The sequence below is a fragment of the Streptomyces gobiensis genome (genome assembly GCF_021216675.1).
Taxonomy (GTDB): Bacteria; Actinomycetota; Actinomycetes; order Streptomycetales; family Streptomycetaceae; genus Streptomyces; species Streptomyces gobiensis.
On record NZ_CP086120.1, the window covers coordinates 1 to 56,228 of the forward strand.

Annotated in this window: 51 protein-coding genes and 9 pseudogenes (1 of these 60 running past the window's edge); 33 read left to right on the plus strand and 27 right to left on the minus strand. The window is 68.7% G+C overall.

The window, feature by feature from the left end; translation table 11 throughout:
• Positions 1 to 73: 73 nt before the first annotated feature.
• Positions 74 to 943, minus strand: a complete 870-nt coding sequence (locus test1122_RS00005) for a type II toxin-antitoxin system prevent-host-death family antitoxin (RefSeq protein WP_232267075.1) — start codon at positions 941 to 943, stop codon at positions 74 to 76.
• A 607-nt stretch (positions 944 to 1,550) separates the two neighbouring features.
• On the opposite strand from test1122_RS00005, the gene test1122_RS00010 reads away from it, so the two are divergent.
• A complete protein-coding gene (locus test1122_RS00010; protein ID WP_232267076.1) occupies positions 1,551 to 2,006 on the plus strand; it encodes a bacteriocin immunity protein in 456 nt (151 codons plus the stop codon).
• Between the two features lie 14 nt (positions 2,007 to 2,020).
• Here test1122_RS00010 and istB read toward each other — a convergent pair.
• A pseudogene (gene istB, locus test1122_RS00015) lies at positions 2,021 to 2,819 on the minus strand (IS21-like element helper ATPase IstB).
• A gap of 130 nt (positions 2,820 to 2,949) precedes the next feature.
• Here istB and test1122_RS00020 point away from each other — a divergent pair.
• The gene (locus test1122_RS00020) at positions 2,950 to 3,327 is read left to right on the plus strand and encodes a hypothetical protein (protein ID WP_232267077.1); all 378 of its coding nucleotides are present in this window, start codon (positions 2,950 to 2,952) and stop codon (positions 3,325 to 3,327) included.
• Between the two features lie 71 nt (positions 3,328 to 3,398).
• On the opposite strand, the pseudogene test1122_RS26730 reads toward test1122_RS00020, so the two are convergent.
• Positions 3,399 to 3,443: pseudogene (locus tag test1122_RS26730) on the minus strand (hypothetical protein); the annotation flags it as partial.
• A gap of 612 nt (positions 3,444 to 4,055) precedes the next feature.
• Between test1122_RS26730 and test1122_RS00025 the strand changes: the two are divergent.
• Positions 4,056 to 4,649 (plus strand): Imm21 family immunity protein, encoded by a 594-nt coding sequence (locus test1122_RS00025; protein WP_232267078.1) that lies wholly within the window; start codon positions 4,056 to 4,058, stop codon positions 4,647 to 4,649.
• Positions 4,650 to 4,673: 24 nt separating this feature from the next.
• Here test1122_RS00025 and test1122_RS00030 read toward each other — a convergent pair whose 3' ends face one another.
• Both test1122_RS00030 and test1122_RS00035 read right to left on the minus strand, forming a co-directional pair.
• Positions 4,674 to 4,844, minus strand: a complete 171-nt coding sequence (locus test1122_RS00030; RefSeq protein ID WP_232267079.1) for a hypothetical protein — start codon at positions 4,842 to 4,844, stop codon at positions 4,674 to 4,676.
• A 365-nt stretch (positions 4,845 to 5,209) separates the two neighbouring features.
• On the minus strand, positions 5,210 to 5,872 hold the full coding sequence (locus tag test1122_RS00035) for an HAD family hydrolase (RefSeq protein ID WP_232267080.1): 663 nt from the start codon (positions 5,870 to 5,872) through the stop codon (positions 5,210 to 5,212).
• Between the two features lie 547 nt (positions 5,873 to 6,419).
• Between test1122_RS00035 and test1122_RS00040 the strand changes: the two genes are divergently transcribed.
• On the plus strand, positions 6,420 to 7,187 hold the full coding sequence (locus test1122_RS00040) for a hypothetical protein (RefSeq protein ID WP_232267081.1): 768 nt from the start codon (positions 6,420 to 6,422) through the stop codon (positions 7,185 to 7,187).
• 555 nt (positions 7,188 to 7,742) lie between these two features.
• Here the strand turns inward: test1122_RS00040 and test1122_RS00045 are convergent.
• From test1122_RS00045 to test1122_RS26735, 3 genes and pseudogenes are all read right to left on the minus strand, one after another.
• Positions 7,743 to 8,603: an ABC transporter permease gene (locus tag test1122_RS00045; RefSeq protein ID WP_232267082.1), complete on the minus strand. Its 861-nt coding sequence runs from the start codon at positions 8,601 to 8,603 to the stop codon at positions 7,743 to 7,745.
• A pseudogene (locus test1122_RS26520) lies at positions 8,600 to 9,475 on the minus strand (AAA family ATPase); the annotation flags it as partial. The pseudogene test1122_RS26520 and the gene test1122_RS00045, both read right to left, overlap by 4 nt.
• A pseudogene (locus test1122_RS26735) lies at positions 9,406 to 9,570 on the minus strand (ABC transporter ATP-binding protein); the annotation flags it as partial. The pseudogenes test1122_RS26735 and test1122_RS26520, both read right to left, overlap by 70 nt.
• Positions 9,571 to 9,649: 79 nt before the next feature.
• On the opposite strand from test1122_RS26735, the gene test1122_RS00060 reads away from it, so the two are divergent.
• From test1122_RS00060 to test1122_RS00075, 4 genes are all read left to right on the plus strand, one after another.
• Positions 9,650 to 10,819 carry a sensor histidine kinase gene (locus test1122_RS00060; RefSeq protein WP_232267083.1) on the plus strand — a complete coding sequence of 390 codons (1,170 nt, stop codon included), beginning with the start codon at positions 9,650 to 9,652 and terminating at the stop codon, positions 10,817 to 10,819.
• Positions 10,819 to 11,475, plus strand: a complete 657-nt coding sequence (locus tag test1122_RS00065; protein WP_232267084.1) for a response regulator — start codon at positions 10,819 to 10,821, stop codon at positions 11,473 to 11,475. The genes test1122_RS00060 and test1122_RS00065 overlap by 1 nt, the downstream gene beginning before the upstream one ends.
• Before the next feature lie 177 nt (positions 11,476 to 11,652).
• Complete coding sequence (locus test1122_RS00070; protein WP_232267085.1) at positions 11,653 to 12,414, plus strand: recombinase family protein; 762 nt, start codon at positions 11,653 to 11,655, stop codon at positions 12,412 to 12,414.
• Positions 12,415 to 12,535: 121 nt separating this feature from the next.
• Positions 12,536 to 13,069 (plus strand): helix-turn-helix domain-containing protein, encoded by a 534-nt coding sequence (locus test1122_RS00075; RefSeq protein ID WP_232267086.1) that lies wholly within the window; start codon positions 12,536 to 12,538, stop codon positions 13,067 to 13,069.
• A 615-nt stretch (positions 13,070 to 13,684) separates the two neighbouring features.
• Here the strand turns inward: test1122_RS00075 and test1122_RS00080 are convergent.
• The 3 genes from test1122_RS00080 to test1122_RS00090 form a co-directional block, all read right to left on the minus strand.
• Positions 13,685 to 13,876: a hypothetical protein gene (locus tag test1122_RS00080; protein WP_232267087.1), complete on the minus strand. Its 192-nt coding sequence runs from the start codon at positions 13,874 to 13,876 to the stop codon at positions 13,685 to 13,687.
• A gap of 234 nt (positions 13,877 to 14,110) precedes the next feature.
• Positions 14,111 to 14,470: a hypothetical protein gene (locus tag test1122_RS00085; RefSeq protein ID WP_232267088.1), complete on the minus strand. Its 360-nt coding sequence runs from the start codon at positions 14,468 to 14,470 to the stop codon at positions 14,111 to 14,113.
• Between the two features lie 152 nt (positions 14,471 to 14,622).
• Entirely contained in the window at positions 14,623 to 14,949 is a 327-nt protein-coding gene (locus tag test1122_RS00090; RefSeq protein WP_232267089.1) for a hypothetical protein, read from the minus strand.
• 18 nt (positions 14,950 to 14,967) lie between these two features.
• Here test1122_RS00090 and test1122_RS00095 point away from each other — a divergent pair, with 18 nt between their 5' ends.
• The 3 genes from test1122_RS00095 (at position 14,968) to test1122_RS00105 (ending at position 16,061) form a co-directional block, all read left to right on the plus strand.
• Positions 14,968 to 15,171 carry a helix-turn-helix domain-containing protein gene (locus test1122_RS00095; protein ID WP_232267090.1) on the plus strand — a complete coding sequence of 68 codons (204 nt, stop codon included), beginning with the start codon at positions 14,968 to 14,970 and terminating at the stop codon, positions 15,169 to 15,171.
• Positions 15,172 to 15,258: 87 nt separating this feature from the next.
• Complete coding sequence (locus tag test1122_RS00100) at positions 15,259 to 15,831, plus strand: DUF5753 domain-containing protein (protein ID WP_232267091.1); 573 nt, start codon at positions 15,259 to 15,261, stop codon at positions 15,829 to 15,831.
• Positions 15,828 to 16,061, plus strand: a complete 234-nt coding sequence (locus test1122_RS00105; protein WP_232267092.1) for a DUF397 domain-containing protein — start codon at positions 15,828 to 15,830, stop codon at positions 16,059 to 16,061. The genes test1122_RS00100 and test1122_RS00105 overlap by 4 nt, the downstream gene beginning before the upstream one ends.
• Positions 16,062 to 16,260: 199 nt before the next feature.
• On the opposite strand, the gene test1122_RS00110 is transcribed toward test1122_RS00105, so the two are convergent.
• Positions 16,261 to 16,845 (minus strand): dihydrofolate reductase family protein, encoded by a 585-nt coding sequence (locus test1122_RS00110; protein ID WP_232267093.1) that lies wholly within the window; start codon positions 16,843 to 16,845, stop codon positions 16,261 to 16,263.
• A 117-nt stretch (positions 16,846 to 16,962) separates the two neighbouring features.
• Between test1122_RS00110 and test1122_RS00115 the strand changes: the two genes are divergently transcribed.
• The gene (locus test1122_RS00115; RefSeq protein ID WP_232267094.1) at positions 16,963 to 17,538 is read left to right on the plus strand and encodes a TetR/AcrR family transcriptional regulator; all 576 of its coding nucleotides are present in this window, start codon (positions 16,963 to 16,965) and stop codon (positions 17,536 to 17,538) included.
• A gap of 502 nt (positions 17,539 to 18,040) precedes the next feature.
• Here test1122_RS00115 and test1122_RS00120 read toward each other — a convergent pair.
• On the minus strand, positions 18,041 to 18,763 hold the full coding sequence (locus test1122_RS00120; protein WP_232267095.1) for a putative immunity protein: 723 nt from the start codon (positions 18,761 to 18,763) through the stop codon (positions 18,041 to 18,043).
• A gap of 595 nt (positions 18,764 to 19,358) precedes the next feature.
• Here test1122_RS00120 and test1122_RS26655 point away from each other — a divergent pair.
• Positions 19,359 to 19,502, plus strand: a pseudogene (locus test1122_RS26655) (class I SAM-dependent methyltransferase); the annotation flags it as partial.
• Between the two features lie 40 nt (positions 19,503 to 19,542).
• Positions 19,543 to 20,001: a hypothetical protein gene (locus tag test1122_RS26660; RefSeq protein WP_338423581.1), complete on the plus strand. Its 459-nt coding sequence runs from the start codon at positions 19,543 to 19,545 to the stop codon at positions 19,999 to 20,001.
• 1,119 nt (positions 20,002 to 21,120) lie between these two features.
• Here the strand turns inward: test1122_RS26660 and test1122_RS00130 are convergent.
• Positions 21,121 to 21,717: a dihydrofolate reductase family protein gene (locus tag test1122_RS00130; RefSeq protein ID WP_232267096.1), complete on the minus strand. Its 597-nt coding sequence runs from the start codon at positions 21,715 to 21,717 to the stop codon at positions 21,121 to 21,123.
• Positions 21,718 to 22,019: 302 nt separating this feature from the next.
• Between test1122_RS00130 and test1122_RS00135 the strand changes: the two genes are divergently transcribed.
• The gene (locus test1122_RS00135; RefSeq protein WP_232267097.1) at positions 22,020 to 22,610 is read left to right on the plus strand and encodes a dihydrofolate reductase family protein; all 591 of its coding nucleotides are present in this window, start codon (positions 22,020 to 22,022) and stop codon (positions 22,608 to 22,610) included.
• A 49-nt stretch (positions 22,611 to 22,659) separates the two neighbouring features.
• Positions 22,660 to 22,761: pseudogene (locus tag test1122_RS00140) on the plus strand (transcriptional regulator); the annotation flags it as partial.
• A 395-nt stretch (positions 22,762 to 23,156) separates the two neighbouring features.
• On the opposite strand, the pseudogene test1122_RS26740 reads toward test1122_RS00140, so the two are convergent.
• Together test1122_RS26740 and test1122_RS00160 are read right to left on the minus strand one after the other, a co-directional pair.
• Positions 23,157 to 24,367: pseudogene (locus tag test1122_RS26740) on the minus strand (transglycosylase family protein).
• Between the two features lie 1,938 nt (positions 24,368 to 26,305).
• Entirely contained in the window at positions 26,306 to 26,614 is a 309-nt protein-coding gene (locus test1122_RS00160) for a S41 family peptidase (protein ID WP_232267099.1), read from the minus strand.
• 1,502 nt (positions 26,615 to 28,116) lie between these two features.
• Between test1122_RS00160 and test1122_RS00165 the strand changes: the two genes are divergently transcribed.
• Complete coding sequence (locus tag test1122_RS00165) at positions 28,117 to 29,415, plus strand: ATP-grasp domain-containing protein (protein ID WP_232267100.1); 1,299 nt, start codon at positions 28,117 to 28,119, stop codon at positions 29,413 to 29,415.
• A 645-nt stretch (positions 29,416 to 30,060) separates the two neighbouring features.
• Positions 30,061 to 30,417: a DUF805 domain-containing protein gene (locus tag test1122_RS00170; protein WP_232267101.1), complete on the plus strand. Its 357-nt coding sequence runs from the start codon at positions 30,061 to 30,063 to the stop codon at positions 30,415 to 30,417.
• A 204-nt stretch (positions 30,418 to 30,621) separates the two neighbouring features.
• On the opposite strand, the gene test1122_RS00175 is transcribed toward test1122_RS00170, so the two are convergent.
• From test1122_RS00175 to test1122_RS00185, 3 genes are all read right to left on the minus strand, one after another.
• Positions 30,622 to 31,836: a Vgb family protein gene (locus test1122_RS00175; protein ID WP_232267102.1), complete on the minus strand. Its 1,215-nt coding sequence runs from the start codon at positions 31,834 to 31,836 to the stop codon at positions 30,622 to 30,624.
• 261 nt (positions 31,837 to 32,097) lie between these two features.
• Positions 32,098 to 33,819, minus strand: a complete 1,722-nt coding sequence (locus tag test1122_RS00180) for an acyl-CoA dehydrogenase family protein (protein ID WP_232267103.1) — start codon at positions 33,817 to 33,819, stop codon at positions 32,098 to 32,100.
• A 74-nt stretch (positions 33,820 to 33,893) separates the two neighbouring features.
• Positions 33,894 to 34,442: a PadR family transcriptional regulator gene (locus tag test1122_RS00185; protein ID WP_232267104.1), complete on the minus strand. Its 549-nt coding sequence runs from the start codon at positions 34,440 to 34,442 to the stop codon at positions 33,894 to 33,896.
• 372 nt (positions 34,443 to 34,814) lie between these two features.
• Here test1122_RS00185 and test1122_RS00190 point away from each other — a divergent pair, with 372 nt between their 5' ends.
• The 3 genes from test1122_RS00190 to test1122_RS00200 all read left to right on the plus strand — a co-directional run bounded on the left by test1122_RS00190 (position 34,815) and on the right by test1122_RS00200 (position 36,933).
• Positions 34,815 to 36,011, plus strand: coding sequence for a cytochrome P450 family protein (locus test1122_RS00190; protein WP_232267105.1), 1,197 nt, complete (start codon positions 34,815 to 34,817; stop codon positions 36,009 to 36,011).
• A 76-nt stretch (positions 36,012 to 36,087) separates the two neighbouring features.
• Positions 36,088 to 36,387, plus strand: a complete 300-nt coding sequence (locus test1122_RS00195; protein ID WP_232267106.1) for a hypothetical protein — start codon at positions 36,088 to 36,090, stop codon at positions 36,385 to 36,387.
• 93 nt (positions 36,388 to 36,480) lie between these two features.
• Entirely contained in the window at positions 36,481 to 36,933 is a 453-nt protein-coding gene (locus test1122_RS00200; RefSeq protein ID WP_232267107.1) for a flavodoxin family protein, read from the plus strand.
• Positions 36,934 to 37,058: 125 nt separating this feature from the next.
• Here the strand turns inward: test1122_RS00200 and test1122_RS26530 are convergent, their stop codons facing one another.
• The 3 genes from test1122_RS26530 to test1122_RS00210 all read right to left on the minus strand — a co-directional run bounded on the left by test1122_RS26530 (position 37,059) and on the right by test1122_RS00210 (position 38,900).
• Complete coding sequence (locus tag test1122_RS26530; protein ID WP_277879781.1) at positions 37,059 to 37,187, minus strand: hypothetical protein; 129 nt, start codon at positions 37,185 to 37,187, stop codon at positions 37,059 to 37,061.
• Positions 37,184 to 38,026: an alpha/beta fold hydrolase gene (locus test1122_RS00205; protein ID WP_232267108.1), complete on the minus strand. Its 843-nt coding sequence runs from the start codon at positions 38,024 to 38,026 to the stop codon at positions 37,184 to 37,186. Before test1122_RS00205 ends, test1122_RS26530 begins: the two co-directional genes overlap by 4 nt.
• A 289-nt stretch (positions 38,027 to 38,315) precedes the next feature.
• On the minus strand, positions 38,316 to 38,900 hold the full coding sequence (locus tag test1122_RS00210) for a COG4315 family predicted lipoprotein (RefSeq protein ID WP_232267109.1): 585 nt from the start codon (positions 38,898 to 38,900) through the stop codon (positions 38,316 to 38,318).
• Between the two features lie 193 nt (positions 38,901 to 39,093).
• Between test1122_RS00210 and test1122_RS00215 the strand changes: the two genes are divergently transcribed.
• The 4 genes and pseudogenes from test1122_RS00215 to test1122_RS26535 form a co-directional block, all read left to right on the plus strand.
• The gene (locus test1122_RS00215; RefSeq protein WP_277879782.1) at positions 39,094 to 40,026 is read left to right on the plus strand and encodes a CHRD domain-containing protein; all 933 of its coding nucleotides are present in this window, start codon (positions 39,094 to 39,096) and stop codon (positions 40,024 to 40,026) included.
• A 101-nt stretch (positions 40,027 to 40,127) separates the two neighbouring features.
• Complete coding sequence (locus tag test1122_RS00220) at positions 40,128 to 40,508, plus strand: hypothetical protein (RefSeq protein ID WP_232267110.1); 381 nt, start codon at positions 40,128 to 40,130, stop codon at positions 40,506 to 40,508.
• A gap of 427 nt (positions 40,509 to 40,935) precedes the next feature.
• Positions 40,936 to 41,388 (plus strand): YbhB/YbcL family Raf kinase inhibitor-like protein, encoded by a 453-nt coding sequence (locus tag test1122_RS00225; RefSeq protein WP_232267111.1) that lies wholly within the window; start codon positions 40,936 to 40,938, stop codon positions 41,386 to 41,388.
• Positions 41,389 to 41,623: 235 nt separating this feature from the next.
• A pseudogene (locus test1122_RS26535) lies at positions 41,624 to 41,761 on the plus strand (erythromycin esterase family protein); the annotation flags it as partial.
• Positions 41,762 to 41,908: 147 nt separating this feature from the next.
• Here test1122_RS26535 and test1122_RS00235 read toward each other — a convergent pair.
• Positions 41,909 to 42,364 (minus strand): DUF4383 domain-containing protein, encoded by a 456-nt coding sequence (locus test1122_RS00235; RefSeq protein ID WP_232271684.1) that lies wholly within the window; start codon positions 42,362 to 42,364, stop codon positions 41,909 to 41,911.
• Positions 42,365 to 42,556: 192 nt separating this feature from the next.
• Here test1122_RS00235 and test1122_RS00240 point away from each other — a divergent pair, with 192 nt between their 5' ends.
• Complete coding sequence (locus tag test1122_RS00240) at positions 42,557 to 44,359, plus strand: acyl-CoA dehydrogenase (protein WP_232267112.1); 1,803 nt, start codon at positions 42,557 to 42,559, stop codon at positions 44,357 to 44,359.
• Between the two features lie 108 nt (positions 44,360 to 44,467).
• Here the strand turns inward: test1122_RS00240 and test1122_RS00245 are convergent, their stop codons facing one another.
• Positions 44,468 to 45,058, minus strand: coding sequence for a septal ring lytic transglycosylase RlpA family protein (locus test1122_RS00245; RefSeq protein ID WP_232267113.1), 591 nt, complete (start codon positions 45,056 to 45,058; stop codon positions 44,468 to 44,470).
• Between the two features lie 192 nt (positions 45,059 to 45,250).
• Positions 45,251 to 47,476, minus strand: a complete 2,226-nt coding sequence (locus test1122_RS00250; protein WP_232267114.1) for a molybdopterin oxidoreductase family protein — start codon at positions 47,474 to 47,476, stop codon at positions 45,251 to 45,253.
• A 75-nt stretch (positions 47,477 to 47,551) separates the two neighbouring features.
• On the opposite strand from test1122_RS00250, the pseudogene test1122_RS26745 reads away from it, so the two are divergent.
• From test1122_RS26745 to test1122_RS00265, 4 genes and pseudogenes are all read left to right on the plus strand, one after another.
• Positions 47,552 to 47,638: pseudogene (locus test1122_RS26745) on the plus strand (L-lactate permease); the annotation flags it as partial.
• Positions 47,639 to 47,696: 58 nt separating this feature from the next.
• Positions 47,697 to 48,413 (plus strand): (Fe-S)-binding protein, encoded by a 717-nt coding sequence (locus tag test1122_RS00255; protein WP_232267115.1) that lies wholly within the window; start codon positions 47,697 to 47,699, stop codon positions 48,411 to 48,413.
• Entirely contained in the window at positions 48,410 to 49,873 is a 1,464-nt protein-coding gene (locus test1122_RS00260) for a LutB/LldF family L-lactate oxidation iron-sulfur protein (RefSeq protein ID WP_232267116.1), read from the plus strand. The genes test1122_RS00255 and test1122_RS00260 overlap by 4 nt, the downstream gene beginning before the upstream one ends.
• Positions 49,870 to 50,490, plus strand: coding sequence for a LutC/YkgG family protein (locus tag test1122_RS00265; RefSeq protein WP_232267117.1), 621 nt, complete (start codon positions 49,870 to 49,872; stop codon positions 50,488 to 50,490). The genes test1122_RS00260 and test1122_RS00265 overlap by 4 nt, the downstream gene beginning before the upstream one ends.
• A 128-nt stretch (positions 50,491 to 50,618) precedes the next feature.
• On the opposite strand, the gene test1122_RS00270 is transcribed toward test1122_RS00265, so the two are convergent.
• The gene (locus tag test1122_RS00270; protein WP_232267118.1) at positions 50,619 to 53,099 is read right to left on the minus strand and encodes a SpoIIE family protein phosphatase; all 2,481 of its coding nucleotides are present in this window, start codon (positions 53,097 to 53,099) and stop codon (positions 50,619 to 50,621) included.
• Positions 53,100 to 53,589: 490 nt separating this feature from the next.
• On the opposite strand from test1122_RS00270, the gene test1122_RS00275 reads away from it, so the two are divergent.
• The 3 genes from test1122_RS00275 to test1122_RS00285 all read left to right on the plus strand — a co-directional run bounded on the left by test1122_RS00275 (position 53,590) and on the right by test1122_RS00285 (position 55,747).
• Positions 53,590 to 53,766 carry a hypothetical protein gene (locus test1122_RS00275; RefSeq protein WP_232267119.1) on the plus strand — a complete coding sequence of 59 codons (177 nt, stop codon included), beginning with the start codon at positions 53,590 to 53,592 and terminating at the stop codon, positions 53,764 to 53,766.
• Positions 53,767 to 54,043: 277 nt separating this feature from the next.
• Complete coding sequence (locus test1122_RS00280; protein WP_232267120.1) at positions 54,044 to 54,238, plus strand: hypothetical protein; 195 nt, start codon at positions 54,044 to 54,046, stop codon at positions 54,236 to 54,238.
• Between the two features lie 21 nt (positions 54,239 to 54,259).
• On the plus strand, positions 54,260 to 55,747 hold the full coding sequence (locus test1122_RS00285) for a hypothetical protein (RefSeq protein WP_232267121.1): 1,488 nt from the start codon (positions 54,260 to 54,262) through the stop codon (positions 55,745 to 55,747).
• Positions 55,748 to 55,756: 9 nt separating this feature from the next.
• Here the strand turns inward: test1122_RS00285 and test1122_RS00290 are convergent, their stop codons facing one another.
• Positions 55,757 to 56,228, minus strand: the 3' end of a protein-coding gene (locus tag test1122_RS00290) for an SCO1417 family PLP biosynthesis transcription factor (protein ID WP_232267122.1). The gene runs 1,031 nt beyond the window's last position; 472 of the gene's 1,503 nt are visible here — the last part of the coding sequence; its start codon lies beyond the right edge, outside the window — the gene reads right to left on this strand; the stop codon is at positions 55,757 to 55,759.

The following is a 56,228-nucleotide window of genomic DNA, read 5'->3' on the forward strand; positions in this document are numbered from 1 at the left end:
CGATGACGATGAGGGCCAGTTGGTCGATGTAGGGGGCGGTTTCGGCGATGGCCTGGCGGTCAGGTCGGTGCCGTCATCGATGTGCAGCGGTGCCTGGACCAGATGTGCGGATGCCTCGTTGACTGCTGCTTGTTCGGGTGGTGGAGAGGGTGCCGGCTCGCAGGCGGCGGTAGTCCGCGCTTGCCTGTGCCGCCACGATGCGGGCCGCGACGTCAGCCCGGGTGATTCCAGAGGCCGCGTACAGCACCGGCCGCCCGTGGTGGAGCGCCGTGTGGCGGGCGGCGGTGGCCACGAGCAGGGATCCGCCCGCTCCGGGTGCGGCGGCCACCAGGACCAGACGGCCTGGTGGCAGGCCGCCGGTGGCGTGGTCGAGGGTTTCCAGGCCGTAGGACAGGGGGGTCGGGGTCTGGGGGGAGACGACCGTGTGGAGCACGTCGCCGAGGGCGGCCAGGTGGCGTGGGGCGTGCCCGTGTGCTGGCTGGCTGCAGGTGCCGGGTGGCGGTGCGTGGGTTGACGGTGTGTGCGTCGCGGGGTCGGGAGCAGCCGGGTCGGCGGGGTCCTCGACGCGCTCCTGCGGGCGCTCGGGGACGGGGGCGCTGTGGCGTGTGGCTGTCGGGGCTGCGGCCGGGTCGGCGGCGGATACCAGGACAGCCAGCGGCCTTTGGCGGCGCATCAGCACCTGCGGCCGGCCCTCTGCCGCGGCGACGATCAGGTCTCCCAGCCGTGTACGAGCCGCAGTGACCGGCGATGCCGGAAACTGGGACAGTGCCGCCTGCCGCTTGGTATCCAGACACTTCAACGGCACCAGCACTGCCTGACGACCACCCTTCGCGATCCGGGCGGTCTGCCCCTGACTGGCGGCCTCCACCAGCTCATACAGCCGCCTGCGTGCCTCCTCCACCCGCAACGGCCCGGAACACACCCCGTCTCCCGACTCCGGCACACCGACCTCCTCACATCCAGCAAAGCGTAAGGAAAATACCACACCAACCCGTAAGGAAACACGGTGACACGTAAGGATTTTGCTGGTGAGTAATGGGTGCGGGCGGGGCTGCCGTACCGGCCGCCGCGCGAGGGCAGCCTCCCTGCCAACGTGGCCGCCCCAACGCACACAGCAGAGCTGCCGGCTTCCGCAGCGGCTCGTAAGGACAGCGTGTGGCGGGGTGCCCGAGCCCGCGCTTACGGCGTCGTACCGTCGGCACATGCCGCCTCGACAGTCCGCGCACCAGTTCGGTGACCTGGCGCGCCCTCAGTTGCTGCTCACTGCGGTGGCACTGGCCCCAGCAAAGCAGGACGCAGCGCAGCACGTCATCTTGCGCGGTGACTTTCACACACCCAGAGGCAGGCCTGTCGCAGTGCTGGTGCCCCTTGGTGGCATGCAGATGGTTGCGGACGACCTGCAGATTGGCTTCGTAGGTGAGAACGGAGAGCGAATGTCGCTGGGCCCTGGCATCGGTTCTTGATCGAGATGCTCAGAAATGTTGATGAGAACTGGCAGCACGCAGAGGGCTCTGCTCCGGTGTGTCGGCGCCGGTGGACATAATTCGGCTGTGGACCTGAGACCGGAGCTGCTGTCCCCGCCTGTGAGCCGACAACGACTGGATGAGTTGAGCTGCGAGATCGCTCGGATCGCTGACCTGGTGGCCGACCGTTCCGAGGACGCTGACGAGGCCATCCGAGCCTTCAATGCGATAACCGGCCATGATTACGTGGCCCTCGACTTCGCCGAGTACTACGGAAGCAGGGTCCTGGCGGAGTTCGCCAGGGAGGCGGCCCGGCCACCTCGTCTTCGGGTTGCAGACATCACGAGGGGCGAGCTCGTCGAAATCGTCCGCAGACTCCTTGCGGCTGACCCGGAGAGCGGCTACTACGTGCAGCTCCTCGAAGCGAATGTGTCGCATCCCCGAGTCAGTGACCTGGTCTTCCATCCCTCGGACGACCTCCAGGATGCATCTGCGGAGGAGATCGTCGACGAGGCCCTGAAGTACCGGCCGATCGAACTCTGAGCCATGAGGATGAATCAGCCGGCCGCCGCCTGTTGTTCGGCACGGGCTCGGGTGGCGGCGAGGCGGTAGGAGCCGGTGCCGGTTTCGATGATGTTGCCGCCGAAGGTGAGGCGGTCGACGATGGCGGCGCAGAGACGCGGGGCGGTGAACGTCTTGGTCCAGCCACTGAATGGTTCATTCGAGGTGATGGCGACGCTGTTCTTCTCCTCGTGTTCGGTCAAGACCTGAAAGAGGAGTTCGGCGCCGCGGCGGTCGAGTTCCATGTAGCCGGGCTCGTCGATGCAGAGAAGGTCGACACGTCCGTAGCGGGCGATGGTCTTGGTCAACTGTTTCTCGTCGGGGGCTTCGACCAGTTCGTTGACCAGCTTCGTCGCCAGCACGTACTTGACCCGAAAGCCGGCCATCGCTGCCTCGGTGCTGAGTGCGATCAGCAGGTGGGACTTGCCGGTGCCCGAGTCGCCGATCAGACACAGAGCAGACCCTTTTTGATCCATTCGCACTTGGCGAGGGTGTGGATCACGGCCGCGTCGATGTGTTGGGGTTGGCGTCGAAGTCGAACTTGCGAAGCGACTTGTCCCGGGGGAAGCCGGCGGCCTTGATGCGCCGCTCGGAGCGACGGCGGGCCCGGTCGTCGCACTCGGCCAGAAGGAGTTCGGCGAGGAAGCCGAGGTAGGACATCTGCTCGCGGCCGGCGGTCTCGGCGAGTTCGGGGAAGTGGGACCGGGTGGTGGGCAGCCGCAGCATCCGGCATGCCTGGTCGACCGCGGTGGTGGCGGCCTGCTCGGTGAGTCCTCGCTGGCGAGGGATGGTCACGGCGTTCTCCTTCAGGGGGTGGGGCGGTCGGGTCGGCGAAGCCGCAGGAGCTGGTCGTAGTGGGCCACCGAGGGCGGGGGCCGTTTGTCAGGCGGAAGGCGGGGCCAGGCTGTGTGCGGTCAGTGGGGCGATGCTGGTTCGGCTGCCGGGGGGCGGCCGGTTCTGGGGGCTCTTCAGGCGTGGTGTCGGCTTCCGCTGCTTTGCGGGCCTCAAGGGCGACGGCGTCCACGGTCAGCGCGCCGGTCTTGAGGGCGGCGGCGAGGCCGGCGACCGGGTGCCCGTGGGGAAGGTGGCGGCTCAGCAGGAGGACCTCGATCGGAGCGCGGGTGCCTTCCCGCTCGCCGCGGGCCTTGATGGCCGCTTCCCACCAGGCGTCGTGAATGGGGGTGAACCGGCCTGCGGACCGTGCCTGGTCGAGAGCGGTGGCCCCGGGCAGGGCACCCGGCTTGCGGACGAGTGCTTCCAGGTAGTGGTCCAGTTCGAGGCGGGTTCCGCCGCGGGCAGATGAGCCGCTCGTGCCGACGCGACTTCCTCGCGGCCGTCGTAGACCACCACTTCAGAGGCGTGCAGCATGACTCGGGCGGTCCGGCCGATCAGTCGCACCAGCACCGAGTAGCGGTTCATCCGGACGCAGATCTGGCTGTAGCGGTCGACCCGCAGGGGTAGAGAGCCGGCCCGTCTCGAACGGCTCCTCAGGCAGCGGCGCCAGCGTCGGCCGCTCGGTCGCAAAGTACTCGCCAATGGTGCAGGGCCGGGACCGGATGCGACGGGCGTCGTCCTCCTCGTCCCACCGGTCGATCATCGCCTTCAGCTCCGCGAGAGTCTCCACCTCGGGGACAGGGACCAGGTGATTTCTGCGGAACCAACCGATCTGGCCCTCGACGCCACCCTTCTCATTAGCGCCGCGCAGTCCCGGTTGGTTGGCCGTAGAGGGCATCGATGCCGTAGTGGGAGCGGAAAGCGGTCCAGCGTTCGGCTTCGACCCGGCGGCGGGAGAGACCCAGCACCTGGGCGACCGCAGCTCTAAGGTTGTCGTAGCGGACTTCCCGGTCGGCACTCCTCTAATATGCGGGTCTCGTTGTCAAGCCATTGGTCGTGGCGAGCGCGGGCGAAGTGTCCGGTCTCATGCGACCCGCTCGGATGTGAACAATGTTGGGGTGGTCAGCGGCGAGGTTTCGGTGAAGCTGTTTCGCAGGCCGAGGAAGCACTGTCAGTGGCCGAGGAGACACTGATGTCATGAAGACCTCCTCGTCCACCGCAGCCAGTTCGGCCGAGCCTTCCCTGACCCTGGTCGAGTCGATGGGCGGTCCGCTGATAGCCGTACCAGTTTCCGCATTGGACGGCTGGTGGGGTTGCACGGAGTCGGGGGTGGGCATCGGCGACGGGGATGTCCGGGACGACTACGACCGTGCCTGTGGCGTGGAGGGCCTGGCCGGAGTGATTGCTGTTGGAGAGGAAGGTTTGCGAGGGCTGGTACTGGCAGACGACCCCGCCAGGACCTGCTATCTGCCGGAACACCACGCCTTCGTCCGCTGGCTCGCAGCCGAATCCGAGGCCGATCTGATCGCCGCAGCCAAGACTGTCCTCGCCGACCCCACCACAGAGTGGGAGGAGTGCGGTGTCTGGGAGACGGACGGCCCTGCGGTGCTTATGGACTCCGTCACTGCTGGGGCTGAACTGGATGTTGAGTACCCCGACGGCGGAGGGCTGCCGGAACAGGCCGCCGTCACGATAGGGCCCGGTCGCTGGACAGTCCGCGCCGTCCACACCTGGGCAAACGAGGAGACCTGGGTGGGCCTGGTCCAACTTCTGCCCTCGTCCGAGAACTAACGGGAACCACCACTGGGCAGAACATCAGGAAGCTTCGCCGTCGAGACGCTGGAGGAGTCCATCGAAGATCTGCTCCCGTGCGACCTGTCCTTTGGCCGCCGCGTCGTCTCGCTGGCGTTCGAGGGTGGACCGGAACTCGATCGTGGTGACGAAGAACGTGCAGGACTCACAGATCGACTCGAAGTGGCAGTCCATCTCGACGGGCGAGCGCAGTGGCCATTGCCGTGCATCCGGCGGTGCATCTCCCTGCGGAGCTTGGCCATCTCCGTTCCCTCGGCATCGGCTGGCAGCTGGCGCGGGGCGTCGTAGAGTGCCTCGGCCTTCTCCGAGACGGCGAAGTACCCGTCTGCGACGGTCCGGTCGGCGATCCGCGCGTGAACACGTGTCATGGACAACGACCTATGTCCAAGTAGCGCGGCGATGGCCTCGGACAGATCCTCCAGTGTGGGCCGGGGCCTGTCGTACGGCGTGGAGGTGCAGCGAGGTGCTGCGCGGAGCCGAGTACGCGGATGTGAGGGAGGTCCCAGTCGCTGGCTGCTCCGACGGGTTGGGAACCACGCTCAGCGCTCTCTCGCGTTGAACTTGCCAATCTTCTCCGACAGCTCGGCGAGCGAGTCGATGCGCCAGGTGGCCAGGCGGTCGGCATCCGCTTCGTGCTGCTGAATCGTCCCCCACGGCCCGCGACGGATCAGCGCGGTATACATCCCCGCAGCAGCAGCGGGCCGGATGTCGTTGTCGAGCCGGTCCCCCACGTACAGGATCTCCCCGGCCGCGAAGGGGACGGCCTGCACGAGACGAGTGAAGAACGCGGGATCAGGCTTGGCCGCGCCCCAGTCGTCGGACGTACCGATCAGGTCCACATCCGCAGTGAACAGCTCACGCAGAATGCGTCCCGCGCGCACCGTCTGGTTACCGGCGATCCCCAGCCACAGACCATCGGCGCGCAGCTGGGCAAGGGCAGGGCGTACATCGGGGTACACATCCTCCTCGCCGAAGGTCTCCGGCTGCCCGGCAGCCGCGCGTTTCTCCCGCTCGGCATACAGATCGAAACCGGGCCGGAAGACCTGGAACGTCTCACGGTAGTCCTGGCCGCAGGCAATGACAGCCCCGAACATCGCAGCGAACGTATGCCGCGGCACCCCCAGCCAGTCCGCCCAAGTGCCGTACTCGCGGGTCTCATCCACCAGACACTCACCGACATCGAACACCACCGCACGCATCACGAACCACACCCTATAAAGCCTGTGAACACCGCAAGACCGCACCCGGTAAAGACCCATCCGTCGATGGTGCCCCGCCAAGTGGTGTATCCGATCCAGAGGAGAACGTGCAGGTCATGGCTGAGATCGGGGTTCCCGAGGCCCGCACCGGCCTGATGGTTCGTCAGCCCATGGCGCGACGCGAACCGCCGTTTCTGTTCTCGGACGGCATGCCCCGAGGTCGGGTTCACGCGCCTCGTGGCTCTCGACATTCATGACTTTTTCTGCGCTGACGGCTCGTCAGTACCGTGGTGGTCGCGTACAGGCCCATCGCAGGCGCGACCTGCATCTTCTCGCCGTGATCCCCTACACCACCCGGCGGCCGGTCGGTACCGGAGACCGGCTTCGGTCAGGAGTTCCACATATGGCCAGATCAGGTGGCGTCGTCGTGCGTGAACGTTCCTTCCGGGTAGCACTGCTGTGGCGTCTTCCTCCGAAGCCCTCCGTCGCTCTTTGGCCAGCCCTCTTGAGGTGTACCGCTGCCTGATCAGTTCTGTGGAAGGAAGGTCACGTGCGTGTGCGGAAGCAGCCGTTCGAAGCAGTGGAGATAAAGACGCTGCTCGGGAGCCGGGTCCGGGAGGCCGCAGCGGTCATGGCCCGGGCCCTTCATGACGATCCTGTGTACACCCATATATTCCCGCGTGCCGACGAACGCGCCCGTGCCCTTCCCCTCTTGTACGCCCTCGTGCTCCGGGACACCCTCCCTCGCGGTGCCGTGCACGTGACGCTCATGGAGAAGGCGATTGTCGGTGTGGCCGCCTGGCTTCCGCCCCGCTGCTTCCCCCTGAACGCTGCCCGCAGGCTCCGCTGTGTCCCCGCCATACTCCCCGTCCTCCTCAGCGCGCCACGGTCTTTGCCCGCGCTGACCTGGCTGGAGGCCGCCCTGGCCCAGGGCTGTCCCCCGGAGCCGATGTGGTACTGGCAGGTGATCGGCGTAGATCCGCACCTGAGCGGGAGCGGCGTGGGGTACCGGCTGGTCCGTGCCGGGCTGGAGCTCGTCGACCGGGAGGCGCTTCCCTGCCACGCCGAGACGTCCACGGAGCACACCGCCCGATGGGCCCAAAGACTGGGCTTCGAGGTCGCACCGCCGTGTTACCCAGTGGACGACGGTCATCCCGCGCTGTGGAAGCTGATGCGGCCGAGCCAGGCCGCGCCGCAGGGAGTAGACGGAGGCAGTGGTGAACGAGAACGGATGCGACTTCCCCGCCAGGGAGTTCTCCGGCGGCCCCCTCTCCCTGCCGAAGGGGCCCCTCTTCCGGACCCGACTGCCGAGCGGTGACGTGGTCTGGGCGGTCACCGGCTACGAAGAGGTGCGCTCGGCACTGAGCCACCCCTTGCTGGCGCGTGACCTCTCTGCGGACGACCCGCAGCTGGCCGACAGCGGCCCTATGGCGGAGGAAAGCTGCGAAACCGCCACCTCCAGCTCGACGGGCCGCCGCACGCCCAGCTGCGACGCCTGGCGGCCAAACCGCTCACGCCCCGCCGGATCGCCGAGATGCGACCCCGTATCCAGGAAATGACCGACGAGCTCCTCGACGACCCCAGGACCTGGCCCGCGTCTCGCCGTACCTGACCGAGCACATCCGCCGCTTCGGCGAGTACTCCACCCATGAACTCGGCCTCCAGCCCGTGGCGTATGACCCACACCTGGACGTCGACTTCAGCCCGCTGCGCAGCGACGACCCATCCGCCCCGGACGGTTACGGCCAGGCGGCCTGAGCGGCCACTTCGAATACGTCGAGCGCCTGCTGCCATGATCCCGCGTGCATCCAGGCTGCCCGGGGCCCTCGGCGGCCATGCGGGCCTCGTACGCGGTGGTGTGGAGCTCGTGGGTTCATAGGTCGCGGCGGCGGACGGTGGCCATGGCGATGACGGCTGCGGCGAGTGGCCAGGCTGCGTACACGATCCACGACCCGCTGATGGTCGCCGGGTAGGGGGCCGGTCCGAAGGGGTCGCTCATCTGCACCAGTCGTTCCCACGCACTGCGGGGCAGCGCGTGAAGGATGGCGGACGACCAGCGGTGGCGGTCGTTGAGGAGGAACGGCAGCAGCAAAAGGATGCCGGTGAACGTCACGAGGGTGGTTGCGGTGTGCCGGATGAGGGCGCCAAGGCCCATGCCTATGAGCGCGCACACCGGAGCGAGCAGGGCGGACGCTGCGACGGCGCGGAACGCGCCGGGGTAGTCGAGGGACAGACCGATGTCCCGCCCGGACAGGATGGCCTGTGTCACGCCGAACGAGGTCCCCGCGACGACCGTGCCGTAGACGAGCATGCCTGCCGTCACGACGGCCATCTTGGCCGCTACGACCGCGCGGCGGGCAGGGACGGCCGCAAAGGTCGTACGGATCTGTCCGGTGCTGTACTCGCCGACGATCATGAGGGCGCCGATGCCGCCGGTGGCGAGTATCAGGACCATGCAGGCGCCGATGGTGAAGGCGTCCCGCATGGCCCAGTTCGGGACAAAGAGGGCCCGGATCCCTTCATTGTAGGTCGGCCAGTTGTTGTAGTCGGCCACGGCGGCGCTGACGTTGATGGCGATGATGACCAGCGCGCTGGCCCCGAACGCCCAGGAGGATGAGCGCAGTGACCAGAGCTTGATCCACTCGGCGGCGAGGAGATCGCGGAAGCGGGCGCCGGGGTGGGCGGCGCGTACGGCGGTGAATGCGGCCGTCGGCTGCGTGGTGGTCGGGGTCATCGGGGTTCTCCTGCGAGGTATTCGACGCTGTCGGCGGTGAGTTCCATGAATGCCTCCTCCAGGCAGGAGGTGCGGGTGGCCAGCTCAAGGAGCACGATGCGGTGGTGGGAGGCGAGTTCCCCGATGCGGGCCGCGCTCAGGCCGGTCACGGTGAGCAACTCCTCTGCGCCCGAGTGGTCCGGCTGCACCGAAGCCCCCTCGGCCTTGAGCACAGTCGCCAGCGCGGTGGTGTCGGGCGTCCGCACGGTCACGCTCAGGCGGGTGCCGCGGGCCGCGAACTCCCTCACACTCTCGTCGGCGATCAGCTCGCCCCGGCCGATGACAATCAGGTGCTCGGCGGTGCTCTCCATCTCGCTCATCAGGTGGCTGGAGATGAACACGGTGCGCCCCTGGGCGGCCAGCCTCCTGAACAAGGCGCGTACCCACCGCACGCCCTCCGGGTCCAGGCCGTTGACCGGCTCGTCGAACAGGAGCACGGGAGGGTCGCCGAGCAGTGCCGTGGCGATGCCGAGCCGCTGCTTCATGCCCAGGGAGAACCCGCCGATGCGGCGCCGGGCCGCGGCGACCAGTCCTACTTCCTCAAGGACCTCCTCCACCCGGCGCCGCGGGATGCCGTTGCTGCGGGCCAGGGCGGACAGGTAGGCCGCTGCGCTGCGTCCGCCGTGAACGTCATGGGCGTCGAGCAGGGCGCCGGCGTGGCGCAGGCCGCGCGGGTGGTCCCGGAACAGGTGGCCGTCGATGGTGGCGGTGCCGCTGGTTCGGCCAGGCCGAGGAGCATCCGCAGCGTGGTGCTCTTGCCGGCGCCGTTGGGACCGAGGAATCCGGTGACGTGCCCGGGACGCACGGTGAAGGTCAGGCCGTTGACGGCGGTGGTCTTGCCGTATCGCTTGGTCAGTTCGTTGGCTTCGATCACCAGGCCAACGGTGCCGGGGAGAGTGTCCGTCCGGCATCGGCCCGTCGGCCACACTCGTGGAAGGGCCTGTAACCCGTGGGCGTACGCCCACGGGCCAATGTCCCGCCGCAGGTCAGGCGATTACGATCGCCTCATGTCCGCCAAGCCGCGCCCCCTGTTGTCCTGGCACCTGTGGCCGGCCGCGCGGGCGGTCCTGGCCTGGTGCGGGGCCATCACCTACCCGTTCGCCCTGTTCTTCGCGGTACGCGGCAGGCCCTACGACTCCCCCGTCTTGCCGTTCCTCTCGGCGGCCGCGGTCACGGTCCTGCTCCTCGGGTTGCTGCGCCGCCGTCCACTGCCGGCCCTGACGCTGATGCTCCTTGGTACGTACGCCACGGCGACGACAAGTCCTTCCTGGCAGGTCGCATATCTGCTGGTTCTGGCGAACGATCTCGCCGTCGGATACATCGTGGCCACCGGGCCGCGCCGCATCGCGCTCACCGCTGCCGTCATGACGCTCGGCGTACAGGTCGCCGTCGCCGCACGCCTCGGGACTGGGACGGACGGCTTCGCCCGCACGGCCGTGGTCCTCGTTCTCGCGCTCGCCGCCGCCTGGATGACCGGTCATGCGGTCCGCGAACGCCGCGAGCACGCCGCGGCGCTGCGCTCGCAGACCGCCGCGCAGGCTGTCACCGCTGAACGGCTGCGGATCGCCCGCGAGCTGCACGACATGATCGCGCACAGTATCGGCGTCATCGCCATCCAGGCAGGCGTGGGCAGCCGGGTCATCGACACGCAGACGCACGAGGCTCGCAATGCGCTGGCCACCATCGAAGCCACCAGCAGGGAAACCCTCGCCGGGCTGCGGCGCACCCTGGGCACGCTGCGTCGTACCGAACCGGGCCCCGGGCCGCAGGCCGCGCCGCGCGAGCCGGCCCCTGGGCTGGCCGATCTCGACCGGCTGGCCGTGTCAACGAGGGACGCGGGCGTCCGTGTCGACCTGCGGTGGCTCGGAGAACGACGGCCCCTGCCCCCCGATATCGACCTGGCCGCCTTCCGGATCGTCCAGGAGGCCCTCACCAACGTCGTACGCCACGCGGACGCCCCCGACTGCCGGGTCACCATCGGCTGCCAAGACGGCGAACTGACCATCGAGGTCGCCGACGACGGCCGTGGCGGCCTCATCTCTGGCACCGGATACGGCATCACCGGAATGCGGGAACGCGTCACCCTGCTACACGGCCAGTTCACCGCCGGGCCGCGCCCCGAGGGCGGCTTTCGCGTGGCGGCCCGGCTCCCCCTCTCCGAAGGAGTACACCTGTGATGACGGTCCGCGTCGTGCTCGCCGACGACCAGCCGCTGGTCCGCAACGGCCTGCGCGTCCTGATGGCCGGCACCCCCGACATCGACGTCGTGGCAGAGGCCGGAACCGGCGCCGAAGCGGTCCATCTGGTCCGGGACACCGAGCCCGACGTGGCGGTGATGGACATCCGCATGCCCGGCATGGACGGCATCGAGGCCACCAGGCTGATCACGGCCGCCGCTGGGGCGACGCGCGTCCTCGTCCTCACCACGTTTGACGACGACGAGTACATTTATGGCGCGCTCCGAGCGGGTGCGAGCGGGTTCCTCGTCAAGGACACAGCACTGGACGACATCCTCGCGGCGATCCGCGTGGTCGCCGCCGGAGACGCCCTGATCGCACCGAGCGTCACGCGCCGCCTGATCGCAGAGTTCGCCGCCCGCCCCGAACCCGCCCCGCATCCACGACCAGTCGGGAACATCACCGAGCGAGAACGCGAGGTACTGACCCTCGTCGGACGCGGCATGTCCAACAGCGAGATCGCCGCCCACCTCTACATCAGCGTGGCCACCGCAAAGGCACACATAACGCGGCTACTCACCAAACTCGAAGCCCGCGACCGAGTCCAACTCGTCATCACCGCCTACGAGACAGGCCTGGTAACGCCACCTCGGTGAACGCCGAGCACCTCAGTCGGCGAAGCTCGCCAACCGAAGCACCGAGGCACAAGTTCTCATAAACGGGGGGTCCTTTGCCCGAGCAAGATCACTTGAGAGCCGGGGAGTCCCTTCAAACCCCTATCGGTTCGCACAACTCGTTCTCACCCAAAGGCAGGTCTTACCCCCTTTTGAGACTTGCATTGTGCGAAAACCCGGGCCCATGACGGGCCCTCAAGAACCCTCCCGTCCGACGCGGACGACGTCGAGCGCCACCCGTGCCCGCGGTGTGCGGCCGAACCCGGCTCGCCGTACCGCTCGCGCCGCGGCGCGGTCGCCGGCAGCTACCACACCGGCCGCTTCACGAGTGCCCCGGCTCTCGAAGCTGCTACGGGTGCCGACACCAGCCGACCGGGGCCCGGGCAGCCGTGGCGGCCCGGTACCCCGCCCCCGGCACCGATCGACCCCGACACCCCGGGCGCCGACATCCGCATCGGCTACGCTCGCTGCTCGACCCTCGGACAGGAACTCAACTCGCAGCTGGACGCTCTCACCAAGCACGGCATCCCGCGCGACAAGGTGTTCTCCAAGAAGATCAGCACGCGCGTGCGCCTCCGGCCCCAGTTCGAGGCCGCGCTCGCGCTGACCCAGCAGATCAAGGCCCCACGCCCCACACTGCCGGGTCATCTTCACCGTGTACGAGATGAAGCGACTCGGCCCGGACCGCTGCCGGGGATGTACGACCCGAGTGGCCCCGGCCGACTGCTGTTCGCGTTCTTCGCAGCGATGGCGGAGACCGAGCGGGAGAACATCCGGGAGTCGACGCTCGAAGGGCTCGACACCGCGGCTCGCAAGGGCAAGCACGACGGCCGGCCACCCGTCATTACCGACGACATGCTGCACACGTGCTCCGGCGCCGCGCGGGCGGCGAGTCCGTCGAGCAGATTCAGCCCGGCCTGATCATCCCCACCGGTAAGGCAAGGGGCAGAGCCCCAGCGTCGCCATCATCTACCGAGCCCTCGCCGAGCACGAGAAGAGCAGGCGTACCCCGATCCCGATCGACACCGCCGACACCTAAGTCATGGCCCAGATCTGCATGAATCTGCTCGCCCTGTTCGCCGACATGGAGCGCATCTTCATGCTCAAGCGCGTCGCCGGTGCCCGCGAGGCTAAGCGCAAGGGGCGCGGCAAGCGGTCCGGCCCGAAGCCGAAGATCACCCCGCAGCAGCGCAAGGCCATCGCAGCGCTCATGGCCGACGAAGACCGTGACGTCACGGCCGACCAGGTCGCCGAGGACTTCGGCATCAGCCGGGCGACGCTGTACCGGAACTCCAGAGGGCCCGCGCCGAGGTACCGGCCCAGCGGTAGCGTTGCCTCCAGAGGCTCAAGGGGCTATGTCATCGACTGGGGCGACCGGAAGCAAACCCCGTGCAAGACCGGCGCCCGTTGTGTGGGCGAGGTCCTGCAGACCTACTGCTACCCCGGCCGGTACCGGGTGTGCGCGTGGCGCGTCGAGGCCAAATCACCACACTCGCAGTCCAGCGCCCGCCTCAACTTCCCCGCCCTACGAAAACCCCTGCTCAGAACAACACCACACCACAGCCCAACATCCTGAAAATATCACCAGATCCACACGTCAGAACACCACTCACTCAGTGATCAACAGCAGATTTGTCACATGCCTCAGCCGCTCCAGGGAGGTCGGGAGGAATGTACGGGGGCTCGCTGGGGCCATGACGAGTGCGGTGGCAGTGACCCCCGGCCGACATCCCAGCCTCACACACCACCCACCGTAATCCTGCCGCACCGTCAGCGTCTGGGTGATTGTGGTCAGTTGTCCCGGGAACGGCCCCGCACGAAGTTCTCGCGGACCGGTCGAGGACATGGCAGTTGGGCGGGGACGCGGTCGGGCTCCTGCCGTCATCGACCACCACCAAGACCATGTGGCCGACCTGGCGCAGCGCCCAGCCCGCGTTCAGGGCAGCCGTGCCGCTCCCGGCGATCACCACGTCAAAACGGCAACCGTCCAAGGTCTCAGCGGCCTCCTCGGGCGAGGGCTGCGATGGGCCGATCATGCGGTACACACTCGTAGTACTTTTCCTGATGTGATGTGACGGGTTGTTCTGATCGGGACCGTAACAGCCAGCACTGGCAAAGCATTTGGAGACAGACCGCCACAGCGCTATCCCTCCCAGTGCACGCCGCTGCGGCGTGCACTGGGAGGGATAGCTCAGGTATCCGGAGAGGCGAGCAGCACGGGGTGGACGGTCCACTCGGCCCAGCGCCCGGCGCAGCTGAGGGAGAAGCCGCACGGCTGGCCGCGTTCCAGCGCGGCCAAGGCGCTGATGCTGCCCGAAACGTCTGCCCAGTGGGCACGGTGCTGCTCGCGCGGCGGGAGGGCCGAGGCAAGAGTGCGGACCATCAACACGAATACGCCGTACCGCCTCGACCGGAGTGCGGACGGTGGAGGACCGTACATGCTCAGCACCGTCTCGGTCGTACTCGGCGTACGTGGCCACCTCACACCGGAAGCCCGGAGTGCAGGGCGTGCCGTTCAGTCATGGTGCACACCGCCCTTAGGAGGTCCGGCGTCACCCGTGCACTCCACGGGATTTGCCGCAAGCACCGGTAACTGCCGCCCATGGCCGCCGGGTTCTCACAGCCCGTCATGTTGCCCCTGCACGGGGGCGGAGAGTGTGCGCAGTTCGTCGATCCACAAGCGGGCGCGGTGGGCGATGGCAGCGGTGACGGCCTCGCACAGCACATCGCCATCCGTGACCGGAACGTCGGCGGCCGGTGGCACGATCCAGCGACGCCCGCAGACAGCCCCGCGCCCGCTGATCCAGGTCACATGAGAGACGGGGCAGCGGATGACACCAGGGCCCACGCACACGGTGCCGAGCAGCTGAGGCCAGGTCCTCGCGGTCCCCGCCGGGACGATGAACTCGACCCTCGCCCGGAGAGGGACGTCAAGCACCGGCCCGAGGAACTCGCCGCTGGTTCGGAGCCGGTACACGGCACCGAGGCCGACACTGCGGGTAATCCGCGCGACATCCCACAGCCGACCGGCGGGAACATCAGCAGAGCGTCCGGACTGCCAAGCGCTGCGGACGTCTGCCTCCCGGGCGCCAGCCGATACGGCCCAGGACAGGGTAGAGCTTTGGACTGTCACGGCAGGGCCTCCTCCTCTTGTCCGTCTGTCTGCTTGATGACGGTGAGCAGCGAGGCGACGCAGTCGGCGGCGGTTTGCAGATGGGCCATGGCTCCGTTAAGGCCGGTGCAGGTGGCGGAGTGGACGTGCTGGGCGCTGAGGATGCGGTCCTCCCATTGCGCCCGTTCGCGGGAGCCGTACGGTGCCCGGTCGCGGTAGAGGCGGGCGATGCCCAGTAGCGCGGCCAGATGCTGGTGCAGCCAAGCGACGTAGACCCGGAGCGGCTGAGCGCTGCGATCCTGGTTCTGTGCCAGAGCGCAGGCGCCCTGGATGCGCAAGGTCAACGGAAGCGAAGGCGACGCATGTCACCGGTACCAAGCAGCCCCACCGTGCACCGTCACCAGCTCAGTGCCAAGCTGCAACAGCTGCGCAAGGCTACCGACCTGGAAATCGAGCAGGTCACCAAGGAACTGCGCTGCTCGCAAACCCGAGTGAACCGGATCGAGACGGGCAAGGGACGCGCAGCCGCCAAGCCGGGTGATATGAACAAGCTATGCACGCTGTAAAGCGTCACCGACGAGAAGAAGATCCAAATGCTCCTCTGCATCCTCACCAACTCCCAGAAACGGGGCTGGTGGGAGTCATAGGAGGATGTGCTGCCGTCCGGGTTGGAGGTCTACGTCGGGCTCCAATCCGACGCCCGCGCAGAGAGGGCCTGGGAGCCGCTGCTCGTCCACGGACTGCTGCAGACCCCGCAGTACGCGCGGGCTGTCCTCGAATCCTGGCCGTCCAACCGGCCACACGACATCGACGTCCTGGTCCAAGTCCGCACCGAGCGGCAGAAGCTGCTGGCCCGCGAAGGAGAGCCGCTGGAATTCTGGGCGGTCCTGGACGAGGCAGCCATCCGCCGCCCCCTCGGCGGCCCGGACGTTATGCGCGCCCAGCTGCAGCACCTGGCCGAGACCTCCAGGCTGCCGAACGTCACCCTCCAGGTCATCCCTGAGCACAAAGGAGGCCACCCAGGCATGGGCGGCACCTTCTCACTGCTGGAGTTCGAGGAAGATGACCCCGTCATCTACGTCGACTCCCCCGCAGGCAACCTCTACCTGAAGAAAAAGCCAGACGTACGCCGCTTCACGAGCACATTCGACCTGCTAAGGGCTATCGCCCTCGCCCCCGATGAATCAACAGCGCTACTCCACCGCGCCGCAGAGGAGATGCAATGACCAACGCCACCAGCCACCCCGAACACACCGACCTGAGCAATGCAGCATGGTTCAAGGCCTCGGCCAGCTCCGGCAGCGGCGGCTGCATCGAAGTCGCCTTCCCCGACAACGACCGCGTGACCATACGCGACAACGACGACCCAAACAACCCACCCTTCGTCGTCACACGACACGTCTTCAACTGCTGGGTCGATGGTGCCAAGAATGGCGAGTTCGACGCTCCTGCCTAATGCGAATCCCCTACTTGACTCAGCGAATGCCCTGACCCGGCCAGCCTCGCCCGGTGTGCAAACGGGCAAACCGAGGGATACCACAAGCCGAACGCACGGCCCGACTGCCACCAGCAATGCGGCGGCCGGACCGTACGCATACCGACAGGCCCCCTGCTGTGAATGGTCACGTAATTCCCAGGTTGCTGGCCTGAGGGTTCTAGTCGGGCGCCTTCGCGTAGGTGAGGACGAGGTTGCCCTGCTCGAACACTCGGCTGTCGGTGAGGGTGAAGAGACGCGGTGAGAAGTCGGCGCGGAAGAGGGGGACGCCGGAGCCGGCCACGACCGGGTATTGCTTGACGATCAACTCGTCGATCTCTGGAAGCAACTGCCCGGCCAGGTCGGCGCCGCCGCACAGCCAGATGCCCAGGCCCTCCTCCTGCTTGAGCCTGCGGACCAGTGCGATCGGGTCTTCGGTGGTGACCTCGACGGACGAGTCCGCACTGGCGGTGAGGGAACGGGAGAGGACGATCTGCCGCAGATGGGCGTAGGGGCTGGTGAGGCCGACCGCCAGGCCCGGGTCGTAGGTGCCGCGCCCCATGACCACGGTGTCGAAGCGAGTGTTGGGCGCATCTGCGCTGCCAAGGGCCGCGCGTTGGGCAGTGGGGAGGGTCTCCGGGTACTCGGTGATGAGATGCGGGAGGTAGTCCTGCGTGACATGCGGGGAGAAGAAGTCGAAGCCGCCGTCGGGTGCGGCGATGAAACCGTCGATAGTGCTGCCGATGAAGTAAGTGAGCTTGCGCATCTATACCCCCGGTGTCGGGTGACGTTGTCGCGTGAAGGCCGACCACCTTCAACCACTCCAGGCATAGTACTCTACGTGTAGTGGATGTAAGAAATTTACTGATGGAGGATCAGCCCCGTGGTCCACAACCCCGCCCGCCGCACCGCGCTCACCGACGCCGCCATCGATGTCCTGGCCCGCGAGGGCGCCCGAGGCCTCACCTTCCGCGCGGTCGACATCCAGGCCGGTGTCCCGGCCGGCACCGCGTCCAACTACTTCACCAACCGGGACGATCTGCTTCACCAGACCGCCCGCCACATCCACCACCGCCTCACCCCGGATCCGGCCGTGCTCACCGACCTGCTGCGCGCTCCGCGCGACCGCGCCCTGGTCACCGCCTTGATGCACGACCTGATGCGCCGGATCGCCGACGACCGGGCCGGCTACCTGGCGATGCTGGAACTGCGCCTGGAGGCCACCCGCCGCCCCGAACTGCGCGCCGAACTCACCGGCACGATCCGCGACGACCTGGAAGCCAACATCACCTACCACCTCGACGAGGGCCTCCCCGGAGACCGTGAGACGGTGGTGCTCCTCTACCTCACCATGACCGGCCTGATCCTCGAACACCTCACGCTCCCCCATGTGCTGGGATCCGAAGTGCCCGGCGCGCTGATCAACACCATCGTCGAGCGAATCATCCCGTCCCCCTGACGGTACCGACCGCACATGGCTGATCAGGGCGTGGCCTTGTCGGCGGGGTTCTTGGGCCGCTTGTCGGGCCGGTAGCCGCCGGCCGTTCACGATGACCTGATGGCTGGTGTTCACCAGCCAGCCCAGGAGAGACTCAGCGACCACGGGGTTGGGGAAGAGCGGATGCCAGTCGCTGGACGCCCGGTTGCTGGCGATGATCAGGGGGAGGGCCCTGCCGCTCGCTGACCAGCTCGTAGAGGTCGTCGGCCTGGGGTGCGGTCATCTGGCGCATGGCAAAGCCACCGAGGACAAGCACGTCGGGGCGGACGAGTTCGCGCATCCGCTCGTCCCGGACGCGGTCCGCGTGGCCGCCGGCCAGCTGCCAGGACCCGGCTGGTCTTGGCGAAGCAGACGTGGGCGCCCTGGCAGACCGCCAGGCGTCCGAGGGCTTGAGCGATGTGGGCCTTGCCGTGGCCGACTCTGCCGTTCCGGCGGAAGCCAGAGAGGCGGCGTGCCTCGCTGATCAGCGGCGAAGGGCTGCGTCGAGCTGGTAGTAGAGCGCATCCAGCCGACTACGGCCAGGGCCACGAGGCGGCATCCGCCGTACCAGCCCGCGAACTGCCGGCCAGGCGTGCTCGACCGCCCACCGGATCTCCTCATCACCGGCCCTGGCGTCATCGCCCGCCGCGAGCTCACGAGCGCGCGCCTGGTAAACCGCAGGTCCAAGGGCGTGCTTCGACTGGTGAGGGGTGGCCAATGGGTGGATGTAAGGGGTCGCCGCCGCGTAGCACGCGGCACGGGCAGCAGCTGCGGCAGCCCGGTCGCCGACTTCGCCTGCGGCTGCGTGAGCCGCCCAGGCAACAGAGCGCAGCCGCCCCGTCCGCTTCCCCTCACGCACGAAGCCCCGGATACCCTCGACCGCCTCGCGAGGACGGGTGTCCCAGGGAGCCTTCGCCTCAAACAGCGGAAGCACCCGCTCAACGCAATCAGCAGCCCACAGTCCGAGAAACCGGCGGTCTTCTTCGCTTATGGTCACCGTGTCCACCCGCACATCATGCCGGGTCCGGGAGCTCCCTGACCCGAACACGATGGCTGTCACAAAGGCACGGTTGGTGTCACCAAGACCGACGAGTGGCTTCTCACAGGGGTGGTCCGGGTCGTGCCGGTCCCGCCCGGTGCGGACGTGACGTGTGGCGGTGACAACCACCCTGCCGATCTCATCGCCGGTCACAAGCAGCGTGCCCATCCGGTACAACCACCGTGCCTCGCCAGCGCGGAACCGCAGGCCGGCCACCCTCACCAGTGACACCTGCCGTGCGTCGCACACGCGCGAAACACCCCCCAAAACGCCCTGAAGCGGGCCCGTTCCCCCTTTCCGGCGGACGAATACCAGGCACTGATGAACACTCCCACGCCCCGGAAGCGCTCCCGCCGCCCCCTTCGCCGCCGGCGAGCCGGCCCGGCTTCGCGGTGCTGTGGCTCGGTGCGGATGGCCCACTGCACGCCGAGCCAAGGCGACAGGACCGAGTGTGAGGAGCGGGGGCGAAGATCGCACCGAGGTTGTCCATCATCGGCTCGAACCCGTACGCCCGCCTGTACATGAGGCCCAGACGATGTGCGCGTCTTTGTGGCTTCTGCCAGTACGACGGTCTGCCGGGGTCCGTAGAGACTGCTAGTCACAGGCCGCGGCGTGCCCCGGGGGGCCGGGGCCAAGGACATGTCGAAACGCAGGGGAGGGCAGCACGGTGAGCGTGCAGCAGTACGACGAGATCGGTGAAGCGTTCGAGGGCTTCAAGGCCCTGCCGCTGGCGCAGTACGGGGAGGTGCCCAGTTTCCTGGCCATGGTCGGGGACGTGCGCGGCAAGTCGGTCCTCGACCTGGCCTGCGGCACCGGCTTCTACAGCAGGGAGTTCACGCGGCGCGGCGCCGCGGAGGGGTTCGGAGTCGACATCTCCGGTGAAATGGTCGCCGCAGCACGGGCGTTTGAGGAGCGCGATCCGCTGGGTGTGCGCTACGAGGTAGGCGATGTGTCCGAACTACGGCCCCGAGCCGCGCTTCGACGTCGCCACGGGGGTTCAGCTGCTCAACTACGCGCAGGACGTCGCCGCCATGGAACGGATGTGCCGCAACGTGCACCAGAGCCTGAAGCCCGGCGCCGAGTTCTTCATTCTCAACCAGTCACCCGACTACCGCTTCGACGAGCCATCCCTGGCCAAATACGGCTTTCCCTGCGAGCCGACCGGCCAGGAGGCCCAGACCGGACCGCGCGTGCACATCACGGCACTGCTCGACCCGCCGATCTCGTTCATCAGCGCCTGCCCGCGCCGCGAGGTCTACGAACAGTGTCTGCGGGCGGCCGGATTCGGCGAGCTGACCTGGGTCCCACTGGAGGTATCCGACGCCGGCATGCGCACCTTCGGCGCGGACTTCTGGGCGGACTGCCTCGCCAACCCCCCACTGGAAATGCTGCGCTGCCGCACCTGAGCACCGACCGGACCTCCCGGCGGCCCGGCCTGTGGAACTCGCCGAACGGGAGCCAGGCCGCCGGCCGCAACCACACCCCCGACCTGCGGCAGCTCAGGGCCTGCGGGCGCGTTCCGAAGCACCTCACCGCCCATTGACCGCTCCCGCTACCGGACGTTGCGATCCTCCCCAAAGGGGCCGTGCGGCGCTCGTAGCCCTCGCTCGATAACTGCGGCCCCTGCCGCCGGCGAGCAACGGCCACACCCGGCCCGCGACGAAGAGGCGAAGTGCCTTTCAAACTCATCGACATGGACCATGCGACAGAGCCTCGAAGTGGCTCCCGAAGCCGCACCGAAACAACCAGGGCTTGTACTGCGCGCGCATGGCCACGCTGGGGCGGTCGACCCACCGGAGCGGCCGAGAGTGGTGAGGACACCGCCGAATCCGGCGCGGGCTTGGGCAGCGGCGACACGCCGCCCGGGACCGGACATGCCCGGACCGAAGCGGAAAGGACTGGGACTGCGGAAGCAGACAGCCGTGATCTGGGTGAAGCCGACGCTGCAATCTGCGTTGAACAGCCCCCCGGCCCACCCTCGCTAGGCGTCGACGCACCCGACGAGAGTGACCTGCTGCGGAAAGTCCGCAACGTCCACGCCGAACACGGTCGCCTTACGGTCGGTGAGACTCTTCACCACGCGGCCGGTCAGCCAGCCCCGTGCGAGCCGGCACCCGGCGGCATCTCACCTCCCGGTACCGACCGTCCGGCTCCCACCGCTGGCCAGGAACATCACCTTCTCCTCGCCTTAGCTACCGCCACGGATATGTGCGGCGCGCATGGCCTCTCCCCGGCCCAGCTGAGAACGGCACGCCCAGGGCTGTCCCTTCCCTCCAGGCACCCGGCCGCCAGCCCGGTGCAGGTGCCGGTGCTGGCGCAAAACCCCAAGGACACCACAGCAGCCGCCGCCGTACGCTCCTGCCCCAGCTACGAGCCGGGCACAGCAGCCCCCCGGACGAAACAGCCGCCCGCCAGACCACCACCGGCCCACGCCGTTCGCAAGGCACCCAGAACCCATTTCCCGGCCCCCTCTTAACCCCCGGGCGGGGCGGGGCGGGGCACAGACAGCGCCGCCGCCCCGCGGCCTACCCCTTAGCGGCCAGCCGGTAGGTGCACACATGCACGCCCGTGCCACTGGTAACCGTGGAAACCAGCTCCAGCGCACGCAGCGCACCGTCCTCGGGAAAGATCGTTTTCCCGCCGCCGAGGATCACCGGTTCGATCATGAGCCGGAGCTCGTCCACCAGGCCCTCGCGCAGGAGGGTGCGCACGAGCGTGGGGCTGCCCATGACCAGCAGGTCACCGCCGTCCATCTCGTGCAGCTGCCGGATGCGGGCGACGGCCTTATCGCCGGGGATGCGCGTGGTGTTCTCCCACGTCAGCTCATCATCACCCAGCGTCTGGGAGACGACGTACTTGGGGATGGCGTTCATCTGGTCGGCGAACGGGTCACCAGCCCGCTCGGGCCACGCCGCGGCCATCGTCTGCCACGTACGGCGCCCGAACAACAGCGCCTGGGCCTTGGCCATCGCCTCGGCGAAGGCACCACCCACCACCTGAGGGTCGAAGAACGGAAGCGACCAGCCACCGTGGGCAAAACCCCCGTCGGTGTCCTCCTCGGGTCCGCCCGGCGCCTGCACAACACCATCCAAACTCATGAACACACTCACCACAACACGCACGCCGGCTAGCTCCTCTTCGCTCGCTTTCGGGGGGTGTACGACGATAGAGACTCCCCCACCCCACCAAAATCACCGCACCCACACACGCCCACGGTAGTGATACACAACACACCGCCTGGCCCCTACGCCAACCACCAACCACAAACAGCGCCTGGTCGGCACGGTGCACGTCAGGGCCGAGCCCGCTGTGACCGTCACCACCTCGTGCCGCTGACCGATGAGAAGCGGCCGTCCTGGCGGTCAGTCGTTCATGAAGAGGGCCGGGACACGTCCGAGCCCACGACCACGAAGGAGGACACGGCATGGGCAAGGTTGTCGTGATCGAGCACCTGACGCTCGACGGCGTGATGCAGGCCCCGGGACATCCCGACGAAGACCGCCGGGACGGCTTCCAGCACGGCGGTTGGGCGACGCAGCGCCAGGACCCTGTCATGCAGGAGGTGATGGGCGCGCACATGTCGAGCACCTGGTCCCTGCTGGCAGGCCGAACGACGTATGAGCGCTTCGCGGACTACTGGCCCCGGCAGGAGCCGAACCCGTTCACCGAAGCGCTCAACCGGGTCCGCAAGTATGTGGCATCGACCACGCTGACCGAGCCGCTGGCCTGGCAGAACTCCACCCTCCTCAAAGGCGATGCCGCCGCTGCCGTGGCGAAGCTGAAGGACGAGGTGGCAGAGAACCTGGTGGTGTTCGGCAGCGGGGTGCTGGTCCGGTCACTGCTGACGCACCACCTCGTCGACAAGATGGTCCTGCTGATCCACCCGCTGACGCTGGGCTCGGGCCGTCGGCTGTTTGCAGACTCCGGCCCGGACCTGGCCGCCCACCAGCTGACTGACTGCACGACGACCCGCACCGGGGTGATCATCGCCGCCTACCACCCTGCCGGAGAGTGATCAGCGGCCCCTTCCACCGACAACAGCGCCTGGGAGAATGGCCGCCGTGGCCAGCCTGCTGACATCCCAGCGACGCGGCACCTGGGTCTTCTACAAGGCCGCGCCGTCGGTCATGGCCGCACTGTCCGGGCTGCTGACCCCAGCGAAGTAGCCGGCACGGGACCGCCGCCCGGCCTGAGCCCTGCAGGCGCCCGGCCGCCGCGGCGCGGCCCGCCGCCCGAGAGGCACCACACCCACACACCGAACCGGCATCATCGCCTGCCAGCCGGGGTCGGCCCAAGAAAGCTCCGGCTCTTGGTCCCAACACACCCACCAGACACAGGGCATGTGCCCCCGGGCAGCTGGTCCGCCCGGTCCAGGGTGCCCGTGGCGCAGTACGCCGGTCATGCCCGGCATACCTGGCCGCGCGCACCACACGTCCCAGGTCCCGGCGTCAGCCGGAGCCCAGCCGGACGCCGGCAGTGGTGCGGTTGCGGGACGAGGCCAGGCCGCCGGGCGCAGTGCGCCCGGCGGCCTGGCCCGATCATGCGGACTCCGCAGGCGGTGTCAGGGACTGACCCCGAGCGAGCGCAGGTAGGCGACCGGGTCGATGTCGGAGCCGTAGCGCGCACTGGTGCGCACCTCGAAGTGCACATGCGGCCCGGTGGTGTTGCCACTCGCCCCGGACCGGGCGATCTTCTGGCCGCTGCCGACCCTCTGCCCGCTGCGCACGGTCAGCGACGACAGGTGCGCGTACTGGGTGTGCATGCCGTCGGCGTGCCGGATGATCACCTCGTAGCCGTAGGCGCCGTTCCAGCCCGCGGCCACCACGGTGCCGGAGGTGACCGCACGTACCGGGGTGCCGACAGGCACCGCATAGTCCACGCCGGTGTGAGCGCCGCTCGCCCAGCGCCGGCCCGTAGCGCCGTACGGCGCGCTGACGGGTCCGCTGACCGGGGCCACCTGGCCGCCGGCGGCGGATTGCCGGGTGCCGTGGTGCGCAGCGGCCGCGGTGCGCTTGGTGTTGTGCTGCGCCGCGGCCTGTGCGGGCCCCACCTTGGGCGGCTTGCTCGCCGCCGTCTGGCCCGCCCGGTGTATATCCGCCGGAGGGCGAGCCGCACCCCCGGGAAGATCAGGTGAGGATCGGAGCCGATGAGCTCGCGGTTGGCGTTGTAGAGCCTCTTCCAGCCGCCGCTGACGGACTTGTGCAGCGCGATGTCCGAGAGGGTGTCTCCGCTGGTCACCGTGTACGACCCGGACGCCGAACTCCTGGGCGGGTGATCTGCGCTCCTGGAGCCGCTGGCGGGCCGACTGCTGTTCTCGCGCGGCGGGGAGCCGGACGGGGAGGAGTCCCGGCGGGGGGAGCCGCCCTCCTTTCCGGTGCCGGCCAGGCGGTCAGAGCGCGTCAGGCCCGCCCGGACCGAGCAGGTCGGCCACGCCCCGGGGCCCTGCTTGCTGAGGACCGCCTCGGCCACGGTGATCTGCTCCGCCTTCGTCGCCAGGTCGGCCCGGGTCGCGTAGGCGGTGCCACCGAACGCTTCCCAGGTGCGCTGCGAGAACTGCAGCCCGCCAAAGTAGCCGTTGCCCGTGTTGATGCTCCAGTTACCGCCGCTCTCACACTCAGCGACCTTGTCCCAGGTGGCAGAGGCCGCGTTGGCGACACCGGCACCGAGGAACGGCAGCGTTATGCCGACACTGCCCGCGGCCAGGGCGGCGGCAGACAGCACACTGATCCGGCTGGGCGTTGCAGGGCGGCGGTGACTTCCTCGTGTGGCCATGGGCCTGTTCCTCTCCAGTACGGCATTGACCCCGCCGACGGGCCCGGCGGGCTGGTTGAAGTAGCGCAGCCGTGCTTGGCAGGTCACAAGGCGCAAGGAGCCTCACCCACCGCCGCGCGCCACCCGCGCGCCCCAGCTCCGCCAGGTGATGCTCCATCAGCTGGGGAGGACGGGGCGCACAGAAGGGCCACACGCGCATAAACGTGAGGCGATACCGGCGCCGGAACATCGTCCGAGCGGGCCCGAAGTCGTCGGGACCGGCCGTAGGGAGGCACCCGGGGGCCGGACGCTGCCCTCACAGCGGAAATGGATCCGGCAAGGCCTTGTCAGAGGGCGGTGATTGACGCCGGACTCGTTTCTGGCTGCCGCACCCTGGCCGCGGCCGTAACACCAATCCGGTGCCGTGTTTCGCTGATGCCGGTAGGGCTGGGGCGGGGCGCCCTTTGCGTCACTTTCCGGCACGAGAGGCCGTTCAGCGGCTGGGTACAGGTGTCGTCTTGGTGGCCCAGGCGGCCGGGCCATGATCCGGCCGCACCGCTTCCCCGGCCGCCTGCCGGGGAAAGCCGGGAAGCAGAGGAAACAGGCCTGCTCTGCGGTGCGGTGATCCCAGCGGGGAACCAGGAGGTCCACGGCCTGGGGTTAGGAGTTTGCTCGAGACCGGGCGAGGTACTGACCGCGTATGCAGCCGTAGGGCCGTCGTATTCTCCGGCAGGGCCAGCAGCATGGTCACTTAGCGGCAACCGCCACCATAGTCACCGCCGAAAAAAGGGGGGCTGTACCGCGCCCGGACGGCCCGGGAAGACGGTCGTGCCGGTCCCGCCTGGTGCGGGGCCGCAGACAACCCGCCCCGGCACCGAGCGCGGTTCTGCAGGGCTGCCCGGCCTGGGCCGGGTGAGCTGCCGTGGTCATGGCCGGGCGTCAAATGGCAGTCAGGGGGACAGCCGGCCAGTGGCGAACGACTTCATCCAGCACCGCTGTTATCGACTATGAACGGGCAGCACCGGCAGTCACCGCGTATGGAGGCGGCAATGCCGCGGGTGCTCTCCGCTCGGCACGGGAGTTCGGCAGAGTCTGTGAACGTCGCCAACTTCTCGGTGGCTAGCGTGGATGAGCCCTGGCTGGCCGCGTTCAGCCAGCCGCTACGCCAGAGCCCGCCCCCGTACTGCCGCGGTTTTCCGGGAGAAGTGCCGTCCATCGCGGCCGGGCGGGAAACTGACGGAATATCTCGCGGTCGGCATATGGCCCTACCCACGCTGGGGCACATACCATTGTCCAACAGCGACTTCTCCCGGAGACCACCCGCAGGGGCAGCTCCGATTGATCCCCCTTAACCTGTACGGCCAACTGCCCGTGGGTGCCGGTGCCGCCATTTCCCCGCCACACCGCCCACTGAACGGGGATGCCAGCGGCGATGCTCCGTACCGCGTGGCACGCAGTACGCCTACGGCACATGACGGTCGGCCCGGGCGGAGCGGGAGTGGGCCGTGTGCCGTATCCACCGCCGCCACACCGGTAGACAGCCAGCCAGGGGGCGCACCCCCGCAGGGCTGTGTGCACTGAACCACCCGTTAGCCTCGATGCTTCGCAAACCTCCGGGCTGAAAGCCAGTGCGGACGCTGGCTACACCGGCGGACACAGGACCACGCATTCAGCGTTTGCCGCGGCCTCCTCGGGCCCCGGTCCGAAGCGGCCAGCCACACGGCGCCGGTCCTGGGAGCCCGTGACCGTATCGAACAGGCGGCCGCGCACCGCTCGCGCCCACCGGCATCGCGACGCGCTGCGCGCCCACCCACCACTGCCCGGCGACCAACACGGCCGGGCCGGCGCCGACGACAGCGCAACCGAGCGGCTCTGGACTCGCTCAAGGCCTGTTCCCCAGCCAGTCAGCGCCGGGGATGCCGGCTGCTGCCCGCCGAACCTCAAGCACACCGAACAGGCTCAGTAGTGACCGCGCAATACGGCGACGGCCCGGTCAAAGGCTGAGTCGTGATGACCGGCGAACTGCTCGTCTGTGAAGACCGGTTCCTTGAGACGAGGCGGGATACTCGGGCCGTCGAAGGTGCCCTCCGGCCGGGTGCGGAACTCCTCATTGGGCAGCCAGGTCTCCCAGCCGCCCGGGAGTCGGCGCGTGGCGTGTCCGAGAAGACGCTTGTGTGGGCTCCCCGATCCGCACGGTCCGACCTGGGTGGTCGAGGAGGGCTGAGTGAAGGTCTCCGCGGCGCTGAACGTCGAGCCACCGGTCAGCACTGCGAGAGGGCCGGTGTACCGGGGCCGACCGCGGGGCCCCAGGGCATCCGCCCCTCCCCCATTGATCCGCAGACCGGTGATCAAACCCTTCAGCCCGGCGGTGCGTTCGGAGGTGAGGACCGCGTCCAGAGCCCGGTTCAGTTCCGCGCTGTTGGCGGGCGAAGGTGTTGGCCTTCGTGTAGCCGCTGAATGCCGAGATACGCAGGTAACCCTGCCCCCCGGGCAGGTCGGCGTAGCCAATCCGGCCGCGTGCGAACTCCTGAAGCGGCCGCTTGCCCAGGTCACGCTCCTGGACGTAGGTCTTGACCCGGTTGTCCAGGTCCGCATCAGGTATGACGGTACCCGGGCGGCTCTGACCGAAGATTCGGGAAGGGCCGGCCATCACGGCCACGTGCGCGTCGTTCAGCGGCATAACCATCTCTTCGCGGAGTCGGTGCCGTGGTGGCGGGTCCGGTCGGTAACCAGCTGATGTAGATCCAGTGGCAGCGCCCCGCTCTCCTCCAGGGAGCGGGGCCTCTTTGCGTGTAAGACGTAAGGGGTTATTGACGCAGAAGGAGTGCCGACTGGTCCATCGGCAGCCGTGGGTCCGGAGGTTCCCCCGTGCCTGCGGGTCCTCGCCCGGCGCGGGCGGCAGAGCCGTCCACGGCTCACCGCCTGCGCTCCTGACCCCGTGTCCCTGATGAAGCCTCCTTCCCAGCTCCTCGTCCACTGCTTGGGCTTGTGGGAAGGCGCGGGGCACGGCGCCTTCTATTTTTCACCAGGTTTTGTAGAGGTGTGTGAGTAATCCGTTTCAGGGCCCATGTGGCATGGTCGCTGTTCCTTCACATGCCTGGGTTGGCGGTGAATGCGGTTAGAGGCGGCGCAGTCGTGCGGCTATGCCGTGTCCGACCAGGAGGTAGATCACTGCGGGTTGGCGTGAGTGGCACGGCCGCAGAGGGCCTACGGGCAGGGGAAGCAGGCGAGGGGGCCTGCGGCGTTGCGGCGTGCTGACCTGAGGCCGCTGACGCATGAGCTTATCGCCATTCTGGACTCTGCGATCACCTTGGATGGCTTGCTGAGGAGCAGCACAGTGATCGGCGTGTCGGCGGGGCCTTCGTCGAGACAGCGAGGCTCGCTGGTGCGTGGTACGGGGTCCGAGCTGGTTTCGGCCTGCGTCGGGTCCGGCCCGGCCGAAGCGGGATCAATTCCCGGTGCATACCGCAGCCGCTGCGCGTGGACCGCTGACAGATGGCCTCCTGACTCACCCGCCCAGCGCACTCGTCGGCATGAGCACGCGCCGACCCGCTCTCCATGACATCTACCTCGCACGACACGAACGACGCATCACGACTGATCCCGGATGATCTCCTTATACTCCAATAACTCGGCCGAACCGGGAGAAATCTTCTTCCGATGAGCCGAGCTCACCATCTGAGCACGGCAGAGAATTCTTCCCACCGAACACCGAGATCACAGGCTACGGCCGTCTGAACTCTGCGCTCACAGGACCGGAGAAGCGGCTAGTGGAAATCCGCAGAAACGTCTTTGTACTGGGGCTCGACCATCACAATCACCAACTCCTCGAACAACTGCCCGATGCCCATCGGTACCGGTTCCATCAGTTGCTGACGATCGAGGAACTCCAGTTGGGTGAGCGCATCCCACTGGCCGAGCTGCTCGACAAGGCCCAAGACCAGCTGAACGTATTCGACGGCAGTATCGACGCGATCGTCGGGTACTGGGACTTCCCGGTCAGCTCGATGGTGCCAATGCTGTGCGAGCGGAACGGGCTGAAGTGGCATCCGTCGCTGCGAGCCATTGTGAAGTGCGAGCACAAGTACTGGAGCAGGACCGAGCAACGCAAGGTCCTCGATGAGGAGTGCCCGCCGTTCGGTCTGGTCGACCCCGATCGTGATGAGAGTCCGCCGACTGGTGTGCGGTATCCGATGTGGATCAAGCCGGTGAAATCGTTTGACGGAATGCTGGCCTACCGCGCGTCGAACCTGGACGAGTTCCAGGAGGCACTGCGGCGCATCCGTGGCGGCATCGGCCGGATCAGCGCTGCTTTCGACGTCGTACTCGACCACGTGGAGTTGCCGCCGGAGATGGCCAGGATCGGCGGCAACGCCTGCATCGCCGAGGAGGCGCTGCACGGCAAGCAGGTCACATTGGAAGGCTACTGTTACCGCGGGCAACCGCACGTCTACGGCGCGGTGGATTCGGTGACCTACAAGGACATTCCCAGCTTCGTCCGGTTCCAGTACCCGTCGAGCCTCCCGCGGAGTGTCGTTGGCAGGATGGCTTCCGTCTCGAAACGGGTGATCCGCCAGTTGGGCCTGGACGACTCGACGTTCAACATCGAGTTCTTCTGGGATCCTGACGCGGATTCCATCGGCCTGCTCGAGGTGAACCCCCGGCACTCCCAGTCGCACGCCGCACTGTTCCGCCATGTGGATGGGCTGCCCAACCACCACTGCATGCTCCGGCTCGCGTTCGGCCGTGATCCGCGGTTGCCGCACCGGCAAGGCCGCTATTCAGTGGCGGCCAAGTCTTTCCTGCGCTGCTTTCGCGACGGCGTGGTGTTGCGCGAGCCCACTGAGAGCGAGATCGCAGCGATCGAGCAGGAGATCCCCGGCACGACCATCGATCTCGTCGCCCACCGGGGGGATCGGCTGTCGGCGCTCTTCGACCAGGACAGTTACAGTTACAAGCTGGCCAATATCCACATCGGCGCGGTCGACGAAGCGGAGCTGATCGCCAAGTACCACCGTTGCGAGCAGCTACTGCGTTACCAGATTGGCGATGTGCCCACCCCGGCATGAAATCAGCGAAGCCGGTGAACACTGGCCTTGACGTGCACAGGCGGGGAGCCTGCCCGGAGCCGTATGGCGGACGGGGCAGGGCTGCGCCCGGTCAGCCGCTCTGCCCCTCGACGTATGCAGCGAGGTCGGCGAGCGAGGCCCGTGCTGCCCGCCGCGCGACAGCGCGGGCTGGGCCGCACCGAAGTCGCCCGGCACCTCCCACACCGCCGGGACGGTATGGCGGTCTCGCGCCCCTCCGTGAAGGTCACTTCGCGCACCACTGGGAGCTCCTTCCGTACGGGTTCGGCACGGCCACGCGGTCCCACTGCCGTGACCGTGCGGACGCTCGTCCAGCGTACGGGCACGACGATGGGCAGATGCACTGCCTCCCGCAGAGCCTGGCGCCGTGCGGCCGCCCACGGGCCGCGCCTCTTGGGCGACCGTGCAGCTGATCGACGTCCCGGCGGCTCTGCCGGAGCCGCATCGCCCAAGCGGCGAACGCAGCCGCTTACGCCTGATGCTCGCGCTCACGGCCGCCTGCTCGGCGTGCTCGCGACGTCGGTCGCTTCCAGATAACGGTTTGACCAGCACACTTCAAGCCATTAGGTTCTGCCTCTGGCTTGATCCACGAGGACGGGCCCCATCGCGGTCCTTTGGGGGGACGCAGTGCACTGGTACGTGGACGTACTCAAGAAATACGCGGTATTCAACGGGCGTGCGCGCCGCCAGGAATACTGGATGTTCGCCCTGATCAGCCTCGTCATCAGCATCGTGCTGACAATCGTCGACGCGGTCCTGGGCACGGGCTTCATAGTAGGGCTCTACAGCCTCGCCGTGCTCCTTCCCAGCCTGGCCGTCGGCGTCCGTCGGCTCCACGACACCGATCGATCGGGCTGGTGGCTGCTCATCGCGCTGATCCCGCTCGTGGGTGTGATCATCCTGCTGGTCTTCCTGGCGAGCGACAGCACACCGCAGGAGAACAGCTACGGCCCGAATCCCAAGCAGGTTCCGGTTCACTACTGACGTTCTCCCTCAGCTGATGGGAGTCGCTCCCTCCAGCCAGCAGAATCAACGTTCACTCGACTGCCCGTCAGCACAGCTGACGGGCAGTCGTTTGTGTGGGTCGGTACCGCTGGCACGCGGTCAAGCCTCGCGATGTGGTCGGGCAGCTGGAACCCATTGCTGGAGCCTCCAGGCGGTACGGGCCGCGTCGGCGCGTACGGCTGGTCAGTGGGTAGTGGTCCAGTCGCAGTCCTCGGGGCTGGTGAGTTGGGCCACCGTGGCGGTGGTCAGCTCGCTGGCCAGAACGGTCCGGCGTAGTGGCAGCAGGCGGTGGGCCTTGCACAACTGCGTGGGGAGCGCGGCGACTTCCTCCCCGAGGATCTTGGTGTAGGACGGGTCGAAGCGCACCCGGATGATCAGGTCGCGGACGTTGGATGAAACGATGGACGACCCGAGCAGCCACAGGCCCGGTTCGCGTCGGGCGCCGGGTGGATCGAAGGCCACGTGCAGCAGTCCCGCGCCCTGGCCTTCCGGAGTACGCAGCTGGTGCCATGAGATCTGGCCGTGCTCGTCGATCCGGCCGAAGGTACCGGTGCCGGCCTCGGGTGTTCCCAGCAGTACGACCCAGATTCCCCCGGGCCCGCTGACCAGCCCGACGGGGGTGCTGCCCCGTTGTGCCGGGATGGGGATCTGCGAGGTCTGCTTCGTCCGGGCGTCGATGTGCAGCAGCTTGCTCGCGGCGTCCTGGCTGACGTAGAAGTCCCCGCTGACGGGATGACGGGCGGCGAAGATCGGGTGGGCCTCGGCCGGGAACAGCCAGTGCTGGGCCGGGTCCGTGTGGTTCAGGGCGAGGACATGGTCGGTGCCCTTGAGGGTGACCCAGAGCATGTCGCCGTGTTCGTTGACGTAGTGCGGTCCGCGCGCCCCTCCGGGGATGTCGATGGTGCGCATGATGCGCGGCGGGGTATCGAGGGCGTCCGCATTCGGGTCGACCAGCAGCAGGCGGTCGCCGCCCTCGTGGGTGGCCCAGATCTTCCCAGGGTGGCGTGAGGAGACAGCCAGACCGTGCAACCGCGCGTCCGGTGGGCCCAGTGGGAACGCCTTGGTGCCAGTGACCTCCTCGGTGCGCGGGTCGAGGCGCAGCTTGACCACGTGACTGTTGGACATCTGGGAGACCAGAACCATGGGCTTGCCCGGCACCTTGACCATCTCGTGGGTCTCTTCGGCGAAGGGGAGTTGGTACTCGACGAGTGAACGCCGACAGGGAACCGAGGACTGGTGCCTGTTGGCTGGCGTGTCGGCGGCGCTCGCCGTGCGCGTATTGAAGAGGGCTCCGGCTGTGGGCGCTGCGGCCAGGACGAGCAGATTGCGGTGAAAGCTGCGGCGGTCCAACGGGCCCTCCAGGGATGTGCGGTCGTCCGAGATGACACGTTCATCCAAGCGACTTCCGCGCGTGGCGAACCACCGCTGGCGCGAGAGTCGCGGGGAATCCACCCCATGGGTGACGGCCGGGTCACGGCCGTGCTGCTGGGCGAGGGGCATGACGGTGCGGTGCCGTATATGACGTGACCGGCCCGGCGGCGTGCCGTCGTTCGCCGATGCGGCCCCATGGTTCAGGGCCGCATCCTTACCGATCCTGAACCATGGGCCTACCGCGAACTCCGGTGCGGGAGTCCCCGGGCGGCAACGGCCTGTGCGGGTTTACGGACGCATCTCGTAGGCGCCGGAGAGGGCCTCGACCCGGTCCCAGACGCGGGCGGCGCGCTCGGGGTCGGTGATGGGCCTGCGGACGGCGCCGAGCGCCCACTGCTGCTGGACGCGGGTTGCGGAGTCCTTGCCGTGCAGCTCGACGGCGTGGGCGGAGAAGTCGCGGACCAGGATACCGAACAGCTCGTCGAGTACGTCTCCGTCGAGGCCGGTGAGCGTGGCCTGCTCCAGTATCAGCTGGCCGTGGACGACCAAGGCGAAGAGCTGTCCGACGGCGAGGAGCAGGTCGAGATCCTCGCTCTGCTTCTCGTCGGGGGCCGCGGTGGTGACGAAGGCGCACAGGGCGTCGGCCTGCTCGCGGAAACGGGCGACGTTGGGCACACCCGCGTGGGCGTCGTAGGCGGTGCGCCAGTCGTGGAAGCGGATCGATCCGAGACCGCGGGCCGGCCCCTGGCGGAAGAGGAAGGCGTCGTCGGCGGCGTCGAGACGGGTGGCAACGGGGGCGTACTCGGCCGGGGCGAGGAGATGGTTCGCCATGAACTTGAGGATCAGGGCGAGGTTGACGTGGACTGTGCCCTCCAGCTTGGGCAGGCCGCGGATCTCGCTGGCGGCCTGGGCGAAGTAGGTGTCCTTCTCGAAGCCCTTGGCCGCGATGACGTCCCACATGAGGTCGATGACCTTCTCGCCCTCGGTGGTCACCTTCATCTTCGTCATCGGGTTGAAGAGCAGGTAGCGGCGGTCGTCTGGGCCGGCGCTGCGGAAGTAGTCGACGGCGCGGTCGCTGAACAGCTTCATGCCGACGAGACGGACGTAGGCGTCGGTCAGCTCGCGGCGCACGTGCGGGAAGTCAGTGACGCGGCGGCCGTAGAGGATCCGGTTGTGCGCGTGGGTGACGGCCTCGTACATGGCGTGCTCGCAGATGCCGACCGAGGCGGTGCAGAGGTTGAACTTGCCGACGTTGACGGTGTTGAGGGCAGCGTCGAAGGCGGCACGGCCGGTGTGGAGGACATCCTCGGGCCGTACGGGATAGCGCTCGAGCCGGAACTCGCTCACATACTTGGAGGAGTCGACGACGTTCTTGACGAGCTGGTACGCGGGATGGCGGCTGTCAGCGGCGAAGAAGACGTAGCCGTCGGGGCCCTCGACGTCGGAGCGGCGGCCGAAGACGGAGACGAGGCCCGCCGCGTTGCCGTTGCCTATGTAGTACTTGGAGCCGGTGGCGTGGAAGCCGCCGTCGGCGCTTGGGGTGAGCACCATGTCAGTGGAGTAGATGTCGGCGCCGTGGGTCTTCTCGGAGAGGCCGAAGGCGAACACCTCTCCCTGGTCGAGAAGTTCGGCGGCGCGGGCGCGGGCGTCGGCGTTGCCGCTCTGCCAGACCGGGCCCAGGCCGAGGATGGTGACCTGCCAGGCGTACCAGTAGTCGAGCCCGTAGAAGCCGAAGATCTCGTTGAGGGCCGCGATACGGGCCGTGTCCCAGCGCTTGTCGGCGTTCCCCGCGGCGTCGGCGGCGGGTGTGAGGAAGGTGGCGAACAGGCCTTCCTTGGCGGCGAACCGGAGGAAGTCCTCCAGCCAGGCACGGCTGCGGTAGTCCTCGATGAGCCTCCGCTTGCCGCGCTCCTCGAACCAGTCGACGGTGGCACACAGCAGCCGCCGGGTCTCGGGGTCGAAGTGGGCGGGGTCGTAGGTGCGCGGGTTGAACAGCAGCGGGTCCGCCATGACGGGACGCCTTCCTGGTTGAGGGGTTGGGAGGGCCTGGTGTGAGGGGTTCGGGTGCGGGGGCACGGAGGCGGCTAACGCCTGCCGCCGACGCGGCGCAGGGTGGTGAGCACGTCGTCGAGCCAGGCGAGGGTCATCCGCTCGTACGCGATGCCGCCGCGCAGGACGACGTGCTGGAGCTCCTCGCCGGTGTCGAGGGCGGCCGACTCCGGGAAGTCGCGCCGCTCTCCGGCGAGGTAGCGGGCGAGCCGGTCGGCATGCGTCTCGCGGTGCCGCTCGACCTCGGTGATCAGCGCGGCGGGGTCGTCGAACGCGGCGCCGCGGATCTTCACGGCGAGGTCGTGACGGATGCTTTCCGGCTCCACGGGCTCGGCCAGCCATGCGGAGAGCGCGGCCCGGCCGGGACCGGCCACGGAGTAGACCTTCTTGTCCGGCCGCCCCTCCTGCGCCACATCCCGGACGTCGATCCAGCGGTCGCCCTCCAGGCGCTTGAGGACGCGGTAGATCTGCTGGTGGGTGGCCGTCCAGAAGTAGCCGATGGAGCGGTCGAACCGGCGCGCCAGCTCGTAGCCGGATCCCGGCTGCTCCAGCAGGGAGACAAGGATCGCGTGCTCGAGTGCCATGCCGGGAATCCTCTTATGCAACTCGTTGCATAGGCAAGAGGCGTCGGCCGGGTGAGACACGGCTCACCCGGCCGGACGGGATGGTGACTGTGGCTATGGCTGTGGCTGTGGCGCTGCAGCCTGGATTGTCGGCTCCCGTTCCAGCCGCGCGGACGGCCCTGGAGCGGCCTGCCTTGACGACCATGTCCTCGCCACTCGCGGCCGCGGTCAGCTCCAGCCACCACCGCTACGTCCGGAAGCGCGGATTCTCTCTTGCCGAGACAGCGACGGCAGTGCGGTGTGGCCGCGCCCGGATCGGCCGGATCGAGCCCCCCCGGGCGGGTGTCCGGCCGACTAGCGTGGTGTCGACCAGGAGAGGGGGAGGAGGCGAACGTGAGCACGGATGTATCAGTCGACCTCGTGGCGCTCGGTGAGGACTTCATCCGGGACCCTTACCCGGTATACGCGGAACTGCGGGCTCGGGGGCCTGTACACCGGATCCGGATGCCCGAGGAAGCCGACGCCTGGCTCGTCGTCGGGTACGAGGCCGGGCGGGCCGCACTCGCCGACCCGCGGCTGTCGAAGGAGTGGGGGAATGCTTCTGACGCTCTGAACCTGACAAGCCCCGCCGCAGGTTCGCACATGCTGAACTCCGATCCCCCGCACCACACCCGGCTGCGGAAGCTGGTCGCCCGGGAGTTCACACCTGGCCGCGTCCAGGAGCTCGCCCCGCGGGTCCAGGGCATCACCGACGAGCTGCTGGACGCCATGCTGACGTGCTCCAGCGGCCGGGCCGATCTCGTCGAGTCGCTGGCCTTCCCGCTGCCGATGTCCGTGATCTGCGAACTGCTGGGGGTGCCGTTCCTCGACCGGAACCAGTTCCGTATCTGGTCCAACGACTCGTTGTCGTCGGGCAGTCGGGATACGAGGCGAGCCGCGGCACAGGCGCTGGCCGGCTACCTCGACGAGCTGCTGGAGCAGAAGCGGCACCGGCCCGGAGAGGACCTGCTGAGCGCGCTGATCCGCACCAACGACGAGGACGGCGACCGGCTCTCCTTGGACGAACTCAGGGGCACGGCCTGGCTGCTGCTGGTTGCCGGCCATGAGACCACGGTCAATCTCATCTCCAACGGCGTGCTCGCACTACTGAGCCATCCCGACCAACTCGCCGCGTTACGCGCTGATTTCTCTCTCATGGAAAACGCCGTCGAGGAGATGCTGCGCTACGACGGCCCGGTCGAGACGCCGACCTACCGCTTCACCACGGAGCCGGTGGAGATCGGCGGCACGGTGATACCGGGTGGCGGAGAACTCGTCCTCGTCGCCCTGGCCGACGCCGACCGGGATCCGGCACGCTTCCCGGAGCCGGATCGCTTCGACATCCACCGCGACGCCCGCGGCCACGTGGCCTTCGGCCACGGCATCCACTACTGTCTGGGCGCCCCGCTCGCCCGCATGGAGGCCCGCATTGCGATCCGTACGCTCCTGGAACGGTGCCAGGAGCTGACCCTGGACGCCCACCCGGCAGCGCTCGCCTGGCGCCACGGGATGCTGATCCGCGGTGTCCGCCGCCTCCCCGTGCGCTGGTGACCCTACCGACCACGGCACCAAGGCCCCCTCCTTCCAGAGAGTGAGGAAGGGGCCACGCTCAGCGGCTCTCCGTAGCATGACGGTCAGGCCGCGCCGCACCGGGCTGCTGCGGGCCGCCCGACGGCCCGGCGTGCGGCGGACGCTGACCGGCGCCTTCCGCCGCCTCCACATCGGCGGTGACGGCTTCGCGGTGCGTGCCCTCACCGGGCGTTCGCAGAGCCGCGTCACCGGCCTGGTGGCCGCGTACGTCGTCCGGGAAGTCCTCACCGGCACCGTACCTGCCGGGGTTCACCACATTGAGCAGCTTCCGGCCCTGGCCGGCCTGCCGGAGACACTGGCCAGGGCCGGCGTCACGCTCCGGCAGCCTGAACGGTGAGGGGCTTACCCCTCTGCCAGAGCACCGCAGCGCCGGCCGAGCGGCCCCGGGAGGACTTGCGTCACGTCGGCTTCCCCCGGCACGCTCACCACCGTGCCGAAACTCCTCATCGTTCACCACACCCCTTCCCCGAATCTGCAGGCCATGTTCGAAGCCGTCATTGCGGGGGCCACCACCGACGAGATCGAAGGCGTCGATGTCATCCGCCGCCCGGCCCTGGCCACCACCGTCCCGGACACGCTGGAGGCCGACGGCTACATCCTGGGCACGCCCGCAAACCTCGGCATGATGAGCGGCGCCCTCAAAGTGTTCTTCGACACCGTCTACTACCCCTGCCTCGACACCACTGCGGGCCGCCCCTATGGCCTCTACATCCACGGGAACAACGACACAACCGGAGCCGTTCGTGGCATCGAATCCATCACGAAGGGGCTGAGCTGGGAGAAGACAACGGACAACGTCTCCGTCACCGGAGAGCCCAGTAAGGCCGACCTCGAGGCCTGCTGGAACCTTGGAGCCACCGTCGCCGCCCAGCTCATGCCTTAAGGGCCAGCCTGGGTTCTGCATGCTGGGGGACGGTATGACATGACGAGGGCGGCCGTCGCACGGCACAGTGGCGCACTGGGCTGAAGCGTGGTCCAGCGTGCTCCGGGACCGTGTCCGCGCTGCCCTTACTCGGACTCTTCTTCTCTCTCGCCCTCTGCCTGCGAGGGCGTCGTACGAGGCACATCTGGCCTCTCATCGGAGGACTCCTCGTCCTGGCGCTCGCCCTCGGCCTGGGAAGGGGTCTGCTCACTCATGGGCTGTGCTCCTCGAATCGGCCCCCCTCAGACGTAACCGAGTCAACCCTGCCCGTGTCCGCCGGATGGCTCATTCCCCCGTCCGAGGGCACGGCAGCCCGGGCCGCCAGGCCCCGCACGGGTTCCGACCACGCCTCCGGGTCGAGCCAGGGAAATGTGTGCGCTCCGGGCACCTCGGCGAGCTGTCCCTCCGGTACCAGGCCGGCAAGCTCCCGGGCCCAGCGCGCCGTGCCGATCCTGTCTTCCCTGCCGCGGATCACCAGCACGGGCACCCGCAGTTGCGCGACCGAGTCCTCCAGCGCGTCCGCCAGATGGACCCGTGCGGTGTGCAGCAGCCGCCACACGCCTGCCCGTTTCCACTCCGCCCGGTGCGACTCCGTAAGCCCCGGTGGCTCCCTGCGCCCGTCCAGCCGCCACCGGATCAGCAGGCGCGCCATGCCACGGGCGGCGGGGTCGACGGTGGGGCTGGCCAGCACCACGGCCGCCACATCAGGTGCCCACAGAGCCGCCCGGGCGGCGACCTGGGTCCCGCTGGAGTGCCCGGCCAGGACCACCCGGCCCAGGTCGTGCGCGGCAAGCCAGTCGGCGACGCAGCGGGCGAACTCCGGGACGGTGAGTTCGTGCGGGGGCTCGTCACTGCCCCCGAACCCCGGCAGCTCGATCAGGTGGGCCCTGGTCCACCGTCCGAACGCCGCGAGCCCTGGCAGCAGGTAGTCGGCCACGCCCATCCCTTGGACCAGCACGACCGGCGGGGTGCCCGGTCGTACCTGTCCCACGCTGCGGCTGCGCATCCGCCCCAGGACGCCGTCGTGATACGCGGTCACCGTCTCGATCGTCATCGGTCGCCCCGTCTGTTCACCCCTCGAACCGCAGCGGGCGAGCACGGATCGCCTCCTTCCAGCCCGAGGCGCTGCCTGTGGGAAGCGTGGTGCGGGGCGCGCGTCAGCCGGCGGATGTATCACCGCCGCGCGAGGACAGGCAAAGCGGGCACGGGCCACCGTAGGAGCATCCCGGTCCCGCGCCTCGGCGACACGCGAACCCCTCCCGCTCGCCACCCGACCGGACCGGGCCACGCGTCGTACGCCTGCACCGGCCGACGCGCCGCGAACCGGTCTCGCTGCCACGTGATCAGCCGGATTTCTTGATCAGTTTTCCGTCGGGTGCCACGACGAACCACTCGTCGTCGACTCCTTGGCCGTTGATGTCGCCCGGCTTGGCGTCAGCGACGTAGTAGTACAGGGGCCACTCGCCGTATGTCGCCTGGATGACTCCCTCACCCTGCTCGGTCTGACGGAGCAAGCTCTTCTCGACACCCTCTCCGGCAGCCACCTCGGCGGGGCTGATCAGCGCTGGCCACACCGCTATGCAGTCGGCGTCGCAGTTACTCGCTCCGTCCTTGTCCTTGGTGAAGCCATACAACGTCCGGCCGGACTGATCCGCCAGGATGCGGCCGACGTCCGACTGCACCACCTTGACCCCGGCACCCGGTCCCTCTGGCGCGTCCGGCGTGGCCTCAGATGTGGCCTCGGAAGCGCCCTCGGACGGGCTCTCTGCTGTGGGCAGGGTCTCGGGCCTTGCCGTGCCGCCGGCCGTTGGTGGAGGTGTGTTCACGCCGCCGCCGGCATTGCCGTCATCCGCCTCGCCGCCGCCGCAGGCAGTCAGAGTCACAGCCAGCACCAACGGTGCTGCAAGCAGAGTGATGCGTACACGCATAATGTCCGTCCTCGTACTCCGTCGCGGTGTTGTCGCAAGAGGGATACGTGTAACTCCCCGCCCCCAATTCACCGTTGGGGAACTCGCATCGAAGTCCGGACCCGGCTGAGCAATCCGTCCATGGTTCCCGTGGATACGAGTAGCTGGCCGTTCTGAGCGGTCAGAATCCCACAGCTTCCGAAAGGACGGACACATGCGAAGTCGCTTTCCGGCCCTGTCAGCCACAGCACTTGCCCTGGGCCTGCTGGGAACTCCGGGAGCCTCCCCCGCCCTGGCCGACGCCGCACACGGCAACGCCGCCGCCGTCACCACCACCCCGGCCAAGGGGTCCGCGATCTCCCTGACCGCCGTCCTCACCGGTAAACAAGAGGTATCCGATGCGCATGGCGCGGCCGCCGGTGACCACGACGGCAAGGCCATCGCGCTGGTCACCATCAAGGGTGGCCGGATCACCTTCGCACTGAAGTGGAAGGGAATCGGGGCACCGGCGGCAGCCCATATTCACCTCGGCGCCGCCGGCCAGAACGGTGACGTCAAAGTCCCGCTCATCGAGTCAGCCATACCCAGGACGGTACGTGCCGCCGCTGGCCAGGTCACGGTGGAAAGCGCCAAGCTGGCCAGGGCCATCAGCGCCCAGCCCCAAGGTTTCTATGTAAACGTGCACACCGATGAGTTCCCCGACGGGGCAGTGCGCGGCCAGCTCAAGCCCCTCAGCAAGCCGGTCAATCCGCTGGGCATCATCCAGGCAGGCAAGCTGCGCGCACTGGCCAGCGGCTTTCAGGAGGTCACCGATGATGGCGGGCTGCTCGCGGGCGACCTGGACGGGTTCGGCATCAGCTTTGTCCAGCCCCGGCACGACACGGTGCACTACTCCCTGGCCTGGCTGAACATCGGCAGTCCGGTCGCCGCGCACGTCCATGAAGGCAAGGTCGGCGCGAACGGGGACGTGCGTTTCCCGCTGTTCACCGAACCGGTGCCGAAGAATATCTTCGCCATCTCCGGCGTCGTCTCGAAACTGGATCCCGCGGGCCTGAAGCACATCGCGGCCAACTCGGCCAATTTCTACTTCAATCTGCACAACAAGAAGTTTCCCGATGGAGCCATTCGCGGGCAGCTCTCCCACTGACGGTGAGCCGGGCCGCTGAGGTGACCCGGTTTTCTCGCTCGCTGCCGGGTACTCGCGCCGTGTCCGAGGTGGTTCCGACAGATATGCCGGGGAGCGGAGTAATGAACCGGATACGCGGGAGCGAGCGGAACGCGGCCGGGGAACCCGAGGAGAGCCGGGGGCCGGGCTCCCAGGGCGTCCCTGATAAGCCCACGGATACCAACGCCGCGGAGGCTGAGAGCGCGGCAGAAGCCGATCCGCAGGAGTCACCCCGCCCGTCCACCATGGGCAAGGGAGACAGCCCTGTCGTGGCCGGTAGCGATCCCCAGCAGCCGGAGATCGCGGAAGGGCCGGTCGAGGGACTGCAGCCGGATGAGAAGGTCGAGCGGGGGCCGTGGCACCCGCCGCGCGAGGTGGATCCGCCGCGCGGCAATGCCCTGCCGCGTGACGCGGCAGGGGAGAGGGACGCGGTCCGTGAGCAGGAGGAGCACGGCGGCCCTTGAGGGCCCCTGGCATATCCCCGGGCGGCATATCCCCCGGCGGGACTCCGCCCGCCGGGCTGGGGTCACTCGCCGGATTCCTCGCCGGGCCCTTCTCGCTCGCTCTTGGGGCCGTGGCCGCGTTCCGTGCGGGGACCCCGTCGGGCGCCAGTTCGGGTCCTCTTCCAGCTCCTCCTTCGCGGCCTCGTTCGCATGCTGATCGGGTACGCCGCTCTTCTCGGCCTCCTTCCGGCGCCGGGCACGCTGGGTGTCGTAACGCTTGCTACCGGGTTCAGGCACCATGATCACCTCACGTTGCGGCGGGTTCCCCGACGGCTGCGTCGGGAAACGCCGGATGCCTGTCGGCTGAACGGGTAGTCCTCGAACGGCATGGGGCTGACGTGCCCCGGGGGTGAGCATGACTCCTCCAGCGGGGGGTACCGCCGCACTCATGGCCGGTATCGAATTCAAGAGCTCCGCATTCAACGACCACGATCTGATCCCGCACCGCTACACGATGGACGGGGAGAATGTCTCACCCCCGCTGACCTGGTCAGGCGTACCGAGTGAGACGGCCGAACTGGCCCTGCTGTGCGAGGACCCCGACGCGCCGTCGGGGACCTTCGTCCACTGGCTGGTCACTGGCATCAGCCCTGACAGCGGGGGTACGGACAGCGGGCAGACGCCACCGGACGGCGTCCCGCACACCAACGGATTCGGTGAGCAGGGCTGGGGCGGGCCGCTCCCTCCGGTGGGCGACTCGCCCCACCGGTACTTCTTCCGGCTGTACGCTCTTCCCCACCCCGTTGCCCTGCCGGACGACGCGACGGCCGATGATGTGCACCGGGCCGTCGACGAACGGCAGCTCGCGAGCGGTACCTTCGTCGGCCTCTATCAGCGCTGACGCACCGGCGGCCGGTCACCGGCAACCGGCCACCAGCGGCGGTAGCGGCAAGGAGGCAAGCGCATGAGCACGCCGGGTGCGTTCGCCACCCGGCGGGACGCCCTGCCACTGACCCCCGGAATCGCTCGATCCGCTGCTCGACCGTATCGGCGACGCGCGGTATGCCCTCGTCGGCGAGGCGTCCCACGGGACGGCCGAGTAATACGAGTGGCGGGTCGCGCTGACCCGCGGGCTGATCGAGGAGAAGAACTTCTCCTCCGTGGCGGTGGAAGGTGACTGGCCGGACTGCCAGACCCTCAACTCCAGCGTGATCGCGGATCCCGGCACCCGCGAGGGACCACAGGCGGTGCTCGAAGGCTACCGGCGCTGGCCCACCTGGATGGGCGAACGCCAGTGTGCTGGACTTCGCGCTCTGGCGGGGCGGCGCAACGCCACCCAGCCCGCCCGCTCGCCCTGCGGCTCGTACGGCGGCTTGCAGCACCGGCGACGAGTCCGCTGGCCGCTCGCGCAACGGTGGCGGTCAGTCCCTGCGGGAACGGCGGCGTGGCAGAGCGCCCAGAACGACCATGGCCAGGCCCAGCCCGAAGTGCAGCCAGTCGTCGGCCTCGTTGACCGGCAGGAAGTTCGCCTCACTGGCCTTGGTCACGACCAGCCCGTACACCCATAGCGCCAGGTAGATCAGCCCACCACCGATCAGGAACACCCGGGCCGACGCCACTCCCAGCGACATCACGAGTCCGGCCAGTCCGAAGGCCACATGCACGAGGTTGTGCAGGATTGACACCTGGAAGATCCCGAAGAGCTTCGCCGACGACTCATGGCCGGCGAACTCCATCGCACCGTAGTCGGTCGTTACGGCGGGTATGAATCCCAGCGCCCCCACCACGAGGAAGACGATCCCCACCAGCAGCGCCGCCGTGCGCACCAGCGCGCCACCGGTGGCTGGGGCGCGCCTCGCACCAGTGCCGGCCATCATCACCATCTCCGCTCTGAAACGACAGTCGATCGTTCCGGCGTACCCCGGTCCTGCCAGGGAAAACGGCATGGCAAACGGTGTCGGGGCACGGGGCGTCCGCTCAGGCGGGCGCAGCCCGGCGAGTAGCTAAGCAAGCGCTCAGTAAGGCATCCTCTTCTCAGCGTCCACCGACCAGCGAATGAGGCCCGCGCCATGGCGATACCTTCTCTCCTTCTCTCCCGTCGCGATCTGGACTTCCTGCTCCGCCAGTGGCTCGACACCGAGGAATTGACGCGGCGCCCCCGTTACGAGGAGCACTCCCGGCAGACCATCGACGCCGTGCTCGACCTCAGCGAGCAGCTCGCCACCCGTTATTTCGCACCGCACAACAAGCGCAACGACCAGGAAGAGCCCCGCTTCGACGGTGAACACGTCCAGCTGATCCCTGAGGTCAAGGAGGCCCTGGACGCGTTCGCCGCCTCCGATCTGCTCGCCGCATCGATGGACGCGGAGCTGGGCGGCATGCAGTTGCCGCACGTGGTGTCCACCGCGTGCTTCGCCTGGTTCCAGGCAGCCAATGTCGCCACGTCCGCGTATCCCTTCCTCACGCTCGGTAACGCCAACCTGCTGTCCGCGCACGGCACCGCCGAGCAGATCGCCACATACGTCCGCCCCATGCTCGCGGGCCGCTTCTTCGGCACGATGTGTCTGTCCGAGCCACAGGCCGGATCCTCACTCGCCGATGTCGCCACCCGGGCCGAGCCACAGCCGGACGGGACCTACCGGCTCTTCGGCAACAAGATGTGGATCTCCGGCGGTGAGCATGAGCTGGCCGAGAACATCATTCACCTGGTATTGGCCCGCGTCCCCGGCGCGCCGGCCGGAGTGCGCGGGCTTTCGCTGTTCATCGTGCCCAAATACCTGGTCGGAGCGGACGGGGCCGTGGGCGAGCGCAACGATGTGGTGCTCGCCGGGCTCAACCACAAGATGGGCTACCGCGGCACCACCAATACCCTGCTCAACTTCGGCGAAGGCCGGCACCGCCCCGGCGGTGCGCCGGGCGCGGTCGGGCAGCTCGTCGGAGAGCCCCACGGGGGGCTCTCGTATATGTTCCACATGATGAACGAGGCCCGGATAGGGGTCGGTGCCAGCGCCGCCGCGCTCGGCTACACCGGCTATCTGAAGTCCCTCGACTACGCCCGTACCCGTCCACAGGGCCGCCCCGTCACGGACAAGAACCCGGCCGCCCCGCAGGTGCCCATCATCGAGCACGCCGATGTACGGCGGATGGTGCTCGCCCAGAAGTCCTATGCCGAGGGCGCGCTGGCTCTCATCCTCTACTGCGCCCGGCTGGTCGATGAGCAGCGCACCGCGGACACGCACGAAGCCCGGGAGCGGGCCCGCCGGCTGCTGGACGTGCTGACCCCGATCGCCAAGAGCTGGCCGTCCCAGTGGTGTCTGAAGGCCAACAGCCTCGCCATCCAGGTGCATGGCGGCTACGGCTACACCCGCGAGTACGACGTCGAACAGCATTACCGCGACAACCGGCTCAACCCGATCCATGAGGGCACCCACGGCATTCAGGCGCTTGACCTGCTCGGTCGTAAGGCGGTCATGGACGGCGGTGCGGGTCTGGCCGCGCTCGGCGAGGCCATCGGCGACACCGTCACGCGTGCGGTGGCCGCAGACGGCGAAGCTGCCGGGCACGCCGAGGCGTTGCGGGCTGCCTGGCAGCGGGTCGGCCCGGTCACCGCTGCCCTATGGGGTTCGGGTGATCCGGAGAAGGCACTGGTCAACGCCTCTCTGTATCTGGAGGCGGTCGGGCATGTGGTGCTGGCCTGGATCTGGCTCGACGTCCTGCTCGCCACCGACCCGGAGGGCGATGACTACCACCGCGGTAAGCGCCAGGCATGCCGCTACTTCTTCCGCCATGAACTACCCCGCGTCGGCCCGCAGTTCACGCTGCTCGAATCGCTCGACACCACTGTCCTGGACACCGATCCGGACTGGCTGTGAAGGGACGAGTCCGGCTGTCCAGGGTCTTTCCTTCGCGGGCGGACGAGCGTGGTTGAGGCTGCCCCACCCCCGGGGCGGGGTGGGGCAGTATCTCCGGATGCGCGGCCGTCAGCCGACTCGCTCGATCCGGGCCTGGCGGATCAGGAACTTGTTGGGCTCACGCACCTGCTCGAAGGCAGCGTTGTTCAGCAGCACGCAGCTGCCGGAGACGGAGGTCACCTCCACTGTGGTCGACTTGTTGTTGTCCAGATTGGTCACCTTGAGCGTGGTTCCGGCCGGGAACTCATTGCTGGAGGCAGCGGGAGCGCCCCCCTCACCCGAGACGGTCACCGTCGATCCGGCGCAGACCTCCTCGCCGTCGCCTTCGGCGGGAGGCTCCGCGACTGGCGGCTCTTCGGCAGGAGGCTGTGCCTCCACTCCCCCACCCCCTACTTCGCAGCCAGATGCCGCCTGCTTTCGCTTGATCTCCTCAATGACGGCCTCCCGGTTGGCGATCCTCGCCTCCGACTGGGCGTCGGGTTCAGCCCGTTGACCCGCGATGAACCTCTCGTTGTTGCCCAGCGCCGTGGCCAGACCGTCACAAGCCACCGATGCCTGGCTCGTTCCTGACATCACCGCGGCGCCTCCCGAGACCAGCGCGGCAGCACCTATCAGCAACACAATCTTCTTCCTGCGGCTGACCGTTCTCTTGCGGGACACCTGCAACTCCTGTCCTGAGACAACATGGCCCACGGAGACGCTTCATCCGTGTGCCATGGAGAACGCAGGCCGGGAAGGGCAGGCTCAACCTCCCAGTAGCTCTAGCGCAATCGCACAGTCCGCTGCGTGCGGCGGGCCAGTCGGCCATCATGCGCCGCCGCAGGGAGCGCCGTCGTCTGTGCGCTCTTCGGCTCAGCCCGCCGGTGCCACCTGCACCGGGAAGCCATTGAGGACCGCGGTGCCCGAGAGCGGGTCGAGACGGGTGCCGTCGAGAAGCTGGTTGACGTTCGCGCCCGGTTCGGTGGAGGCGACCGACAGCTGGGTGCCGGGCCGGTCATGACCCCAGCCGTGCGGGAGGCTGACGACCCCGGTCCGTACCGTATCGGTCACCTCCACGGGCACCTCCAGCTCTCCGCCGTCCCCCTTCACCCGGGCCGGCGCGCCGTCCGCCAGGCCCAGCCGGGCCGCATCCTCGGGGTGGACCTGCAGGGTGCAACGGTTGCTGCCGCCGCGCAGCCCGGGCACGTTGTGCATCCAGCTGTTGTTGGAGCGCAAATGGCGGCGGCCGACCAGCACCAGTCCCGCGGGCCGCTCGAACACGGCCCGACGCAGCCGGGACAGATCGGCGGCTACCGGCTCCGGGTACAGCTCAACCTTGCCGCTGCGGGTCCGCAGCACCTGCGGAATGCGCGGGGTGAGCGGCCCGAGGTCGATGCCGTGGGGGTGGGCGAGCAGCTTGTCCAGGCTCAGCCCGTCCGGCTGGGCGCCGAAGCCGTCGCCGTACGGGCCGAGCCGCAGCATCAGGTCGAGCCGCCGCTCGGCCGAGGTGCGGCCGGTCAGCTGGGTGGCGAGCTCCGCCGGTTCGCGGCCATGTACCGGTGAGTGTGGATCGGCCACGGCCTTGCCGAGGGTGCCGTCGATCACCATGGTGTCGACGGCCGCCGGGTCGGTGCCGTTCATACCGCTGACGCACAGCACAAGCCGGGCGAGAATCTCGCTCTCCGCCAACTGGTCCGCTGCCAGCGGTAGGACTTCGCGGGTGTAGCGCACCTGGTTACGGACGGCCAGAGCGTTGAAGGCGAAGTCGTAGTGCGGGCTCTGCGAGGGGCGTGGCGGGGGCAGCACGACGTGTGCGTGCCGGGAGGTCTCGTTGAGATACGGGTCGACGCTGACCATGAAGTCGAGCGTCTCCAGCGCCCGGTCCAGCCGTTCCCCGTCGGGCGCGGACAGGACGGGATTGGCCCCGATGGCGATCACCGCGCGTACCCGTCCCTCCCCCGGCGTGTCGATCTCCTCGGCCAGCGCGGCCAGCGGGAGCTCCCCCTTGGCCTCCGGGTGCCGGCTGACCCTGCTGTGCCAGCGTCCGAGAGCGAATCCCTTGCCGGGCGCCGCTGGGCGGGGTGCGCGGGCGGTGGCGGAGAGCGGGAACATCGCGCCGCCGGGCCGGTCCAGATTGCCCGTCAGGGCATTGAGGACATCAACGAGCCAGTTGGCGAGGGTGCCGAATTCGACGGTGGAGTTACCGACCCGGCCGTAGACGGCAGCCGTGGGGGCAGCGGCCAGCTCCCGGGCGAGCTCTCTGATCTCCTCGGCGGGTATGTCGCAGGCCCCGGCTACGGCCTCGGGGGTGAATTCGGCGGTGGCGTCACGGACTTCGGCCACGCCCTGCATATGTTCTTCCAGGGTGCCGAGCTGGACCAGGTCTTCTGCGAAGAGCACATGGGTGAGGGCGGCCAGCAGCAGCGCGTCTGTGCCGGGCCGGATCGCGACATGCCGGTCGGCGAGCTTGGCGGTACGGGTACGCCGGGGGTCGACGACGGTGAGCCGCCCGCCACGGCGGCGCATGGCACGGAGCCTGCCGGGGAAATCCGGGGCCGTGCACAGGCTGCCGTTCGAGTCCAGTGGGTTGGCGCCGAGGAGCAGCAGATGGTCCGTACGGTCCAGGTCGGGCACCGGGATGGCACTGGCGTCGCCGAACAGCAGTCCGCTGGAGACATGCTTGGGCATCTGGTCGACCGTGCTGGCCGTGTACAGACTGCGGGTGCGCAGCGCGCCAAGGAGAACGGGCGGATAGAGCCCTCCGGCGACGGTGTGCACATTCGGGTTGCCCAGGATCACGGCCACCGAGTCCGGCCCGTGCTCCTCCAGCAGCGGGCGCAGTCCTGCGGCGACGGCGGCGAAGGCCTCGTCCCAGCTCGCCTCCTCCAGCTGCCCGTCGCGACGCACAAGCGGCCGGGTCAGCCGGTCCGGGTCGCCGTCGAGCTCGCCGAACGTGGCTCCCTTGGGGCAGACGAAGCCCGCGCTGAATACGTCCGCACGGTCGCCGCGGGCACCCGTGATCCGGTCGCCCTCCACGGTCAGGGTGAGACCGCACGTGGCCTCGCACAATGGACAGATACGCAGGGCGGTACGGCTCATCGGTCCCTCCCGGGCAACCAGCGGCAGCGGTGACGCGATCGGCCATCACCATACCGACCAGTACGCATGTTGCCTATGGCCGCACAGGCCGTCGGTGGGGCGGCGGGCAATATGATCACGGTGCACAATGTCGTCGCGGCCTGCGCCACGGTGGGCCTCGTCGGCAACCGGTCACGGCCGGCAAGGGCAGGGTGGTCGGGGAGGACCCACAGGAGCCACGATGAAGATCGCTCTTTTCGTCACCTGTATCAACGACATGATGTTCCCCCGCACCGGTGTCGCGGTGGTGCGCATCCTGGAACGGCTCGGGCACCGGGCCGACTTTCCGCAGCAGCAGACATGCTGCGGCCAGCTGCACGCGAACACCGGCTACCAGGACGAAGCCATGCCGGTCATCCGGCAGTTTGTGCGTACATTCCAGGGCTACGACGCGGTGGTGGCGCCGAGTGGATCCTGTGTGGCCATGGTGCGCACCCTCTACCCCCAACTCGTCGGCAAGGATCCGGATCTCGCGGCCGCGGCCGCCGAGCTGACCTTGCGGACATACGAACTGTCCGAGTTCCTGATCGATGTGCTCGGGGTCACCGATCTCGGCGCGTCCTTCCCGCACCGAGCGACCTACCACCCCACCTGCCATGGGATGCGGGCGCTGAGGCTGGGCGAGCGGCCCCTGGAACTGCTGCGCCATGTGGACGGCCTTGAGCTGATTCCGCTGGAGGGCGCGGAAGAGTGCTGCGGCTTCGGGGGTACGTTCTCCGTCAAGAACCCGGCGGTCTCCGGCGCGATGCTGGACGACAAGTGCGCCGCCGTCCTGCACACCGGCGCCGACTACATCCTCGCCGCCGACAACTCCTGCCTGACCCACATCGGCGGCGGGCTGCACCGACGGCAGGCGGCGCCGCGGCCGCTGCACTACGCGGAGGTACTGGCCTCATGAACGCCGCCCACGGCAAGGGCCATCTGTATGGTCCCGCGCGCTTCGAGCGGGCGGCCCGGACCGAGCTCGCCAAGCCCCAGCTCCGGGAGAACCTCCGGCACGCCACCCACACCATCCGGGACAAGCGCGCGGAGGTGGTCGACGAGCTGCCCGACTGGGAGCAGCTCCGTGAATCGGGCCGGGCGATCAAGGCACAGGTCGCCCGGCGGCTGCCCGAGCTTCTGGAGCGGTTCGAAGCGGCGGCCGTCAGGGCCGGGGCGACGGTGCACTGGGCCCGTGACGCTGAGGAAGCCTGCCGGATCGTCACCGGGCTGGTCCAGGAGACCGGGGCCAGCGAGGCCGTCAAGGTCAAGTCCATGACGACTCAGGAGATCGGCCTCAACGAGGCCTTGGAGGCCGCCGGGATCGGCGCCTATGAGACCGATCTGGCCGAGCTGATCGTCCAGCTCGCGGATGACGCCTCGTCACACATCCTGGTGCCCGCCATCCACTACAACCGCGAGGAGATCCGCGACATCTTCCGGCAGCGGATGCCGGGGGCCGCCGACACGCTGTCCGACGCTCCGGAGGAGCTGGCCGAGGCCGCCCGGACGCATCTGCGTCGGCGTTTCCTCTCTGCCCGGGTCGCGGTCTCCGGCGCGAACTTCGCCGTCGCCGACACCGGCACCCTGGTGGTCGTGGAATCGGAGGGGAACGGCCGGATGTGCCTGACTCTTCCTGACACTCTGATCAGCGTGGTCGGGATCGACAAGCTGGTGCCGAGCTTCGCCGATCTGGAGGTGTACCTCCAGCTGCTGCCGCGGTCCTCCACCGGTGAGCGGATGAACCCGTATACCTCGCTGTGGACGGGCGTCACCCCTGGTGACGGCCCGCAGCGGATGCACATCGTGCTGCTGGACAACGGGCGCTCGGCTACCCTGGCGGACCCGGTGGGCCGGCAGGCGCTGTCCTGCATCCGCTGCTCGGCCTGCCTCAATGTGTGCCCGGTGTATGAGCGCACCGGGGGGCACGCGTACGGATCGGTCTATCCAGGGCCGATCGGCGCGATCATCTCCCCGCAGCTCACCGGCGTCGCGGAGAACACCTCGCTGCCGTACGCGTCGTCGCTGTGCGGCGCGTGCAACGACGTATGCCCGGTAAAGATCGACATTACCGATGTGCTGGTCCGTCTGCGTGGACAGGCGGTCGACAGCAAGCGGGGTTCGCCGTCGGCCGAGCGCGTCGCCATGCGGCTGCTGTCCTGGGTCATGTCCGACCCGCGACGCTACGACAGGGCGCTGCGGGCCGCACGACGCGGTACGGCCCCGCTTGCCGCACTGCTCGGTGGCCGTCGGACCATCCGCCACCTTCCGTGGCCGCTGTCGGCCTGGACTTCGTCGCGCGACGCCCCGCTGCCCGCGGCCGAGTCGTTCCGGGAGTGGTGGCAGCGCGAGCAGGCACAGAGAGGAGAGACGCCGTGAACGCTCGGGAGGAGGTCCTTGCCCGGCTGCGTTCGGCCCTCGGTGACGGCCCGGCGGAGGTGGCCGTACCGCGGGCGTACCGACGCGACAGCAGCCATGACCCCGACCAGCTTGCGGAACTGTTCGCCGACCGGCTGGCCGACTACCGGGCCGGGGTGCACCGGACCAGCGTTGACCGGCTCGCCGAGACCGTGGCCGCCCTGCTCTCGGCGGGCGGTCCACTGGCCGTTCCGCCGGATGTGCCCCAGCCGTGGCTCGGGGCGTACGACGGCCGGGTCCTGGTGGATGGCACCCCCGCACCACTGGGAACCGAAACGCTGGACGGCGTCGCGAGCGTCCTGACCGGATGCGCGACCGCGATCGCCGAGACCGGGACCATCGTGCTCGACGGTGGGCCGGCTCAGGGCCGACGTCTCCTCACGCTCATCCCGGATCACCATATCTGCGTCGTGCCTGTCACCGATATCGTCGGCACGGTGCCCGAGGGACTTGAACGCCTGGTGCCGACCCGGCCGTTGACCTTTATTTCCGGGCCCTCGGCCACGAGTGATATCGAGCTGCGCCGGGTGGAGGGCGTCCATGGGCCGCGTCGGCTCGATGTTGTCCTCGTGCGCTGATGCGAGCACCCGCACAGGCCGCTCGCCTGCGACATGAGCGGCGGGCCGGCGGCGGCCACTGGCCGACGGGCTTCGATGCCAGGACCGGAAGCGGCACACTGCCGCCCGCCGTGCCGCGGGACGGGCCGTCATGGGCCATCGCCGCGTGGTGTGTACGCCATCAGCAGCAGGGCTACGTCATCGGGGCGGTCCGGGGTGCGCCGGGCCTCCTGGACGAGCCGGTCGGCCATCTCCTGCAGCGAGGTCGCCGCGCTGTGGGCGAGGCGGGAGCGTATGACGTCGATACCGTGGTCGATGTCGCGGCCGGGCTGCTCCACCAGGCCGTCGGTGTAGAGGGCCAGGACCGAGCCCGGCGGCAGGTTCAGCCGTGTCACGGGATATTCGGCCTCAGGGTCGACGCCCAGCAGGGTTCCGCCGGCCAGGTCCAGGGCCTCGGTGTGCCCGTCCGGGTGGCGCAGCAGCGGCGGCGGGTGGCCGGCCCGTACGGCCTGCGCGTGGCCGGTGGCCGGGGAGATCTCGACATAGCAGCAGGTGGCGAAGAGCCCCGGGTCGAGCTCGGCGAGGAGGTGGTTGGTGCGGGCCACCACCTCGTCCGGGGGCAGGCCGCTGGTGGCCAGGGCCGAGACCGCGCTGCGCAGTTGGCCCATGATGGCGGCCGCCGCGACGTTGTGCCCCTCAACGTCGCCGATGGCCAGCGCGACGCCCCGGCCGGTCGCGATCACGTCATACCAGTCTCCGCCGATCTCCATGCCCTGGGTGCCGGGGAGATAGCGGCCGACGGTCACCACCCCGTCGATGTCCGGCAGCCGGTGCGGGAGGAGACCGTGCTGCAGCCCGCGGGCAAGGGTGAACTCGGCGTCGTAGAGCCGGGCGCGTTCCAGTGCCTGGGCGACGAGGCCGCCCAGGGCGGTCAGCGCCGCTCGGTCTCCGGCGGAGAAGGTGCGCGAGGCTGCGAAGCCGAGAATGCAGGAGCCGACCTGGCGGCCGGACGCGATCAGCGGCAAGAACGCCCACGAGCCCATGTGGTCCAGCGGAATGCCCGGGTAGGCGGCAGACAGCTGCTGCGGGGAGTCGAAGAACATCGGGGCGCCATGGGTGAGCGCCTGCACTCCGGGCAGTGGCGCGTCCAGCGGTACGCCCTCGAACTGGTTGAGGAAGCCCTCGGGGTAGCCCAGCTGCCGGGCCAGGAACATACGCCGTTCCCGGACCATATAGATGGCCAGTTGGTGGCCGCCGAACGCGGGCAGGAGCTGGTCGGCCACGACATCGCATACCTCACGGACCGTGACCGCCTTGGTCAGCACGCTGGCCATATGGACCACATGGTAGAGAGCGCCGGGCCGGGCGAGTGCCGGCGGTGGCTGGGCGGGCGTTCTCAGCGCGGTCGGCTCTTCCTCCTCGGGCGGCTGGGTGGGCACGACGGTACCGGTCAGGCCGTGCACATCCGGGTAGAGAAAGAAGGCCAGCCAGCGCTCGGCCGGGCCCCGGACCACAAAGGAGGTCGGTTCCTGGGAGAGCATCGCGGCTCGGTAACGGTCCTCGTAGGCGGGGTCGGAGAGCCAGGGCAGGAATTCCCACGGGTGGCGGCCCAGGACGTTCTCCCGTTCGATGCCCAGCAGCATCTCCAGACGGTGATTGGCGTAGGTGAGCCTGCCGTCCTGGTCGAGGGAGAAGACGCCGTCCGGCAGACGCTCGGAAGCCTCAGCGGCCGTGACACCCTGCTCAAGATCTACGACCGCCCCCACCAGATGACGCCGGGCCCCGGTCGCCTGGCCTTCCGGCAAGCGACCCCACAACTCCACCGGGCGAGGTCTGCCCTCGCCATCGAGCACCCGGAACCGGCGGCCGAGCACCCGCCCGTTGTCCGCGGCGTCACGGGCACAGGCCTGAAGCTCATGCACATCGTCGGCGACCACCCGGGCGGTCAGCTGGGCCACCGTGCCGTCGCATGCCGCGGGATCGATCCCGAAGATCGCGCATGTCTCATCATCGGCGGCGATCAGCCCTGTTGTCAGCTCCCAGTCGAACAGGCCGATACGGACGGGGGTCCCGGCATCGGTCGGCAACCGGACGGCCACCGGGTCGCCTTGGTGTTCGAGGGAACGCCCTTGGGCGGCATACGCGGCCAGGGCGGCGCCGAGCCGGTTGACGACGCCACGCAGCCGACGGCGCTCGGTGACCGTCAAGTCCGCTCCCTTGGAGGCAACCCGCAGGATGAAGACCACTCCGACCGTCTCATTCCCGGCGCGGATCGGGGAGCACAGGTAAGCGAACGGATAGGGCAGGATGGTGGCGAACTGGGGGAAGCGGCGCATCCTTTCCCCCGCGTCGGTCAGATAGACACTGCGCGCCGTGCGATACGCCGTGGCGGCCGGGAACCCGCCCGAGACCGGGATACGCCACCAGGACCGCAGCAGCGAACGGGGCACACCCGCCAGCGAGGCCAGTACGAGCGAGCGGCCGTCTCGCGAGCGTATGAAGACGCCCCCGCCATAGCCGCCAGCGGCTCTTACCGCCTTGACCAGGCCTTTGGCGAGGATCCGCGACAGCTCTCCGGAAGCGGCCCCGCCCCTGGGGCGCTGCTGCCCCCGCTGCCCGAGCGCGTCCATATGCCCACCGGCATCTGAAGCAGCGTGTGCTGCGGCCCCTGTCTCCGGCGTGTCCTCACCCATCTGCTCGCCTTGACCTCCCTGGCCGAACGCGGGCGGGAGAAGGCCGCACGGTACGGCCGGCGGCACCGGGCGTTGTTCTCTGCGTTCTCTGCGTTCTCTGCGTTCTCTGCGTTCTCTGCGTTTCCGCGAACGGCCCTCGCGCGCCCTATGAACAGCATGCTCCGCCGCATGGCGATCGGCGCGCCGAAGCCCGCTTCGACTACGCGTTCGATTCCATGGAGTGGCCCGCGCCCCTCCTGCCCGGGGGCACAATCAGCCAGCGAGGGCTACGGCGCCACGGGGAATCTGGCGCATCAGCGCGCTGTGCGACGCGGGTTTCCCGGCTACCGTGATGCGGAATGCAGGGAGAGCCTCCAAGAAAAGGGGGCGTGGTGAACTGTACGAAGTGCGGAGCTGAAGTGATCCAAGGGCCAGATGGAAGCTGGGCGTGCAACAACTGCGGGACGACCGGATGAGCAGCACGCTGCCCTCCCCCGCCATGCACTGCGCGCACTGCGGCAGTGTCGTCTACGAGGGTCCGCATGGCGGCTACGTCTGCGGCCAGTGCTTCCATACCGTAGAGCCCCCGACCCAGGCCGAACCCCCGCCAGTACCGGGGGACTGACCTCGAGGGTGTCGCCGCTGCACCAGGCAGCGGTGACACCCTGAGGTGAGAGCGGGGAAGACCCGGCTCGTTTCCGCGGCCTCGTTTCCGCGCGCCTGGTTTCCGCGCGCCTGGTTTCCCCGCGACATCTCGTCATCGCCGAGCGCGGCCACCCTGCCACGCGGGCTCCACTGAGATCAGCGTTAAATCACCCGTTTGCCACTTTCGCACCATGAGCACCATCTGTGAAGCTGGAACGACCCACAGTGATCGCACCACGGCCACGTCAGGAGCACCCATGATCCTGTCGATCTCCGGCGTCGTACTGCTCGGAGTGATCGTCTTCCTCTTCTTCCGCAAAGACGGGCTCAAGCTGTCGCACGCCTTCGTCTGCGCACTCTTCGGCTTCTATCTCGCGGGAACCGCTATCGCGCCGAGCATCCAGGCGGGCAGCGCCAGCCTCGCCAGTCTGCTGGGTGGGATCAAGCTCTAGACACCAGAGCAGGAGGTCGGTGTGGTCCGGCGACCACTCGCCCAGGGGCGGGATATCGCATGCACGCTCGCGGACAACGTTGTTGATGTGCTGTATCCGCTGATTGTCGTGATCAGAGGCTTGGGGCGGCTGGCCGGTGCGGGGCAGCGGTGGTGGGTACGTACGCCGAGGGAGCGACGCGGGCCCGCGCTGTTTCTCGGGGCCGCGAGTGCGCTGGTCGTGGGGCTGATGCCGCACGGGCCGCTGCTCGCCGGCGGCGGTCTGCTGGCGGTTGCCGCCTGGCATGGGCGGGGACCTCGCCAGGGCGAGCCGGCGGAGGAGCGGGCTGCCCGGCTGCAAGCGGTGTACGAGGCGCTGGTGCCCTACTTCTCGCTGGCGGAGGACACCAGCCCATATCCCCTCTACGCGCATGACGGTTCCTGGGAGCGCGTCTTTCTGGCGTATGAGTTCACTTCCTCCGGGAGGCTTGGGCGGTTGCTGCTGAGGTATCCGGCGTATTTCCGGGATGGGGAGCCGGAGGCGCGTATGCGGATTCAGCAGGTGCTCTGCGCGAAGGTGGGCCGGGGGCGGGAGTACCGGTTCGAGTGGGACGAAGAGGAAAACGAGCTTGAGGTGACGGCGCTGCCGCCGCTGCCCACCGATATCTGCGCGCAGCGCTTTGTCGCCGCGCCCGGGGAGATGGTGCTGGGGTTCACCGACTCGGACGCCGTGCAGCGGACGGTCCCGGTGGCGGACGGTGTGGAGTCCCGGGATGTCCCGCCGGTGGTGTGGCGGACAGGGCCACGGTCGACCGAGCCGCACTTGCTGGCCCTGGGTCAGCCCGGGTCGGGGACGACGACGCTGCTGCGTTCAGTGGCACTGCAGGCGTTGCAGCACGGTGATGTGCTGGTGATCGACGGCTCGGGAACGGGTGAGTACACCTGTCTGGCGGGACGGCGGGGAGTGCTGTCGGTGGAGTCCACGCTCGTCGGCGCGCTGGCATCGCTGGAGTGGGCGGCGCATGAGACGGAGCGGCGGCTGCTGGCCGCCAACCGGGCCCGGCAGGGGGGCCGCCCCGCGCCGGAGGATATCGATCGGCCCTTGTGGGTACTGGTCGACCGGCCGGCCGTACTGAGCCATCTGGCGCTGACTGAGGGGCGGCCGGATCCGCAGAAGCTGTTGCAGGTGGCGCTGCGGCACGGCCGGGCCGCCCGGGTGACGGTCGCGCTGGCGGACCAGTTCGAAGGGGCGGACGGTCTCGGCCAGGCCATCCGGGCGTATACGCGGGCCCGGGTGGTGCTGGGACCCGCGACGCCGGATCAGGCGCGGGCGGTGCTCGGGGAGCCGCCGCATACGACTCCCCTGCAGCAGATGCCGCCGGGACGGGGGTACGCCCGGCTGGGATCCGGTCCGGTGCACCGGCTTCAGGTGCCGGTGACCCCGGACCCGTACGACGATTCGGCCAGCGAGGCTCATCGGGCGGCCGTGCTGGCGCTGCTGCCGGAGCGGCCGGTGCCGGTCCGGGAGTGAGGAGCGGGTTCAGGCGACGAAGGTGCGGGGGGCTTCGGCCTCGATGGCCGCGCCGCTGGCGACCAGGCGTGCGGCCGCCGCGAGCCGGGTGGCGGCTTGGGTGGCGACCGGTCCGGCGACGGTGAAGGGCAGCCGCACATAGCCCTCGAAGGCGCCGTCCACGCCGAAGCGGGGGCCGGAGGGAACGCGGACGCCGAGCCGCTCTCCCGCCTCGGCGATGCGGGACCCCGACAGGCCACCGGTGCGGGCCCAGAGAGTGAGGCCGCCGTGCGGGACGGTGAACTCCCAGTCGGGCAGGTGCTCGCGGACGGCGGCGACCAGTGAGTCGCGGTTCTCCCGGGCGCGGTCGCGGCGGATGGCGATGGCCTCTTCCCAGCCGTCAGCGGCCATCAGCCAGGCGATGGCGAGCTGTTCGAGTACGGGGCTGCCAAGGTCGGCATGGGCGCGGGCGGCGATCAGGCTGCGGATCACATCGGGAGTG

Coding starts and splice junctions, on each gene's coding strand:
- test1122_RS00075 (WP_232267086.1), top strand. CDS start 12,536: ATGGCCCAGATCTGCATGAATCTGCTCGCCCTGTTCGCCGACATGGAG.
- test1122_RS00025 (WP_232267078.1), top strand. CDS start 4,056: ATGAAGACCTCCTCGTCCACCGCAGCCAGTTCGGCCGAGCCTTCCCTG.
- test1122_RS00180 (WP_232267103.1), bottom strand. CDS start 33,819: ATGGCGGACCCGCTGCTGTTCAACCCGCGCACCTACGACCCCGCCCAC.
- test1122_RS00185 (WP_232267104.1), bottom strand. CDS start 34,442: ATGGCACTCGAGCACGCGATCCTTGTCTCCCTGCTGGAGCAGCCGGGA.
- test1122_RS00260 (WP_232267116.1), top strand. CDS start 48,410: ATGAACGCCGCCCACGGCAAGGGCCATCTGTATGGTCCCGCGCGCTTC.
- test1122_RS00135 (WP_232267097.1), top strand. CDS start 22,020: ATGGGCAAGGTTGTCGTGATCGAGCACCTGACGCTCGACGGCGTGATG.
- test1122_RS00270 (WP_232267118.1), bottom strand. CDS start 53,099: ATGGACGCGCTCGGGCAGCGGGGGCAGCAGCGCCCCAGGGGCGGGGCC.
- test1122_RS00225 (WP_232267111.1), top strand. CDS start 40,936: ATGGCCGGTATCGAATTCAAGAGCTCCGCATTCAACGACCACGATCTG.
- test1122_RS26660 (WP_338423581.1), top strand. CDS start 19,543: ATGTGTCCGAACTACGGCCCCGAGCCGCGCTTCGACGTCGCCACGGGG.
- test1122_RS00080 (WP_232267087.1), bottom strand. CDS start 13,876: ATGGTCCGCACTCTTGCCTCGGCCCTCCCGCCGCGCGAGCAGCACCGT.
- test1122_RS26530 (WP_277879781.1), bottom strand. CDS start 37,187: ATGAGTGAGCAGACCCCTTCCCAGGCCGAGGGCGAGCGCCAGGACGAG.
- test1122_RS00095 (WP_232267090.1), top strand. CDS start 14,968: ATGTCACCGGTACCAAGCAGCCCCACCGTGCACCGTCACCAGCTCAGT.
- test1122_RS00045 (WP_232267082.1), bottom strand. CDS start 8,603: ATGACCCCGACCACCACGCAGCCGACGGCCGCATTCACCGCCGTACGC.
- test1122_RS00060 (WP_232267083.1), top strand. CDS start 9,650: ATGTCCGCCAAGCCGCGCCCCCTGTTGTCCTGGCACCTGTGGCCGGCC.
- test1122_RS00210 (WP_232267109.1), bottom strand. CDS start 38,900: ATGCGTGTACGCATCACTCTGCTTGCAGCACCGTTGGTGCTGGCTGTG.
- test1122_RS00280 (WP_232267120.1), top strand. CDS start 54,044: ATGATCCTGTCGATCTCCGGCGTCGTACTGCTCGGAGTGATCGTCTTC.
- test1122_RS00250 (WP_232267114.1), bottom strand. CDS start 47,476: ATGAGCCGTACCGCCCTGCGTATCTGTCCATTGTGCGAGGCCACGTGC.
- test1122_RS00195 (WP_232267106.1), top strand. CDS start 36,088: ATGACGGTCAGGCCGCGCCGCACCGGGCTGCTGCGGGCCGCCCGACGG.
- test1122_RS00110 (WP_232267093.1), bottom strand. CDS start 16,845: ATGCGCAAGCTCACTTACTTCATCGGCAGCACTATCGACGGTTTCATC.
- test1122_RS00205 (WP_232267108.1), bottom strand. CDS start 38,026: ATGACGATCGAGACGGTGACCGCGTATCACGACGGCGTCCTGGGGCGG.
- test1122_RS00105 (WP_232267092.1), top strand. CDS start 15,828: ATGACCAACGCCACCAGCCACCCCGAACACACCGACCTGAGCAATGCA.
- test1122_RS00065 (WP_232267084.1), top strand. CDS start 10,819: ATGACGGTCCGCGTCGTGCTCGCCGACGACCAGCCGCTGGTCCGCAAC.
- test1122_RS00215 (WP_277879782.1), top strand. CDS start 39,094: ATGCGAAGTCGCTTTCCGGCCCTGTCAGCCACAGCACTTGCCCTGGGC.
- test1122_RS00255 (WP_232267115.1), top strand. CDS start 47,697: ATGAAGATCGCTCTTTTCGTCACCTGTATCAACGACATGATGTTCCCC.
- test1122_RS00120 (WP_232267095.1), bottom strand. CDS start 18,763: ATGGGCACGCTGCTTGTGACCGGCGATGAGATCGGCAGGGTGGTTGTC.
- test1122_RS00220 (WP_232267110.1), top strand. CDS start 40,128: ATGAACCGGATACGCGGGAGCGAGCGGAACGCGGCCGGGGAACCCGAG.
- test1122_RS00030 (WP_232267079.1), bottom strand. CDS start 4,844: ATGGACTGCCACTTCGAGTCGATCTGTGAGTCCTGCACGTTCTTCGTC.
- test1122_RS00235 (WP_232271684.1), bottom strand. CDS start 42,364: ATGATGGCCGGCACTGGTGCGAGGCGCGCCCCAGCCACCGGTGGCGCG.
- test1122_RS00240 (WP_232267112.1), top strand. CDS start 42,557: ATGGCGATACCTTCTCTCCTTCTCTCCCGTCGCGATCTGGACTTCCTG.
- test1122_RS00020 (WP_232267077.1), top strand. CDS start 2,950: ATGCTGGTTCGGCTGCCGGGGGGCGGCCGGTTCTGGGGGCTCTTCAGG.